This is a genomic window from Arthrobacter sp. Soil762, assembly GCF_001428335.1.
Classification (GTDB): Bacteria; Actinomycetota; Actinomycetes; order Actinomycetales; family Micrococcaceae; genus Arthrobacter.
In genome coordinates, this window is the sequence record NZ_LMSG01000005.1 from 1 (window position 1) to 57671 (window position 57671).

Annotated in this window: 45 protein-coding genes and 2 tRNA genes; 20 read left to right on the forward strand and 27 right to left on the reverse strand. The window is 63.8% G+C overall.

Going from position 1 to position 57671, the window contains the following annotated elements:
• The 15 genes from ASG77_RS06260 to ASG77_RS06330 all read right to left on the reverse strand — a co-directional run.
• Positions 1-328 (reverse strand): glycosyltransferase family 2 protein (locus ASG77_RS06260; protein WP_235564343.1); only part of this gene is annotated, 328 nt, incomplete at its 3' end.
• Positions 329-849: 521 nt separating this feature from the next.
• The gene (locus ASG77_RS06265) at positions 850-2175 is read right to left on the reverse strand and encodes a M18 family aminopeptidase (RefSeq protein WP_056342671.1); all 1326 of its coding nucleotides are present in this window, start codon (positions 2173-2175) and stop codon (positions 850-852) included.
• A gap of 108 nt (positions 2176-2283) precedes the next feature.
• Positions 2284-3564, reverse strand: coding sequence for an IS110 family transposase (locus ASG77_RS06270; protein WP_235564345.1), 1281 nt, complete (start codon positions 3562-3564; stop codon positions 2284-2286).
• Positions 3565-3793: 229 nt separating this feature from the next.
• Positions 3794-4687, reverse strand: coding sequence for an intradiol ring-cleavage dioxygenase (locus ASG77_RS06275; protein WP_056342672.1), 894 nt, complete (start codon positions 4685-4687; stop codon positions 3794-3796).
• 81 nt (positions 4688-4768) lie between these two features.
• Entirely contained in the window at positions 4769-5461 is a 693-nt protein-coding gene (locus tag ASG77_RS06280) for a response regulator (RefSeq protein ID WP_082575869.1), read from the reverse strand.
• Positions 5458-6822: a sensor histidine kinase gene (locus ASG77_RS06285; protein ID WP_056342673.1), complete on the reverse strand. Its 1365-nt coding sequence runs from the start codon at positions 6820-6822 to the stop codon at positions 5458-5460. The genes ASG77_RS06280 and ASG77_RS06285 overlap by 4 nt, the downstream gene beginning before the upstream one ends.
• Before the next feature lie 20 nt (positions 6823-6842).
• Positions 6843-7730 carry an ABC transporter permease subunit gene (locus tag ASG77_RS06290; RefSeq protein ID WP_235564347.1) on the reverse strand — a complete coding sequence of 296 codons (888 nt, stop codon included), beginning with the start codon at positions 7728-7730 and terminating at the stop codon, positions 6843-6845.
• Positions 7731-7744: 14 nt separating this feature from the next.
• Positions 7745-8707 (reverse strand): ABC transporter ATP-binding protein, encoded by a 963-nt coding sequence (locus ASG77_RS06295; RefSeq protein ID WP_056342675.1) that lies wholly within the window; start codon positions 8705-8707, stop codon positions 7745-7747.
• A gap of 175 nt (positions 8708-8882) precedes the next feature.
• Complete coding sequence (locus ASG77_RS06300; RefSeq protein ID WP_056342679.1) at positions 8883-10379, reverse strand: bifunctional phosphatase PAP2/diacylglycerol kinase family protein; 1497 nt, start codon at positions 10377-10379, stop codon at positions 8883-8885.
• A 29-nt stretch (positions 10380-10408) separates the two neighbouring features.
• Complete coding sequence (locus tag ASG77_RS06305) at positions 10409-11650, reverse strand: MFS transporter (protein ID WP_200950677.1); 1242 nt, start codon at positions 11648-11650, stop codon at positions 10409-10411.
• Positions 11647-12420 (reverse strand): DeoR/GlpR family DNA-binding transcription regulator, encoded by a 774-nt coding sequence (locus ASG77_RS06310; protein ID WP_056342682.1) that lies wholly within the window; start codon positions 12418-12420, stop codon positions 11647-11649. Before ASG77_RS06310 ends, ASG77_RS06305 begins: the two co-directional genes overlap by 4 nt.
• 146 nt (positions 12421-12566) lie before the next feature.
• Positions 12567-14249, reverse strand: a complete 1683-nt coding sequence (locus ASG77_RS06315; protein WP_056342685.1) for an ABC-F family ATP-binding cassette domain-containing protein — start codon at positions 14247-14249, stop codon at positions 12567-12569.
• A gap of 100 nt (positions 14250-14349) precedes the next feature.
• A complete protein-coding gene (locus ASG77_RS06320; RefSeq protein ID WP_056342688.1) occupies positions 14350-16338 on the reverse strand; it encodes a penicillin-binding transpeptidase domain-containing protein in 1989 nt (662 codons plus the stop codon).
• Between the two features lie 149 nt (positions 16339-16487).
• Positions 16488-17927: a phytoene desaturase family protein gene (locus ASG77_RS06325; RefSeq protein WP_056342691.1), complete on the reverse strand. Its 1440-nt coding sequence runs from the start codon at positions 17925-17927 to the stop codon at positions 16488-16490.
• On the reverse strand, positions 17920-19386 hold the full coding sequence (locus ASG77_RS06330; protein WP_056342694.1) for a glycosyltransferase family 87 protein: 1467 nt from the start codon (positions 19384-19386) through the stop codon (positions 17920-17922). Before ASG77_RS06330 ends, ASG77_RS06325 begins: the two co-directional genes overlap by 8 nt.
• 85 nt (positions 19387-19471) lie before the next feature.
• Here ASG77_RS06330 and ASG77_RS21695 point away from each other — a divergent pair, with 85 nt between their 5' ends.
• Complete coding sequence (locus ASG77_RS21695; RefSeq protein WP_156380193.1) at positions 19472-19630, forward strand: hypothetical protein; 159 nt, start codon at positions 19472-19474, stop codon at positions 19628-19630.
• Between the two features lie 639 nt (positions 19631-20269).
• Here ASG77_RS21695 and ASG77_RS06335 read toward each other — a convergent pair.
• Together ASG77_RS06335 and ASG77_RS06340 are read right to left on the reverse strand one after the other, a co-directional pair.
• Positions 20270-20854, reverse strand: a complete 585-nt coding sequence (locus ASG77_RS06335; protein ID WP_056342697.1) for a histidine phosphatase family protein — start codon at positions 20852-20854, stop codon at positions 20270-20272.
• Positions 20851-22359 (reverse strand): CCA tRNA nucleotidyltransferase, encoded by a 1509-nt coding sequence (locus ASG77_RS06340; RefSeq protein ID WP_056342700.1) that lies wholly within the window; start codon positions 22357-22359, stop codon positions 20851-20853. The genes ASG77_RS06335 and ASG77_RS06340 overlap by 4 nt, the downstream gene beginning before the upstream one ends.
• 207 nt (positions 22360-22566) lie before the next feature.
• Here ASG77_RS06340 and ASG77_RS06345 point away from each other — a divergent pair, with 207 nt between their 5' ends.
• From ASG77_RS06345 to trxA, 5 genes are all read left to right on the forward strand, one after another.
• On the forward strand, positions 22567-23067 hold the full coding sequence (locus tag ASG77_RS06345; protein WP_056342704.1) for an NUDIX hydrolase: 501 nt from the start codon (positions 22567-22569) through the stop codon (positions 23065-23067).
• 92 nt (positions 23068-23159) lie between these two features.
• Positions 23160-25265 (forward strand): murein biosynthesis integral membrane protein MurJ, encoded by a 2106-nt coding sequence (gene murJ / locus ASG77_RS06350; protein ID WP_056342706.1) that lies wholly within the window; start codon positions 23160-23162, stop codon positions 25263-25265.
• Between the two features lie 181 nt (positions 25266-25446).
• A complete protein-coding gene (locus ASG77_RS06355) occupies positions 25447-27000 on the forward strand; it encodes a hypothetical protein (protein WP_056342709.1) in 1554 nt (517 codons plus the stop codon).
• A 249-nt stretch (positions 27001-27249) separates the two neighbouring features.
• A complete protein-coding gene (gene trxB / locus ASG77_RS06360; RefSeq protein ID WP_056342712.1) occupies positions 27250-28206 on the forward strand; it encodes a thioredoxin-disulfide reductase in 957 nt (318 codons plus the stop codon).
• Between the two features lie 37 nt (positions 28207-28243).
• Positions 28244-28570, forward strand: coding sequence for a thioredoxin (trxA, locus tag ASG77_RS06365; protein WP_056342714.1), 327 nt, complete (start codon positions 28244-28246; stop codon positions 28568-28570).
• A gap of 5532 nt (positions 28571-34102) precedes the next feature.
• Here the strand turns inward: trxA and ASG77_RS06375 are convergent.
• The 8 genes from ASG77_RS06375 to rpmH form a co-directional block, all read right to left on the reverse strand.
• Complete coding sequence (locus ASG77_RS06375) at positions 34103-35410, reverse strand: ParB/RepB/Spo0J family partition protein (RefSeq protein WP_056342719.1); 1308 nt, start codon at positions 35408-35410, stop codon at positions 34103-34105.
• Positions 35411-35476: 66 nt separating this feature from the next.
• On the reverse strand, positions 35477-36550 hold the full coding sequence (locus ASG77_RS06380; protein ID WP_327019611.1) for a ParA family protein: 1074 nt from the start codon (positions 36548-36550) through the stop codon (positions 35477-35479).
• Positions 36551-36636: 86 nt separating this feature from the next.
• Complete coding sequence (gene rsmG / locus ASG77_RS06385; RefSeq protein ID WP_056342721.1) at positions 36637-37287, reverse strand: 16S rRNA (guanine(527)-N(7))-methyltransferase RsmG; 651 nt, start codon at positions 37285-37287, stop codon at positions 36637-36639.
• A gap of 20 nt (positions 37288-37307) precedes the next feature.
• Positions 37308-37874: a Jag family protein gene (locus ASG77_RS06390; protein WP_056342724.1), complete on the reverse strand. Its 567-nt coding sequence runs from the start codon at positions 37872-37874 to the stop codon at positions 37308-37310.
• Positions 37874-38848, reverse strand: a complete 975-nt coding sequence (gene yidC, locus ASG77_RS06395) for a membrane protein insertase YidC (RefSeq protein ID WP_056342726.1) — start codon at positions 38846-38848, stop codon at positions 37874-37876. Before yidC ends, ASG77_RS06390 begins: the two co-directional genes overlap by 1 nt.
• Before the next feature lie 16 nt (positions 38849-38864).
• Positions 38865-39260 carry a membrane protein insertion efficiency factor YidD gene (gene yidD / locus ASG77_RS06400; protein ID WP_056342729.1) on the reverse strand — a complete coding sequence of 132 codons (396 nt, stop codon included), beginning with the start codon at positions 39258-39260 and terminating at the stop codon, positions 38865-38867.
• On the reverse strand, positions 39253-39663 hold the full coding sequence (rnpA, locus tag ASG77_RS06405) for a ribonuclease P protein component (RefSeq protein WP_056342732.1): 411 nt from the start codon (positions 39661-39663) through the stop codon (positions 39253-39255). Before rnpA ends, yidD begins: the two co-directional genes overlap by 8 nt.
• Before the next feature lie 41 nt (positions 39664-39704).
• Positions 39705-39842 (reverse strand): 50S ribosomal protein L34, encoded by a 138-nt coding sequence (rpmH, locus tag ASG77_RS21135; RefSeq protein ID WP_003800212.1) that lies wholly within the window; start codon positions 39840-39842, stop codon positions 39705-39707.
• 469 nt (positions 39843-40311) lie between these two features.
• Between rpmH and dnaA the strand changes: the two genes are divergently transcribed.
• From dnaA to ASG77_RS06460, 12 genes are all read left to right on the forward strand, one after another.
• On the forward strand, positions 40312-41733 hold the full coding sequence (gene dnaA / locus ASG77_RS06410) for a chromosomal replication initiator protein DnaA (RefSeq protein ID WP_056342735.1): 1422 nt from the start codon (positions 40312-40314) through the stop codon (positions 41731-41733).
• Positions 41734-42261: 528 nt separating this feature from the next.
• Positions 42262-43386 (forward strand): DNA polymerase III subunit beta, encoded by a 1125-nt coding sequence (dnaN, locus tag ASG77_RS06415; RefSeq protein WP_056342737.1) that lies wholly within the window; start codon positions 42262-42264, stop codon positions 43384-43386.
• A 123-nt stretch (positions 43387-43509) separates the two neighbouring features.
• Entirely contained in the window at positions 43510-44394 is an 885-nt protein-coding gene (gene gnd, locus ASG77_RS06420; RefSeq protein WP_056342741.1) for a phosphogluconate dehydrogenase (NAD(+)-dependent, decarboxylating), read from the forward strand.
• A gap of 45 nt (positions 44395-44439) precedes the next feature.
• Positions 44440-45642: a DNA replication/repair protein RecF gene (gene recF / locus ASG77_RS06425; protein WP_056342743.1), complete on the forward strand. Its 1203-nt coding sequence runs from the start codon at positions 44440-44442 to the stop codon at positions 45640-45642.
• Positions 45635-46192 carry a DUF721 domain-containing protein gene (locus ASG77_RS06430; protein WP_056342749.1) on the forward strand — a complete coding sequence of 186 codons (558 nt, stop codon included), beginning with the start codon at positions 45635-45637 and terminating at the stop codon, positions 46190-46192. The genes recF and ASG77_RS06430 overlap by 8 nt, the downstream gene beginning before the upstream one ends.
• 374 nt (positions 46193-46566) lie before the next feature.
• A complete protein-coding gene (gene gyrB, locus ASG77_RS06435; RefSeq protein WP_056342753.1) occupies positions 46567-48660 on the forward strand; it encodes a DNA topoisomerase (ATP-hydrolyzing) subunit B in 2094 nt (697 codons plus the stop codon).
• Positions 48661-48720: 60 nt separating this feature from the next.
• Entirely contained in the window at positions 48721-51399 is a 2679-nt protein-coding gene (gyrA, locus tag ASG77_RS06440; protein WP_104060340.1) for a DNA gyrase subunit A, read from the forward strand.
• Positions 51396-52067 (forward strand): DUF3566 domain-containing protein, encoded by a 672-nt coding sequence (locus tag ASG77_RS06445; RefSeq protein ID WP_056342756.1) that lies wholly within the window; start codon positions 51396-51398, stop codon positions 52065-52067. Before gyrA ends, ASG77_RS06445 begins: the two co-directional genes overlap by 4 nt.
• A 99-nt stretch (positions 52068-52166) precedes the next feature.
• Positions 52167-52240, forward strand: a tRNA-Ile gene (locus tag ASG77_RS06450).
• A 69-nt stretch (positions 52241-52309) separates the two neighbouring features.
• On the forward strand, positions 52310-52426 hold the full coding sequence (locus tag ASG77_RS22470) for a DLW-39 family protein (protein ID WP_210412373.1): 117 nt from the start codon (positions 52310-52312) through the stop codon (positions 52424-52426).
• 72 nt (positions 52427-52498) lie between these two features.
• Positions 52499-52574 (forward strand) — tRNA-Ala (locus tag ASG77_RS06455).
• Between the two features lie 71 nt (positions 52575-52645).
• Complete coding sequence (locus tag ASG77_RS06460) at positions 52646-53590, forward strand: DMT family transporter (protein WP_056342760.1); 945 nt, start codon at positions 52646-52648, stop codon at positions 53588-53590.
• Between the two features lie 26 nt (positions 53591-53616).
• Here ASG77_RS06460 and ASG77_RS06465 read toward each other — a convergent pair whose 3' ends face one another.
• Together ASG77_RS06465 and ASG77_RS06470 are read right to left on the reverse strand one after the other, a co-directional pair.
• Positions 53617-54492: a glycosyltransferase gene (locus ASG77_RS06465; protein ID WP_056342762.1), complete on the reverse strand. Its 876-nt coding sequence runs from the start codon at positions 54490-54492 to the stop codon at positions 53617-53619.
• A 136-nt stretch (positions 54493-54628) separates the two neighbouring features.
• A complete protein-coding gene (locus ASG77_RS06470; RefSeq protein WP_056342765.1) occupies positions 54629-55612 on the reverse strand; it encodes a hypothetical protein in 984 nt (327 codons plus the stop codon).
• Positions 55613-55767: 155 nt separating this feature from the next.
• Between ASG77_RS06470 and ASG77_RS06475 the strand changes: the two genes are divergently transcribed.
• Together ASG77_RS06475 and ASG77_RS06480 are read left to right on the forward strand one after the other, a co-directional pair.
• Entirely contained in the window at positions 55768-56313 is a 546-nt protein-coding gene (locus tag ASG77_RS06475) for a peptidylprolyl isomerase (protein ID WP_056342767.1), read from the forward strand.
• An 8-nt stretch (positions 56314-56321) separates the two neighbouring features.
• The gene (locus ASG77_RS06480) at positions 56322-57203 is read left to right on the forward strand and encodes a rhomboid family intramembrane serine protease (protein ID WP_056342770.1); all 882 of its coding nucleotides are present in this window, start codon (positions 56322-56324) and stop codon (positions 57201-57203) included.
• Positions 57204-57671 lie beyond the last annotated feature (468 nt).

Here is a 57671-nt window from a genome sequence, read left to right on the forward strand (position 1 = left end):
GGGGATCCATGCTGCCATCCGCGTCCAGCATGACAATGATGTCCCCTGAGGCTGCGGCAAAACCCGAACGGAGGGCCACGCCCTTACCCTTGCGCTGCTCATCGACAATGACAAGGTTGTCACGGATAGCGCGGGCTACTCCCACCGTATTGTCCGTGGAACGGCCGTCCACGATGACAACCTCGTCCACATACGAGGGAATCCGGCGAAGAACCCACGGGATATTCCTCGCCTCGTTCAGGGTGGGAATGACGACACTGACTGACGCCCTCGGAGCTTCGAAGGCCAGCATCGGGAATGTTATTGGGAGCTGGGTTGAAATAGACAAATACCTCACCACTTCATGACGCTTGCGGATTTAGTCAACTCCGCACTCGACTCAGAAGTCGGGCGCAGATTTATCGCTTTATCCGGTCATGGGTCTGGTCTCTGGCCCCAGCTCTCATTTAGCCTTCGACTCTGGCCGTGAAGATGAGCCTATGGCTGGCCTCAGGCGCCTGTCACCAGTGGCAGGTACTCACTTTTGAGCGTCGGATATACGGTTCCTACCCAAGTACAGGGGTTTGGCAGCCGGTCCGAATATTAGGTATAGGGGTTCTCATTCCGCCCACATTTTAGGGACTTGACCGCTGTATGTGGGCTAGCGCGCATAAGGGACTTCAGGTTGACGATTTCCAGGTGGAGCAAACTGCCTCCATCGACAATCCCGTCTTTGGGTCAGATAGCCGAATTGGCCGGCCACGTACAGGCCACAGCAGGACCCAGCGGCACGGCCACGTGGACTATGAGTGCAGCCCGGGCCGTTGCCGTCTGGCGGACGGCGCTGAAGCCGGCAACCTGGAAACCTGCCTACATCGCAGTCTGGAAGAAAAGCTCCGTGACCGTTGCCAGCCGGTGCGGGTCCGCCACGCCGCAGAGCTCACGTGCGGAGTGCATTGAGAGCAGGGGCACGCCGACGTCGACCGTCCGGATCCCCATGCGCGTGGCGGTCAGCGGGCCAATGGTGGAGCCGCAGGGCATCACGTTGTTGGACACAAATTCCTGGTAGGGCACCTTCGCCTCCCCGCACAGCCTGGCCCAGAAAGCCGCGCCCGGCGCGTCGGTCGCGTACCGCTGGTTGGCGTTGATCTTCAGCAGCGGGCCGCCGTTCAGGACCGGGTGGTTGGCCGGATCGTGCCGTTCCGGGTAGTTCGGGTGGACGGCGTGGCCGGCGTCCGCGGAAACGCAGAACGACGCCGCCAGCGCCTGCCGCCGCTGGCTCACCGTGGCGCCGAGGCCGTCGGAGACCCGCACCAGCACGTCTTCGAGGATGGGCCCGCACGCGCCGGATCGGGAGTTGGAGCCGATTTCCTCGTGGTCGAACGCCGCAAGGATGGCGATCGGCCCACCGGCCGCGCCGCCAGACGCAGCAGAAGAATGAGCGATCAGCGCCGCCAGTCCGGCATGCGTCGCGGAAAGGTTGTCCAGGCGCCCGGAGGCGAAGAACTCACCGTTGGCCCCGAAAACCGCAGGTGCCTGCGTGTCTGCAATAACGACGTCGTACCCGCCAATCCGCGCAGGATCAACGGACGCGCCGGGCACATGCGATGCCAAAACCGCCAGCAGGTCAAAATCGGCGGGATTCCCCAGGCCCCACACCGGGTTCATGTGCCGCTGCTTGTCCAGCGTGAGGCCGTCGTTTACGGCACGGTCAAGGTGGACGGCCAGCTGCGGGAAGCGGAGCAAGGGCCCTGTGGCGGTGAGGTGCTCGGTGCCGTCCAGCAGGACAAGCCGGCCCGCCAGCCGAAGTTCGCGGTCCAGCCAGGAGTTGAGCAGCGGCCCGCCGTAGACCTCCACGCCGGCCTGCAGCCAGCCGAACGCTCCCGTGGTGGGCTTGGGCTTGAGCTTGAAGGACGGGGAGTCCGTGTGCGCGCCGAGGATGTTGAACCCGGTGGTGGGTCCGGCATTTTCCGGGACCACCCAGGCGATCAGCGCGCCGTCGCGGACCAGGTAGAACGATCCAGCCCCTCCGGCCCAGGACTCACGCTCGTCCAGGCCGGTGAACCCGGCTTTATCCAGCCGACGGGCGGCCTCGTGGACGGCGTGGAAGCTCGACGGCGATGCGCTGACGTACGCGCCCAGGTCCTGGATGTGGTCAACGGCGCTGGAGGCGGCGGCACTGGTGCGTGAAGGCATGGTTCCGAGTCTAATCCGAAAATGGAGGGGCACTGAGGGCGGCCGGCGCGTAGGAATGTGCCCGTCCATTTTCGGGCGGTTGGTCGGCGCTATCGATATGGGTGGGTGTCAGGCTGCGGGGGTCAGTGTGACGGTGTAACCGAGGGCTTCGAGTTGGCGGACGTGGTTACGTTTGCTGGTGTCCGGGTTGGTGCGGCGGCTGAAGTGGTCGGCGCCGAGGTCATGGAAACGTGTATCCGGATCCTTGAGGAGGTGCCAGATGATGACCAGGATGGAACGTCCGATGGCGACGATGGCGCGTTTCTTGCCGCGTCTTCGGGCTATCCTTCGGGAGCGTTCGCCGAGGAATGTAGCGGTTCTGCCGGCACCGACGGCGGCTTCGCCCAGGATCCGGGCGAGATAGCGGTTGCCGTGCCCGGTCGAGCCGCTGCCCTTGGTCTTCCCGGCGGAGGAGTTGATGCCCGGGGAGAACTTCGCCCAGGAACATAGGTGTCCAGCGGTCGGGAACCGTGACATGTCGACCCCGATTTCGGCCAGAATGATCGCGGCGGCAACGGGGCCGATGCCCGGGATCTCATCCAGGCGCTCCGCCGCCGCGGCGAAAGGGGCAAGCTGCGCCTCGATCTGTTCATCGACCGCAGCGATATCAGCATCAATGCCGTCGATCCTGGCCAGCATCCGGGCCAGCAGGAAGGCGTGGTGGTCATCGAAGAGGCCAGTGAACGCCTCCTCGAGTTCGCCGATCTTCCTGCGCATGCTTGACCGCGCCAGCTGCGCGAGGACTTTCGGGTTCCGTTCGCCGTCTATGAGCGCTGCCATCATCTCCCGGCCGGACACCCCGAAAATGTCTGAGGCCACGACAGAGAGCTTGATGCACGCGTCCTCAAGAAGCTTCTCGACGCGGTTCTTCTCCGCAGTCCGGGTCCCGACCAGATCGATCCGGTAGCGGGTCAGGTCCCGCAGCCGGCGGATCGGGGCAGGCGGGACAAAACTGGGCCGGAGCATCTGCCGCTCGGCGACCTTGCACAGCCACACCGAGTCGAGAACGTCTGTCTTGGGCCGCCCCGGCAGGTGCTTCACGTCGCGGGCGTTGACCAGCCACGGTTCGAGCCCGTGCGCCTCGAGAAGGTAGAACACCGGTTTCCAGTAATCGGAGGTCGCCTCCATCACCACCCGCTCGATCCGCAGGTCCACCAGATGGTTGGCCAGCTCCGCCAGTGACCGGCTCATCGTCGAATGCGTGGACACCTCCTGCCACCGCTTCTTCGAGTTCCCTTCCGCAGTGACCCGGACACAACAGACGAGTTCAGCCTTGCCAATATCGATCGCGGCGACCCTGGCAATGATCTGTTCCTCATCCTGGGATTCGGCAAGCATGATCCTGTTCATCTCCTCACGTGCGAACCTGTCGATGATCGACGCGGCCGCCCATGGGGATCACCGGGAAAAATGGGAATCTAATCCGCGTTCTCAGCAAAAGAAACAGTGAAGGGCCCAGAACGTGACCCCCAACGCCCGGCTAGATGACGGCCTACTGGAACCATAGAGGCACGGCGTTGACAGGCGGCCACGGCACCATTTTCAGCCCGGAACGGGCGTCCCGCAAGGGACACAAAGGCTAGATGGTCACGTTGAGCCCCGCGGTGTAGCCGGCCGCGGCCGATCCGGTCATGGTGGCCAGCTGGTAGATGCCGCCGTCATTCCTGAAGACGTTGTCCGACTGCAGCGTGGTCCGCTTCATGTTCGCGATGCTGGCTTCGTAGCCGGCAGTGGCGTAGACGTCGTCGCAGGCGGCCTTGGTCAGGGCGATCTGCGATACCGCCAGCACCTGTCCGGCGGCCGTGGCGTTGCTCATGGACTCGAACACCTCGAAGTGGATGTGCGGCCAGCGGCCGGAATAGGCTCCGGGGAAGATGGAGGTGAAGGTGACCTGGCCGTTGGCGTCCGCTTCCTGGACGCCGCGGAGGTAGTTTTCGTTTGCCAGTCCGGAATCGTACATGGAGTACCTGCCGTCCCGGTCGCAGTGCCAGGCGTACACGGCCGCACCGGCCAGCGGGACGCAGCCGTTGGCGTTGTCCAGCAGGGTCAGGGTGAACGTCAGCGGCACGCCTTCAGCCGAAGCAGACCCGGTTCCGAAGCTTGAGGTGATGTCCTGCCGCACCACCCCGGAGGCTGCCAGGACGTTGGGGCCGTTCGAGCCGTCACCGGGGTAAGGACCTGCTGTCTCCTCGGGGATCTCCACACCGCACTCGGCGATCGCCCGGGTAAGCGTGGGGCTGGCGGTGGGTGTCGCCGTCGTAGTGGCCGCGCTTGCGGTGGCCGTGGCACTCTCAGTGGCGGCCGACGTCGACGTCCCGGCTGTGGTGCCTGACCCGCCGGGAGTGCACGCTGCCAGCGCCGCTGCCGCACCGCCGGCGCCGAGGAACATTCCGAGGGAACGGCGGCTGATCATGGTGGACAGATCAAACTCAAGGCCGCGGTCGTGGTTGGGGTGGGGAAGGTGGTTGCTCATGGCTCCATCCAACGCGTCCCGCCTTTCCCCTGCATAGGCCCTTCCTGTGCGGAACCTGTGCGTCAGTCGTCCGCGCCAGCGTCAGTAATCAGGATTGCTCGGGACCACCAGGCCGGTCTCGTAGGCGTACACCACTGCCTGGACCCGGTCGCGCAGGTGAAGCTTGGTCAGGATGCGGCGGACGTGGGTCTTCACCGTTGCTTCGGAGAGGAAATACCGGTGCGCGATCTCGGCATTGGAGAGGCCCTCCGCCATGGCTTCGAGCATTTCTGTTTCGCGCGGCGTCAGGTCTTCGAGCAGCGAATCCCGCGGCGCGGCGGAGGGGGCCGGCACGGCTGCACCGCGGACATAGGTCTCCAGCAGCCGCTGCGTAACACGCGGGGCCACCACGGCATCCCCGCTGGCCACCACACGGACGGCATTGACCAGATCCGACGGCGCCACGTCCTTGAGAAGGAACGCGGACGCGCCTGCCTGGAGCCCGGCGAACGCATACTCGTCCACATCGAAAGTGGTGAGGATGATGATCCGGGCACAGGATCCGGTGGCGGTGATGGCGCGGGTGGCCTCGATACCGTCCAGCACGGGCATCCGGACATCCATCAGCACCACGTCGGGTTTGAGGTCCCGGACCAGCCGGACCGCCTCGGCACCGTCGGAGGCCTCGCCAACAATATGCAGGTCTTCCTCGCCCTCGAGGATGAGGCGGAACCCCATCCTCAGCAGCGGCTGGTCATCCACCAGCAGGACGGTTATGGGTTGGGTTTCAGTCACGTGTGCCTTGCAGTCAGGATGGACGCTTGTGGGGTTTCCGCGGGCTCGTCGGCCGGCCAGGTCAGGACGGCACACACGCGCCAGCCGCGGCCGCGCCGCCCGGCCACCACGGTGCCTGCGTAGATGCGCGCCCGTTCGGCCATGCCCGCGAGCCCCTGGCCGGAACCGGGCCCGACGCCGGAGCCTGGGAGCCCTGAACCCGGCCCGCCGCCGTCGGAGGTGCCCGGACCCGGGACTCCCGCGCCGTCGTCGAGCACTTCAATGGTGACCGTGGAGCCGGCCCGGACGATGCCCACGTCCACACGCCCCAGCGACCTGCCGTACCGGAGCACATTGGTCAGTGACTCCTGCACAATCCGGTAAACCGTCAGCTGGAAGGCCGCGTCATCCGGCAGCGCCGGGCCGGTGTGCGAGTAGTGCAGCGGCAGGCCAGCGGTGCGGAAGCCTTCCAGGAGGCTAGCCAGGTTGTCGCCCGAAGCGAGCGGCTGCCGTGGTGCGGTCCCGCCGGCGTCGTCCCGGAGCACGCCCAGGACCCGGCGCATGTCCGCCAGGGCGGTCCGGCCGGTCCGCGACAGTTCGCCAAGCACTTCCCCGGCGCGGTCGGGGCTTTTCCGGACCACGACGGCGGCGCCATCGGAGAGGCTGACCATCACCGTCAGTGAGTGCGCCACGACGTCGTGCATTTCGCGGGCGATCCGGTTGCGTTCATTGACGGACGCCAGGCTGGCCGTCCGCGCCGCCCAGGCGGCGATCTCCTGCTCGTGCTCCCGCCGCTGCCGCACCGAGATGCCGATCCCGGTGGCGATGACGTTGGACAGGGCGATGGTGGCGCCGGTGGCGATGCTCGTCAGGAGGTCGAAGTCGCCGGGATTGCCGCCGGCATCGTGGACGAAGGAATTCTCCATGGGACCAACGGCGGCCAGCAGGTACAGCAGGGCCAGCGGCGCCGTGGCGGCGGCCATGGCCACCAGCGCGAACCGGCGCGTGTGCACCACGGCCACGGCATACAGCGAGAACCACAGGCCCGCCGAGACATTCGAGCCCCACGGGTGCAGCAGCGTGACCGCCGCTTCCATCACTGCGACGAAGGCAGCCAACGCCACGGGGTGGGAGCGCCGGAAGAACAGGGCCCCGGCGACCACGAAGAGGAGCGCCGCCGCCAGCCAGGCGCCGGACATGATCGCGTCCACCACGGTCGGCGCCACCAGCAGCGCGTAGCTGAACACCACCACACCGTCCATCACCCGGGGATGCTGGTAAAGGTAGCGCCGGAGCAGGCCGCGGCGCTTGGCCGTGATCTCGGCAAAGGACGCGTCGGCCTGTCCGGCCGGCGCGTCCCTCACGAGTGCCGCTTCATTCATGCTCTGAGCCTAGTGTCCGCCTAGACGTCGCGTTTCTTGAGCACAATCATGGCCGGTACCAGGAACAGCAGAACGTAGCCCAGGAATATCAGGCCGCCCTGCCAGGGATCGATGACGCCGTCGGTGTGGCCAATGGACAGGAACCGTCCGCCGGCGTCGCTGGGGAGGTACTGGGGCACGTACTTCCAGAAGTCACCGGGGATGAAGGTCATAAAGCTCGCCGCAATGGACAGGACGAAGAACAGGCCCACCAGCACGGTGATGCCGCCCGCGGAGTTGCGCAGCAGTGCGCCGAGCGACAGGCCGATCAGGGCCACCCCGGCAACGTAGAGGCCGCCTGTGAAGACGCTGTACAGCACACCCTCCGTGGACCAGTCCAGGTCCAGGCCCAGTCCCTGGAAGACCGGCATGGCGATCAGGAACGTGGCCACGGCGGCGATGGTGGTGATGACGTAGGAGATCACGGCGAGCAGGATCGCCTTGGCCACAAAGGCCGGTGTGCGGCGCGGGACGGCGTTCATGGTGGAACGGATCATTCCAGTGGCGTACTCGGAGGAGATGAACAGGACAGCCAGCGAGCCCAGCACCAGGATGCCGATCTGCAGGCCTGCATTGGGCAGGTTGTACAGGTCAAAGCCTGATCCTGGCGGGAAGGTCTGGGACATCATTTCCGGCGTCAGGGTCTGGCCCTGGTCCCTGGCCTGCCGGGCCATTTCGTCCAGGAAGGAAAACCGGATCAGGACTGCGAGGGCCCCGACGCCGATAATCGCCACCAGGGTCAGGAGCAGCAGGATGCGGGTGGACATCAGGGAGAACAGCTTGATCCATTCAGACCGCAGCACACCGGCGAAGGTCACGCCCTTGGTACCAGCGGTGGAACGGACCCCGGAAGTCTGGGTTTCAGTCATGGTGGTCATCGTCCTTACTTTCCTGCCGTTGCCGGGGCGGTTTCCGGGGCGAACTCGCCGGCGGGTCCACCGGTCAGGTGTGAGTGGTATTCCACTTCGTCCTTGGTGAGGTCGAAGTAGGCGTCTTCGAGAGACGATTGCTGCGGGGTGAGTTCGTAGACGAGGACCCGGTTGTCCAGCGCCACCTGGGCGATCTGCCGCGCGTCCAGGCCCGTCACTTCCAGGGTTTCGGGCTGGCCCTGGTCCACGGTCACGCCATCGCCGGACAGCAGGGCTGACAGCTGGGTGGCTGCGGATGTTCGGACCAGGGTTTTGACCTGACGGGTGCCCGCAATGATGTCCTGCACGGGGGCGTCCGCGATGATTTTGCCGCGGCCGATCACGATCAGGTGGTCTGCCGTCTGGGCCATTTCGCTCATGAGGTGTGAGGACAGGAACACCGTCTTGCCCTGCCCGGCGAGGTAGCGGACCAGGTTGCGGACCCACAACACACCTTCCGGATCCAGGCCGTTGACCGGCTCGTCCAGGATCAGGGTCTGCGGGTCGCCAAGGAGCGCGTTGGCAATGCCCAGGCGCTGCCCCATGCCCAGCGAGAAGCCGCCTGCCTTTTTCCTGGCCACTGCCTCCAGGCCGGTCATTTCGATGACTTCATGCACCCGGGACGTGGGAATGTTGTGCGTCGCCGCCATGGCCCGCAGGTGATTGTAGGCGCTGCGGCTGGTGTGGACGGCTTTGGCGTCCAGCAGCGCACCCACCTGGTGCAGGGGGGCCTTGTGATCGGCGTAGTGCAGGCCGTTGACGGTGACCGTGCCCGACGTCGGCCGGTCCAGTCCCATGATCATGCGCATGGTGGTGGATTTGCCGGCACCGTTCGGGCCCAGGAAGCCCGTTACCTGCCCTGCTTTGACGGTGAAGCTGACGCCGTCAACCGCCGTTTTGCTGCCGTAGACCTTTGACAGGCCTGTTGCCTCAATCATGGAAAGGTTCCTTAGAACAGCAGCCTCGTGGCTGCGGGATGCGGGGAAGTTTTCGTGTGTACGCTTCACGCTACCGACGGCACAGCCGGATTTCGCCTGTCTCAGGGATGATTCAGGGTCGAATCAGGGTAGTCCGCACGGATGATCAGTGGCCCCCTCAGGGGGCGCGGCCGCCTTAGGTGCGGGGCGAGTAGTAGGTCAAGGCACGCGGTTCCACCCGGATCCGGACGCCGCGCACGCCCGCCAGTGCCTCGCCGTCGACCGCCAGTGCCAGGGGGGAGCCCTCGGACTCAATCCGGACCTCGGTAGCCTCCCGCAGATGGGTGATCCGGGAGGTCGCCACCGTGCCGGTCAGCACCGACCACAGGAGCCGGAGCCGGGCAAAGGATTCGTCGGCAGTAATCATGCGGACATCCAGGACGCCATCGTCCAGCACGGGCCGCGACAGAGGCGCGTGGTCCCGGGGGTAGTAGCGCCCGCGTCCGATGTACGCGATCCAGAGTTTGTGCCGGACGCCGTCCACGGTCAGGGTGGTGGGTGTTCCCGCGGCGAAGGTCCGGAACATTGCCACCACGCCGGCGAGCGGTTTGCCGAGGGCCGGCTGCAGCTGCTCCCTGCGCCGGACCAGATTGGGGTACAGGCCGATGCTGGCCGTGTTCAGCATGACCAGGTCAGCTGTTTCCGGGTTGCCCGCCAGCCCGCGCTCCACGGTCACAATTCCGACGTCGGCCCGCGCGGCTTCACCAGCGGCCGCGGCTTCCACAGCGTCCTTCAGGTTGGCAGTCCCCGTGTCCCGCGCGAAGTGGTTGAGCGTTCCGCCCGGGAGCACCAGCAGGGGCAGGGAATGTTCGACGGCGGCTGCGGCGGCGGTGCCAACGGTACCGTCGCCGCCCCACGCGCCCAGGGCACGGGTGTGCGGGTGGGAAGCGGCGGCCTGGATGGCCTCCTCCAGGCTCTCTCCCAGCTCGACCGTTTTTATATACGCCTTGGGGAATACTTCCTGGAGTGCGCCTGCCGTTTGTTCCGTGAAGGAGCCGCCCAGGGTATTCACCACGATGCTGAGACCTTCACCGCCCGGCAGCTCCGGGGCGTGGGTTGCGGTGCGCGATACTCCGGGAAACGGGGGGCGGACGGGCCACCACTTCCGGGTCACCAGCGCCGCCCCTGCGCCGATCGCCGAACCGAAGAACACATCCGATGGCCAGTGGGCCCCCGTGTGGACACGGGAATAGGCCACCCCCAGCGCCGCCGGCGCAAGTGCCACACCGACAACCGGCTTGACCAGCCCGGCGCCGAGCGCGAAGGCGATGGCGGAGGCCGAATGCCCCGATGGCATGGACGAGCTGGTGGGCTGCGGATGGACGAACCGGAAAACCGGCAGATGCTCGGGGAGCGGCCGTGCCCGCGGCAACAGGGTTTTGAACACCACGTTGGTCACCGCCGATGCCACCGCTTGGGCAATCAGCCCGTGCAGGGCAGCCCGGCGGGGCTTGCCGGGGAAGGCGGCCATGATCGCCGCTGCCCCGATCCACAGCTTGCCGTGGGTGGCGGAGGCGGAGAGGCGCCGGAAAAACTCATCGTGGTTTCCACCCGGGAAAGACGACACACCGCGGACAACGTGCCGGTCCAAGCGGCTGATCCAGCCCGGTCCCTTGCGCCACACTTTATACATCTCCCCACCCTAATGCCGGTGGGGTTCCCCTACTTGGCGGACTGGGGCTTGGAGGACTGGGGCGCGGAGGACTGGGATTTGGAGGGCAGGGGCCTCGCGGCGCCGGCGAGGAGGAGGGCCACCAGGATCGGGGCGAGGATCGCGAGGAGCGCCAGGTGGATTCCCGTGAGGTCGCCCAGGTAGCCCAGCATCGGCGGGCCGGCGAGGAAGGAAACATACCCCAGGGTGGATACAACCGAAACCCTCGCGGCCGCAAGCTTCGGATCGTCGGCGGCCGCTGACATTCCCATGGGGAAGGCCAGCGCGGAGCCCACGCCCCACAGCGCAGCACCAACCCCGGCCAGCCAGATGTTCCCCGCGAGCACAAACAGGCACAGACCCGCCGTGGCCGCGGCCATGCTGGCCCGGAGCACTACGACGCGGCCGTAGATGTCGATCACGCGGCCGCCGAAGAGCCGCATCGCCGTCATTGCCAGGACAAACAAGGCGAACATCAGGGCACCGGTGGATTCCGAACTGCCCAGGCCGTCAACAGTGGCCTTGGCGATCCAGTCGTTTCCGGCGCCTTCGGTGAGGGTTGCACCCAGGACCACAACGCCGATCAGCAGGGTGCGGCCGTCACGCCAGGCCGATGGCCCCTTCACAGCCGTCGGTTCACCCTCCACCGGAGCGGCCTGGGCCGCGTGGGGGAGGAAATAGCGGGGCGCCACGAGGGCCACCACCACTACTACACCGGCGATGACCAGGAGGTGCAACGGCAGGCCAATACCGAGTGTTGAGAGGCCCGCACCGATCAGTGCCCCCACAAAGGCCCCGCCGCTGAAGGCCGCATGGAACTGCGGCATGATGGTGCGCCGAAGCTTGTGCTCGACGTCGGCTCCTTCAATATTTTGGGAAACGTCCCACAGCCCGACGCCAATGCCGAAGAAGAACAGCGAAACGGCAGTGCCCGGGATCGATTCCGCCGACAGGGAAAGGGCAATGCCCACCCCGGCCAGGGCTGACAGGAGAGCGCCTGCGCGCACGGCATTGGCGGTGCCGATCTTCCCCACCACAAGTCCCGCCGTCGGAAGGGCGAGCAGGGAGCCGACGGCGATGCACAGCAGCAGCGTGCCCATCTGGCCGGAGGTCAGGTGCAGCGTCTCAGTGACGGCGGGGATCCTGGCGGCCCAGCTGGCAAAAACGAAGCCGTTGATTCCAAAGACGACAAAAGTGGCGGCGGCTGCTGCCCTGAGGGACGGTCCGGCCGTCGTGCTGGTGTTGATGCTCATGCTTTGACTACTTCCACCGAGAGCTTGTTGAGGTGTGCGAGTTCGTCCGCACTCAGGTCTTTGTCCGTAACTATCACGTTCACCGCGTCCAAGGGGGCAACCAGGGCCATTGCGGTGGCATTCCATTTGGCACCGGCGCAGGCAACAATCACCCGCGCCGCCGATTCGAGGCCGGCCCGCTTCACTGCGGCGTCTTCCAGATCATGGGCCAGGAGACCGTCCCTGAGGTTCAGGGCGCAGGGCGTGACCACCGCCGTGTCGAAGCGCAGGGACCGGATGTTGGCTTCCGCGAGCGGGCCGCGGAACGACAGCTCGCCGGGTACCAGGCTTCCGCCGGGAAGCAGCAGGGCAGGACGCTGGCCGGCATGCGGGTCGTCGTCGGTGACCGTCGTCAGGGAGCGCATGGACATGGGCATCAGCGTCAGTTCGCGCCCACGGAGGACGCGGGCAATTTCCGTGGCTGTGGTGCCGCTGTCCAGCCACACGAGTTCGCGCTCTCCCAGCAGGCCTGCCACGGCGGCGGCGATCCTGGCCTTCACGGCCTGGTCTTCGAGTTCGCGCTGGCCGTAGCCGGGGTTTTCGCCACCGGCAATCAGGCTCCTGGCCCCGCCATGGACCCTGCGCAGCACTCCATGCGTTGCGAGCAGCTCAAGGTCCCGCCGGATGGTGGCGCCCGATGCGTCACACGCATGGGTCAGCTCTTCCACCGAGACCTCGGCCTGGTGGCGAAGCAGCTCCCCGATCAGGCGGTGCCGCTCTTCAGTCTTCATGCTCATATGATAGCAATTTTTGATCATATGCGCGTGGCACCACCCGACGCTCTCTCACTAAACGCAGGAAAATCACGAACGCTCTCTCACTTTCCTCAAGAAAGTGAGAGAGCGTCGGCCGAAAACCCGCAGAAAGTGAGAGAGCGTCAGCGGGCGCGCTCAACCCGCTTTTCGTCCCACACTGGCTCGGCGGATTCGTAGACGCGGCCGTCGGAACCGAACACCAGGAACCGGTCGAAGGTGCGGGCGAACCAGCGGTCGTGGGTGACTGCCAGGACGGTTCCCTCGAAGTGGTCGATGGCCTTTTCCAGCGCCTCGGCCGAATGCAGGTCCAGGTTGTCCGTGGGCTCATCCAGCAGCAGGAGCGTGGCGCCGGAGAGCTGCAGCAGCAGGATCTGGAACCGTGCCTGCTGGCCGCCGGAGAGGGACTCGTACTTCTGCTCCGACTGCGACGCCAGACCGTAACCGTCCAAAGCTCCGGCGGCTGCCTCGCGGCCCAGGCCGGACCGGTGCTCGTCGCCGCGGTGCAGAATCTCCAGCAGGGTTTTGCCCAGGAGGTCGGGCCGGACGTGGGTCTGGGCGAAGAATCCGGGCCGGATACGGGCGCCGAGTTTCACGGTCCCCTCGTGCGGCACTTCGGCAATATCGACGTCGGACACGGGGAGGTGCTCCCGTTCCGGGTCCGTCCCGCCCGTGGCGAGCAGGCGCAGGAAGTGGCTCTTGCCGGAGCCGTTGGAGCCGAGCACACCCACGCGGTCCCCGAACCACACCTCAGTGGAGAACGGCTTCATCAGCCCGGTCAGTTCCAGTTTCTCAGCCACAACGGCCCGCTTGGCGGTCCGGCCGCCCTTCAGGCGCATGCGCACGTTCTGCTCGATCGGCAATGCTTCGGGCGGGCCGGCCTCGAGGAACTTGGCCAGGCGCGTCTGGGCGGCCTGGTAGCGGTTGGCCATGTCGGAGCGGAAGGCGGCCTTGTTCTTGTACATGTTGACGAGTTCCTTGAGCTTCACGTGCTCCTCGTCCCAGCGCTTGCGGAGCTCCTCGAAGCGGGCGTTCCGGTCTGCGCGAGCGTCGACGTAGGAGCCGAAGCCGCCACCGTGCACCCAGGCACCGGCACCGTTGATGCCCGGCTCGAGGGTCACGATGCGGCCGGCGGCATTGTTGAGCAGCTCGCGGTCGTGGCTGATGAAGAAGACAGTCTTTTTGGACTCGTTGAGCTTGTCCTCCAGCCAGCGCTTGCCAGGCACATCGAGGTAGTTGTCCGGTTCGTCCAGGAGCAAGAGTTGGTCAGGTCCCGCGAACAGGGCCTCCAGCACCAGCCGCTTCTGCTCGCCGCCGGAAAGGCTCGACGCCGGGCGGTTCTGTGCGCGGTCAAAGGGCAGTCCCAGGGCGGCCATGCAGACCTCGTCCCAGACAGTCTCCACGTCATAACCGCCGGCATCCCCCCAGTCCACGATGGCCTGCGCGTACCGCATCTGGCTGGGCTCGTCGTCGTGCTCCACCATCGCGAGCTCGGCCTCGTCCACCTCCCTGGCCGCGGCAGCCAGGGCCGGCGGAGCGGCGGATACCAGCAGATCTCGGACGGTGGAATCGTCCCGGACCTGGCCCACGAACTGGCGCATGATGCCCATGTTTCCGGAGCGCCCGATCACACCTTCGTCCGGTACGAGGTCGCCGGAAATGATCCGGAAGAGGGTGGTCTTGCCCGTGCCGTTGGGGCCGATCAGGGCGGTTTTGGTTCCATCCGGGACCTTGAAAGTCACGCCGTTGAGCAGCTGGGTGCCGTCGGAGAGGAAGTAATCAATACCGGAAATGTCTATGTGGGCCACGCCAACAATCTTCCCACGCCCGCCCTACCCGGGTTTTTGTCCAGATAATCTGCCTTCGAGGCAGTTCTGCGCGCATTATCTGGACAAAAACCCGGGGGCGCTAGCCGGCGGCGGTCAGGAACTGCTTGAGCAGCGGACCCGACGTGGTGGCTCCGAGGCCGCCGTCCTCGACAAACACGGCCACGGCCAGGTCACCATGGACAGCCACAATCCAAGCGTGCGTCTTGGGCGGGTTCTCCTTGCCGAACTCCGCCGTACCGGTCTTGGCACCCACCGGCGCGCCGGGAACTGTCGTCAGGAAGCCCGCGTGGCCGGACGTGACTACAGCCCGCATCATGTCGGACAGCGCCGCGGCCTCGGCGGCAGTGATGGGCTGGCCGGACGCCCTGGCCGGCGCTTCCGGCGTAACGGTCGACGACGGCGACGCGCCCTCCGCGGTCGTCCCGCCGGAGGTGTCTGCCGCGGCAGCCCCGGCGTCGGGGTTCAGGACCAGCTGCGGTGAGACGGGGGATCCCTTGCCCACGGAACCGGCCATGATGGCCGCTGCCAGCGGGGACAGGAGCACCTTGCCCTGGCCGATCATCGAGGCGGCATGTTCGGTGCCCGCAGCCTCGCCCGGAACGGACCCGAGGAACGCCGCGGCGCCCAGCGCGGGGGCCTCCACCGCCACGCCCATGGCGACGGCGGCAGCCTCGAGCTGGGCCTGCGTGACAGTGTCGCGCGCAGCGATGAACGCCGTGTTGCACGAGTGGGCAAAGGCATCGCGGAGTGCCACGGACCCCAGCGACGTTTCCGGGTAACCTTCCGCGTTCTTGAACGTCCGGCCGTCCACGGTAAGGGTGGGTGTGCATTCCACCTTCGAATCGGGTGTCAGGCCGTTGCGGAGCATGGCAAGCGAATCGACGATCTTGAAGGTTGACCCGGGCGCGTACTGGCCTAGCATGGCGGTGTTGTAGCCGTTGCTTCCCGGGCCTGAGGCCGCAGCGAGAACGGCCCCCGTGGAGGGGCGGAGCGCCACGATGGCCGACGCCGGGCCTACACCGGCAAGGGTGCTCTCGGCAAGTGACTGGAGGTTCGGATCAAGGGTTGTTTTCAGTGGCGTGCCCGGGGTCGGTGCCATCTCGAAGACCACCCTGCGGGGATCCGTTCCGGCGGCCTGGATCTGTTCGCGGGTCAGGTCGGCCCGCTGCGCACGGATCACCACGGCGTCGGTGCCGCGGAGCTGCGCGTCGTACTGCTGCTGGAGCCCGCCGATGCCAGTCACGTCGCCGGCGGTCAGGACGCCGTCGGACGCCTCGATCTGCTCGGCCGTGGCCTCGCCGACGGTGCCGAGGACTGCCCTTGCGAACGTGCGGCTGGGTGCCAGCGGCTGGGCTTCCGGGATGGCGCGGGCACCGGGAATGGCCGTGATCTGCGCGTCCGTGACGGTGCGGCCCTCATCACGGAGAGTGATGGCCCGGACGAACGCCTCGGCACCGGAGGCCGCAACCTGTTGGGCATAGGCGGCGGGATCCACACCCACCAGTTCGGCCAGTTTGGTGGCTGACGCGGCGGCGTCCGCGGATCCCAGAAGCAGTCTGTCGATCCCCACGTTGACCACGGGACGGTACGTGACGAGCTTCGCGTCACCCGCGCCCAGGATGTCGGCGCGTTGCGGCGACTGGGTGCCCTTGCTCAGGATTTCGTTGTCGGCGAGTCCGGGGACCAGGGCTGCCGGCTTCCAGACCGCCAGCCAGTTATCCCCTGACTTCGTGAACTCTGCGGAGACCGTGTATTTCCACTCGCCGGTGCCGATTTTCCAGGTGTAGTTCAGCGGAACGGTTGCAGTGTCGCCGTCCAAGGTGAGCTCGCCGGCCGCCACTGTAGGTTTGTCCGGCTCCAGGGCCTTGAAAACGTCCTGGACCTGTTGTTTGGCCACCCCGGAGTCCTTGCCATCAAAGGCGACCGCGCCGACGTCGAGCGTGGAAAGAGCGGACGCAAACTGCTTAGCCGCGCTTTCGGCACCCCTTCTGCCGTCGTCGCAGGCAACCAGGGAGGCGCCGAGAATGAGTCCAGCTATGGCAAGTGACAGTTTCTTTGAGTTCCCCACGGCGCTATTATGCCCCGATTTGGAACGCGCTTGCTGTCACCCATTCCGCGCGAACGGACAGTTGACGCCCCAATGATTTGCGCGAAAGGACACTTGAGGACCGCTGTCAGGGGCTTAAGTGTCCGTTCGCGCAGGCTTAGGGGCCGGGTTCAGAGGCCGAGCGAAGGGACCCCAAGACCAAACATGTCCTTCAGGGCATGTTTCGCGGCGAAGTACCCTGGCATGCCCGTGACGCCGGGGCCCGGCGGCGTGGAGGAGGAACAGAGATACACGCCGGGCACGGGTGTCCGCCACGGAACGCTAGAGACAACGGGGCGCTGGACAAGACCGCGCACGTCCATGATGCCGGCGCTGAAGTCTCCGCCCACGTAATTCCGGTTGTAGCTGGCCAGCTCCGCCGCCGTGGTCACGTGGGTCTGCACCACCACGTCCCGGAACCCGGGCGCGAAGCGCTCCAGCTGCGCGGTGACGGCCTCGCCCATGTCGCGGGTTGATCCGGCAGGCACATGGCAGTATGCCCACAGGATCTGCCGGCCGGCCGGCGCCCGGCCCGTGTCGAACCGTGATGGCTGGGCCACCAGGACGTAAGGGCGCTCCGGGTGTTTCCCGGCGGATACTTCGTTCTCGGCACGGGCCAGGTCAGCACGCGTGCCGCCGACGTGCACCGTTCCGGCGTCCCCCAGTTCCTTTGCTGCCCACGGAACGGGTCCGGACAGGATGAAGTCCACCTTGCAGGAACCATTCCCATAGCGGAACGCCTCCAGGGCTTGCCGGTACCTGGCCGGGAGGCTGTCGCCTCCAATGTTCAGCAGGCCCCGTGGGGCCACGTCCAGCAGGGTGGCACGCGCGCCGCGGAGTTGTTGGAGGCTCTCAATCGTCGCCCCCGTATGGATCACCCCGCCGTGGGCACGGATGTCGGCCTCCAGCGCGGCCGCAATGGAGGCCGATCCGCCCAGCGGAATCGGCCAGCCCTGGGCGTGAGCCAGTGCGGTGAGCATGAGCCCGGCACCGGCAGAGGCCAGCGAGGGCAGCTGCGAAACCGCATGGGCGGCCACGCCGCTGAGCAGTGCAGGCACAAGGTCCTCATTGAACCGCGTGTTCCACAGCCGCGATCCCTGCTCCAGTGTCCGCAGCCCGAAAAGCGCCGCTGCCAGGGGATCCCGGGGGATCCTGAGCAGCTGGTGCTGCGTCAGATCCATCACTCCGTCAATGCGGTTAACGAGGGGGTCAAGAAGCCTGCGGTAGGCGTCGCCGTCCCGGCCCAGGCCTTGGACCGTCCGTTCGAGGCTGTGGTAGCCGAGGGCCGCCCGTCCGCCGTCGAGCGGTGATCCGAAAGAAAGCTCCGGGACCACCAGGTCTATCCGGCGTGCCAGCTCGAAGTCGCGGAAGAAAGGGGATGCCAGCGCCATGGGGTGCACGGCTGAGCAGATGTCATGGAGGTGCCCCGGCTGCATCAGTTCGGCGGTGCGGGTACCGCCTCCGATGGTGTCCGCCGCCTCGTGGACTTCGACGGAGAGACCGGCGCGCGCCATCACGGCGGCTGCAGCCAGCCCGTTGGGTCCGGACCCGACGACGGCGACGTCAGGCATGGTGTTTCGCCCGCCAAGGGAGCACCGCGTGCGAGGGATGGCGGGGGCTGAACCGCAACCAGTCCGGGAGTCCGTCGAACGGCCCTCCCTGTGGATCATCGAGGTGATGGCGGCGGACGGGATCGTAGTCCGGATCGTAGATGTCCCATGCAACCCGGAACATCAAATATGCCGTTGCAAGCATATGTGCTGCCACAGCCAGGACGTAGTAGGGCATGTCAATATTGTGCTGGGTCGGGCCCTGGCTGGCCACCTGGCCCAGGTACATCCAGACGGCTGCCCAGTGCAGGCCCTCAACGCCCTGCCAAACGAGAAAATCCCGCCACCGCGGCCGGGCCAGCGCCAACAGCGGGATGAGACACAGGACATGCTGCGGCGAATAGACCTTGCTGGTCAGGACAAAAGCACCCACGATGAGAACCGCCAACTGGGCCAGCCGCGGCCGGCGTGCTGCTGTCAGCGCCACCGCGGCAATCATGGTGCAGGCCAGCAGGAACACAGCCAGCGCCAGCCAGTTGATGGTTGCGGGATCCAGCACCGGCCAGCGCAGCCGCCGGGCCACCAGGTTGTAGGCGAACCACAGGGACCCGTAGCCGGCTTCCCTCGTCTCGGTGAACCTGAAGAAGTACCCCCAGCCGGACGGGTTGGCCACCGCAACAGGCACGTTAATGGCCAGCCAGGCGGCTGCGCTGGCCCCGGCCGTGACCAGGAACCCGCGGATCCGCCCGGTCCGCAGGGCCAGCAGGAGGACGGCTCCGAGAATGAGGGCGGCATATGGCTTCGTCGCTGTGGCGAGGCCGATCAGGGTGCCGGCGAGGACCAGCCTTTCCCGCGAAAAACACAGCATCCCCAGCGCCAACAACGCCACGGCCCACATGTCCCAGTTGATGGTTCCGGCCAGCACGATGCCAGGTGCCAGCGCCACCATGGCCGCGTCCCAGGGGCGCCGTTGTGACATCCGGGCCGTAGCCAGCACGGTGACAATCCATACGGCTGCAACCAGAGTGGCATTAACGTCGAAGTAGCCAAGAATCCGCGCGTCACTGATGCCCTGGCCCGGGACCAACCAGGCAGTCACTCCGGCAATGAGTCCCATCAGGACGGGGTCTTCAAAGAGAGATCCCGGGCTCAGGACCGGGAACGTGCCATCCCCCAGGCCGCGGTTGCGGAAGAATTCCGGGAAGTCGGAATAGCACGTGGAATAGAACTGGCCGGGGCTCGACCAGCCGTTGGCCCGGCAGTAGCCCTTGATGGCGAGGCCGGCCAGCGCCGCCACTGCAGTCAGGATGATCAGGACACGTTCCACGGTAAAAACACCGGGGGAGACGAGGCCGGGCGCCGACCGGGCACCCATCGGCCCGCCGATCAGTTCCGTGAAGTTCTTCAGCAGCACGTCGCTGCGGCTCGGAACAACCAAGCGGGCGCGCCGTGGGTGCGCCGGTGGCTTCGTCTCCTGCATGTCTGAGAGCTTACCCGGGACATGCGCAGCCGGACCCTGGACTTCATGCCCGGACCTCGCCTCAGTTCATGCCGCGCATGTGCTGGTGCATCAGGACGAAAACGTCTTCGCGTTGCCGGTCCAGGAGCTGCCCGTTGAATTCCCGTCGGTCATCTCGGACAGACCGGTCAGCCCGGCCAGCCCGGCCAGCCCGGCCAGCCCGGCCAGCCCGGCCAGCCCGGCCAGGCATCCCCAGGAAGAATAGTGCTTTCTTCATTCTTTTGATCATGGTGGTCACCTCCTTTCGGCGTGTAATTGGGCATGACAAATAGAGCCATTTAATGTCGGAGCAATAACGGCATATTTAGGCAGGTAAAAGCCCAATGGTTATGAATTGTTCGCAAATGCGAAGAAAGACCCAGTTGCAGCGGCCGTGCAGACCCCAACAAAGAAGCTGAGTTCCGAACTATGGGGATGCCGCGTCGCCGCGAGGACCAGCCGTGAAACTGCGCCGACAGGAGACTTCCAGCAGGCGTCGCCTGAGGCGAGCCACTAGCGCGAGCCATCCGAGAAGGAAGTGGCCTGGATATACCTCATTGCAAGTGACGCCGCCGCCGGGGCGGGATCCGTTGCAGGCAGGTTAGGAGGCAGACACTCCATTAAGACGGCGCGCAAAAGCAGCAGAGGCCGGGTTCGCAGTGATGGTCATCTTCCATCCGCTAGTCAAAGTAATCATTTTCCCAACCTCCTTTTCCGTTATGCCGCCGCCTCGGCTGACTGGCCGGACAACGCGCGCCGCGACCCCGGCAAAGACGCTCTGGGGTCAGGAATAAAATTACCCTACGAATAGAGCAATGCGCCACTTAATTCGCAAAGTTTTTCAAGAAAGTTTATGAATGCGCTTTTAGAGACCCCAGCGGACAATGGCCGGGGTCCTCTTATCCCAGCCGAGCGTGCAGACTTTCGCGGTTCCCAGGATGAAATGGCGGCCTTCGGCGGGCGGCAGTTCCAGCCAGCGCGCGGTGAGGATCCGGGAGAAGTGCCCGTGCGCCACGATCAGCACGTTGTCCAGCCCGGATTCCAGCACGCTGGCCACAATCTTGTCGGCGCGGGCTGCCACTTCGTCCAGGGATTCGCCGTTGGGCACACCATGGGTCCAGATCAGGTAGTCCGGGTTGTCCTTGCGGATCAGGTCCGAGCTGATGCCTTCGTAGTCGCCGTAGTTCCATTCCACAGCCAGCGGTTCGTGCTGCGCGTCAGGGTAACCTGCCAGTTCGGCTGTGCGCCGGGCGCGGCGCAGCGGGGACGTCAGGACCAGGTCGAAGTCCACCTGGTCCAGCACCTTGCGCGCCTCCACGGCCTGCTGCTCGCCTTCCACGGTCAGGGGCAGGTCGGTGAGCCCGGTGTATTGCCCGCTCTTGGACCACTCGGTCTCACCGTGGCGCAGGATCCAGAGTTGGGGGCGGGGCGCGGTCATCGGGTTGGTCATTTGGACTCCTCGTTCGGGGAAGGTACGACGGCGGCGGGAAGTTCTTCTGTTTCCGGAACCGGCGGTGCCGCCTCGGGCTGCTCCGCCCACCAGGCGAGCAGCCTCGATTCGGCGTCGTCTGGTTGCAGCGGTCCGTGTTCCATCCGTTCCTCGAGCAGGTACTTGTAGGCACGGCCCACCACGGGTCCGGGTTTGAGGTTCAGGATGGCCATGATTTTGGCGCCGTCCAGGTCGGGACGGACCGCGTCCAGGGACTCCTGCTCGCGCAGTACGGCGATCCGGTCTTCCAGGTCGTCGTAGGCGAAGGCGAGCCGTTCAGCCTTCCGCTGGTTGCGGGTGGTGACGTCCGAGCGGGTCAGCCGGTGCAGCCGTTCCAGGAGAGGGCCGGCGTCCGTGACGTAGCGGCGCACGGCCGAGTCGCTCCAGCCGGCATCGCCGTAGCCGTAGAAACGCATGTGCAGCTCCACCAGCCGGGCCACGGCCTTGATGGTGTCGTTGTCGAACCGCAGGGTCTTCATCCGCTTGGCCGTGAGCTTGGACCCCACCATGTCGTGGTGGCGGAAGCTGACCGCGCCGCCCGGTTCGAAACGCCGCGTAGCCGGCTTGCCGACGTCGTGCATCAGCGCTGCGAACCGCAGCACAAAATCGGGGGCCGGCACGGCGCCGTCGGCATCCGTTTCCAGGGCGGCGGCCTGTTCCAAAACCTGAAGGGAGTGCTGGTAGACGTCCTTGTGGCGGTGGTGCTCGTCGGATTCCAGCCGGAGCGCGGACACCTCAGGCAGCACAAACTCGGCGAGGCCGGTGTCCACCAGAAGGTCCACACCGACCCGGGGGTTCGCACCGCAGATGAGCTTGACCAACTCATCACGGACCCGTTCAGCCGAGATGATCTTGATCCGCTCGGCCATCTGGGTCATGGCCAGCCGCACGTCGTCGTGCACGGAAATACCCAGCTGCGATGCGAACCGGGCAGCGCGCATCATGCGGAGGGGGTCATCGGAGAAGGAGGCCTCGGGTGAACCGGGCGTCGCCAGGACAGAGGCGCTGAGGTCCCGGACGCCGCCGAACGGATCAATAAGTTCAAGGGAGGGCAGCCGCAGCGCCATGGCGTTGATGGTGAAGTCGCGGCGCAGGAGATCGTCGGTGAGTGACGTGCCGAATGCCACCACGGGTTTGCGCGACTCCGGATCGTAAGCCTCGGCGCGGTAAGTGGTGATCTCGATCTGGAAGCCGGCTTTCCGCATGCCGATCGTCCCGAACGCGCGGCCGATCTCCCAGAAGTTGTCCGCCCATTTCTTGATCAGGGCAACTGTCTGACCCGGCGTGGCGTCCGTGGTGAAGTCCAGGTCCGGCGAGGTGCGTCCCAGGAAGAGATCCCGTACCGGACCGCCCACCAGGGACAGCTCGTGGCCGGCGTCGACAAAGCGCTGCCCGAGCTCCAGGACCACCGGGTCCACCTGGAAATCGACGGTGTTGGAATCAATCTTGTGATGTGCGTGCGCCATAGTTACTTAAGCTTGTCAGAAACCAGCGGCTTGGCAGGCCAAAATCTCCTCAAGATCGCGCCTATTCGCCTACAGCCCCTCAAAGTGCGTCATACGCAGTCCACTTTGATGTCATGTTCAGGTCATCATGATCGGACAAGAGTCGTTAGAGTGGACTCCATGGCCCATCCCGTACCGAGCGCTCCCGGCAGGAGGACAAACGCACCGTTGCCGTCGGCAATTGGTGCCCACGTCGCGCCTGCCTTGCACTCGGCCCCGGCCTCGCTGCCCACGGTGGAGGAAATTTCCGCCGGCGGCGTTGTGGTGGACACGTCCGACGGCGAACTAAGGGTTGCGATCATCGCCCGCATTAACAGGGGCGGACGGCTGGAGTGGTGCCTGCCCAAGGGGCATCCGGAAGGCAAAGAAGATAACGAGCGTGCCGCAGTCCGCGAGATTGCCGAAGAAACCGGCATCGAAGGCGACATCCTGGCGCCGCTGGGCAGCATCGACTACTGGTTCACTGTCAGCGGGCACCGCGTGCACAAGACCGTGCACCACTATCTGCTGCGGGCCACCGGCGGCGATCTCACTATCGAAAACGATCCGGACCACGAAGCCGTGGACGTCGCCTGGGTCCCCATCAAGGAACTCGCACGGAAGCTTTCGTTCCCCAATGAGCGCCGCATCGCGGATCTGGCCCGGGACGTCCTGCCCGAACACCTCTAAGGCTGCGTCCGCCGGAGCCGCATGTATGCCTGCTCCGGCATACAGCCTGTCCGTTGCGGTACAAACAGCATCCGGGTGAGACGATGAACTCGATGTCAGCTACCAATCCCCCCTCCGATAAAACAGGCCGCGCCGCGCCGAGCGGAACCTCGAGTGAAACCCGGTCCAGCGCCATCATGGCTGCAGGCACCCTGGTATCCCGGTTCCTGGGCTTCGGCAAGACCTGGATGCTGGGTGCCGCGCTGGGCCTCGGCTCTACGGTTAACGACACGTTTATCAACGCCAACAACCTGCCCAACCTGATCTTCCTGCTGGTGGCCGGTGGTGTCTTCAACGCCGTACTGGTGCCGCAGATCATCAAGGCGAGCAAGGCACCGGACAGGGGAGCGGACTACATCAGCCGGCTGCTGACGCTGGCCGTGCTCCTGCTGCTGGGCCTCACCGCGCTGGTCACCCTTGCTGCTCCGTGGGTCATTGAGTTGACCACGCAGGGTTATTCGCCCCAGCAGAAGGCCTTGGCAGTAGCGTTCGCCTTCTGGTGCCTGCCCCAGATTTTCTTTTACGGCCTCTACGCCCTGCTGACGCAGGTCCTCAATGCCAACGGCGCGTTCGGACCGGCCATGTGGGCCCCCATCCTGAACAACCTGGTGGCCATTGGCGGCCTGGGCATGTTCATCTGGATCTTCGGCGAAAACGCCATGAATCCGCACACTCTGGACAACTGGGGGCCAACCCAGACCCTGCTTGTGGCCGGCTTCTCGACCGTAGGCGTTGTGGCCCAGACAGCCATTCTGCTGATCCCGGTGATCCGCCTGCGGCTAGGCCTCCGGCCCCGGTTCGGGTGGCGCGGAGTCGGCCTGGGCCAGGCAGCAAAGCTGAGCGTGTGGACGCTCCTGACGGCCGCCGTCGGGCAGTTGGCGTTCCTGTACGTCATGCGCATCGCCACCATTCCCGGCGCCGAGCGTCTCCGGCTGACGGAGGCGGGGGATCCGGCGGCAGAGATGCTGCCCGGCAACGCCGTCCTGGAAGTCGCCAGCCAGCTGTATCTGCTGCCGCACTCCATCATCGCGCTCTCCCTGGCCACTGTCCTCTTTAACCGGATGACGCGCGCTTCGCAGGATGGCAACCGGGCCGAGCTCCGCGATGCCCTCTCGCACGGCCTCCGCACGATGGCGGTGGCCACCGTCTTTGGCGCGCTGGCACTGTTCGCACTGGCGGGCCCGCTGGGCATGTTCTTCTCCGGTGGTCCGCGCCAGGACGGCGTCATGCTGGCCCAGACGCTCACCATCCTCGCTCTCAGCACCCCGTTCATGAGCGCCAACTTCATGATGTCGCGGGTCTTCTACGCCAATGAGGACGCCCGCACGCCGTTCCATATCCAGCTGCAGCTTGCCGTGGTCTACGTGGCCGGTGCCTTCGGGATCCAGTTCCTGCCGGCGGGCCAGATCATCTACGCCATCGCCCTCCTGTACATGGTGGGCAATATTCTCTCGGTGGTCATCAGCGCCTATTTCCTGCGCCGGCTCCTGGGCCACCTCGACGGCCCGCGGATCGCCAACTCGTATATCCGAATGGGCTATGCGGCGCTCGGGTCTGCGATCGCGGGCGCCGGGGCCCTGTGGCTGATGGGCAGCTACAGCGCCGACGGCTTCGCCTGGAAGGACCGGCTCGCCGCCCTGGTGACCGTTATCGTCGTCGGACCCATCATGCTGGTTGCCTACGTCTTCCTGCTGAAGGTCTTCCACGTCGAGGAACTCCGCGACCTCATGCGCCCCCTGTTGGGACGGCTGGGACGCGGCACCGGACCGTCCGGCGGCGGGGGAACGCCGTCGTCGGCTGCGGGTGCCGACGTTTCCGGAACGGAACGTCCGACGCCGGAACGCGCCACGGTCGCGGTGGACACCGGCCTGATTCCCCGGATTTCCGGCGAATTCGACGCCGCCTCCTTCCGCGCAGGACCCGTACCGGAACGCCAGGCAGCGCCTACGGCGCCAGCTGACAGCGCACAAGGGGAAATTGAAGGAGTGGCTAACGGGGGCACTGAAACCGCCGCGGGATACCTTCCCGCAGAGGACGTGCCCGGCACAGCGCGGGGCGGGCTGCTGCGCGACGAGATTCCCCTTCCCGGCCGGCGCACGTTCCAGGGCCAGGCCGGACAGAACCCCCATTTCAGGCCACGCCGGCCTCGGAAAAAGTGATCTTCTCGCGGTTTTTGGTTGCCTGTCGACCACGGCGGCCATAGCCGATCGGCTAGGATCGACAGTGAACAGGGGTAGTTGCAGGCAAGCGCAGACCGGCTCGCCGGCTGGCTTTTGGCCGGCTTCTGACCGGCGGTGGCATCATCTACGCCGGCATTCCCGGACAGTCTAGGAGGAACACGTGTCCCACCCGATCGACGTTGGATCAGTACTCGGCGGCCGCTACAAGGTCACAGCCACGGTATTGACCTCACACGACCAGGATCTGGTGCTGGACGGGGTGGACCAGGTTCTCAACCGACCGGTCAGCATTCTGGTCGCCGGCCCGGACAACACCGAACAAGTGGCCCAGAGCGCCCGCGAGGTGGCTACCGGTGAGCGCCCGGGCAACGTCCAGGTCCTGGACCTTGGGGTCACTGAGGCCACCACGTACCTCATCACCAACCACACGTCCGCGGCAGACCTGTTGGACCTCGTGGTTGCCTCCGACGCGCCTTACGTCGAGCCGTTCTTCACGGATACCCTGGGCAGCGAAATTTTCGGCCAGGTGCGTTCACACGAACCGGAACCGTACGACGACGAAGAGAACGTCGACGCCGGGTATATCAACTATTCGGACAATCACCCCAGCCAGGTTGACCCACGCCGGTCTGCCGCACCGGTTGCTCCGCCGTCTGTACCCCCGGTTGTTCCGGCCCGTCCGCCGCTCCGCCCGGCGGTCCGTCCGGCGTCGGGGCCTGCCAAGGCCGCTGGAGCAGGGGCCGCCGCCGCTGGCGCCACGGCCGCACATCAGCACGTCACTGCGCCGCAACCGGTGCAGGCTGCGGAGAACCGCCCAGTTTCCGGACCGGCCGAGCCCAAGGCAGGTGCCGGATCCGATTCTCCCAAGGTCTCCCTGTGGTCTGGGGACGACTATTCCAACGGCTCCCAGGACGCAGCCTACGACGAACCCGTGGTCTCCCGAGCGCCGGAACGCTCCGATCGCGCGGCGGGCGCCTTCCCGTCGCTTGCCCGGAAAGTGTCTCCTGCGGCCGCAGTACCGCCTTCCGGCGGGACGGATGACTATTACGATGACGACGAGCCCGAGCGTGAGCCCCGCTCGATGCGCTGGCTGGTGGGCGGGCTGCTTGCTGTGGTGCTGATTGCCGGGCTGGTCTTTGCGGTCACCAATCTGGGCAGTCTATTCAAAACGGGCCCTCAGGCCGCCCCGTCCTCCACGTCGACGGGCTCCACCCAGCCAAACACCGGGTCGCCTTCACCCAACCCGAGCTCCGCAGCGCCGGCGGCACCGCCTGCCATTGACAACATCACCCGCCAAGGGGATTTTGACTTCGCAGGCACCTACGACGTGGATCTTGTGAAGGCGTTTGACGGCAACGCAGCCAGCTACTGGTCAGACATGGAATTTGCCACGGAGGGCTGGGGCGGCCTCGCAACCGATGGCGTGCCATTGTTCGTCAAGCTGAAGAATCCGGCAAAGGTTTCATCCATCACCCTGACTCAGCTCGGAGCCTCGGGCGGCAATCTCAGTGTCTTCACCAATGACCGTCCGTCACTGGACGGAGCCAAACTGGTGGGGACCAACAGCTTCACGTCAACAGATCTGACCATGCCACTGGCCGAGCCGGTGGACGCACAGTACGTGATCGTGTCCATCAAGACGCTCCCCAAGCTGGCTGCCCCGAAGACCCGCTATGGCTTTGGCATCCGCCTGGCGGAAATCAAGATCCAGTAGGACCACACCTGCATCGTTCCAGTTGAGCCGCGGCTGTTCTGCCCGGAGCATTGCTCCGCAGTAACAGACGCGGCTCAACTGATTTCAGACGGTAATCTGGTAGGGCGTCCCGTCCAGGTGACGGGGTTATGGCCGCTGATGGTTCCTCCGTTCGCGCGGCGCCCGGAATATTCACTACGTAGATTCAGTTGTGCCATGTGGCCGGCCGCAAAAGCCGGCGCATCGACTAAGGAAGAGGTTCACCGTTCAGTGAGCAACGCAGAAAACACCGCGTCCGAAGTACGTGATGTCATCATCGTCGGCTCGGGCCCGGCCGGGTACACGGCCGCTGTCTACACGGCGCGCGCCAACCTGAAGCCCTTGCTTCTGGCCGGATCAGTTACCGCCGGCGGCGAACTGATGAACACCACCGACGTCGAAAACTACCCTGGCTTCCCCGAAGGCATCATGGGGCCGGACCTCATGGAGAACTTCGAGAAGCAGGCAGCCCGGTTCGGAACGGAAATCCAGTTCGAGGACGTCACAGCACTGAACCTCGACGGCGACATCAAGACTGTCACCATCGGTACCGGCGAGACCTTCCGTGCGCGGGCCATCATCCTGTCCACCGGATCCGCTTACCGTGAGCTGGGCCTGCCGAACGAAAAGCGCCTCTCCGGCCACGGCGTCAGCTGGTGTGCAACCTGCGATGGTTTCTTTTTCAAGGACCAGGACATTGCGGTCATCGGCGGAGGAGACTCGGCCATGGAAGAAGCCCTCTTCCTGACCAAGTTCGCCAAGTCCGTCACCGTTGTACACCGCCGCGACACACTCAAAGCTTCCAAGATCATGGCGGACCGCGCCCTGGCCCACGACAAGATTTCGTTCATCTGGAACAGCTCCGTTGAGGACGTCATCGGAGCGGACAAAGTCACTGGGCTCAAGATCAAGAACCTGCAGGACGGCACCGTGTCAGACCTCGCTGTCACAGGCGTCTTCGTCGCCATCGGAAACGACCCCCGGACCGACCTGGTCAAGGACTCCTTGGAGATCACGGCGGCCGGCACCATCGCCGTCGAGGGCCGGAGTTCCAAGACCAGCATCCCTGGCGTTTTCGCCGCCGGCGATGTTGTTGATCCCACCTACCGTCAGGCCATCACGGCCTCCGGTTCCGGATGTGTTGCGGCGATCGACGTGGAACACTACCTCGCAGACCTTCACGCATAATTCCGCGTACCCGCCGTTCGAAGAGAGAGACAAGGTTATGAGCAACGCTAAAGACGTAACAGATGCAAGTTTTGCTGTGGACGTACTGTCCGCCGACAAGCCAGTAATTGTGGACTTCTGGGCTGAATGGTGCGGCCCCTGCCGGAAGCTGGGACCCATCCTCGACGAGATCTCGGTCGAATACAGCGAGAAGGTTAATGTCGTCAAGCTCAACGTCGACGACAACCCCGCCATTGCCGCCGAGTACGGAATCACGTCCATCCCCGCCGTTTACCTCTTCCAGGACGGCCAGGTGAAGAGCACTGTTATCGGCGCGAGGCCGAAGCAGTTCTTCGAAAAGGAATTTGCGGACGTTCTGTCCTAATCAGGTAGGGACTTCGGTCCCATATGACCAGTGACACCGGCCTGTGGCCACTGCTTCCATGAAGCGGTGGCCACGCGTCTTTAAGACCGAGCCCGTCGAAGCACAGCCATATTGCATCAACCGTCATTCGTTTCCTAACTTCACTGATTGCTCAGAGTCGCTCCTGGGGATCCAGCGAAGGGATGAGGGTCAAATTCTATGAGGGCTGGTGGGCTGAAATCTCCGACTAGTCACCCGGTCGTCATCCCAAAGTCCGTGTCTCCAGCCTCGGATTCTTGTTTCACGTGAAACATTGACGATCGAGCTTCAGAGCCTCGTACGCCTGGTTTCGCGCACGTGAGGCAGTATACAAAGTGTTTCCAGATTCCAGCTCGCTACGGGACTTCTAATGCCCACCGACGCGAACCCGAGTACGTTGTTTCACGTGAAACATTGGCGATGGCGAAACATGGACTCAGGTGAAACATCGACGATTCGTCAAGCCAAGCAGCATACGGTGTGGCCACACTCGCCGGACGGGCGAAATTTCTTCGAGGGCAGTGCATGCTGATCCTTACAACCGCGTGCCCTTGTCGCACGACAATGCCGCAGCCATTCAGTTCGACAGCCTTGAATTCAGTTGAGTTCAGTTCGGCTCACGACGGTAAATCAATCAACCCAGGCTTCCATTTTCGTGACGTTCATACTGTGCGCACTGATGCGTACCTCGCACTATGTTTCACGTGAAACACTGCCGAAGCTGCGTGAGTCTGCTCCCTCCAGCTCCTACTGGCCTGCCCGACGGCACTTCGAGCCAGTCCTCAAGGATCGGGTTCACGCGATGCAGCAACTATTGCGACTCGTCCACTCGCTGAGGAGAATGGCCGCGGCGCACTCAGACACTAGATCGAACTCTGAGCAGCGCATGGCAATTGGATTAGGTGGCCTGGTGGCCTTCACGCCACGTTTCACCCCGCGTGGGACAATATGGAACCGGCGCAACGGACTACCGTAGGCACCCTGACCAGGCCGGCGCTCCAGTCTCGCTGGCCGTCCATGGTCTGAACCAAACGCCAAATCTCGCAGTTGACGCCTAGAAGATCGGGGTTCCAAGGGTTGGTCAAACTCACCGCTGGCACTCGGGGGAGTCGGCGCTGAACGGAGGAGGCCAAGGGACGCCCGGAACGCCAAGTGACTGCTGTAATGCAAGGATCCGAGCAATTGAAATAGATCCCCTACATCAAATGGCACTGTCTCTCGTAAATGACTGGCCTCTCGAAAGTGGCTGCCAGGTGAGAAATGCGCACAAGCCTCACCGCTAAACCCCAGCACGTCGGTATCACGCCGCGACCGTATCCAGTTCAGTGGCAGCCTGACCGGCCGCGACAGTCCAGTCTTGGCCACCGCATGTCGACGACACAGCAGCGGGCAACTCAAGATTCGGCGACCCCGGAAGCACACTCACGCAGCGTTGGGAACGCACCCGCACAGACAAGTTGCCAGCAGACGAATTCGGGACCCTAGGCCTGCAGACTCACAAGCCCATCCGCCGATACCTGCAGCCTCGGTTGGTGTCTCAGGAGCCCCACGGAGATGGCTCGGGTCGCGCATTCGGCCTGAACTCGCCGCGCTGGTGGGTCCATTCGGGATCAATCGTCGTATTGTGCGAGGTGTCCATTGATGCGAAGGCTGAAGAGGCAGCACATGCGGAGATTGTCCAAGCCCGATACTGTCCTCAGCCGCCCGCAACGACGGTCTCGACACACACCTGTTGCGGCCGCATCCCTTGACAACGCCGAGCTCGTCTTAGCGGGCCATACCAGGAGACTTCCTGCGCCCCACGGATGCGGGCCGGCAAAGACGGCATGAGGACACGGATGTTCTTCCACGCCGGACTGTTTCACGTGAAACAGTCCGCCTCCGGCGACCACGTCGTGGATGGCAAGACTTCGAGCGTACTGTTTCACGTGAAACGAACTGAGCGAAATCTCCGTCCAAGCCTTCCCGGGGATGGATACCAAGGACGCCGGCTTCGCATGTGATGGATGCATCTTCAGAGGCCAACTGCCAGATGGCCGCAACCCCACGTCAAGCTAGTTGCGCCAGGACCGACAATTCGTAGACACCCGGACCACCCTTACTCAACCCAGGCACACGAGGAATACCCTCCTCACCGCACGAATTCTCTGCACTGCCGAGCGCCCTCAATCCTGCCATCGGGCCCTATGGACGCTTCCGTGACGGCTGAGCCTTCGCCCAAGCCCTGCGGTCTGCTGCGTCGATGGAGGACCGTCAGCCTGAACCCGGACTGGAAGACAGTGATCGCCGTGTACCTGCCCGTGGCCCAAGTAGACGCTGTGGCTTCGCCGCCACACACATCTCTGTTCGCAAGATCGCTACGGCTGCCGTCCAGTCAGCGAAGGACGGTACCACCGCCACCTTGCTCGGTGATCAGCGAAGACGGTATCGGAACCGCCTGCCCGGTCGTCAACATGTCTGTCCGCACTGCAGCTCCCGACCGGAGCGCCACGCGTCGGCATGTGCCGATAGGATGCGCGTCTGAGCAAGGCACCGGTCACCCAGCTGCGAACGCATCCTAGGGCAGGTCATGAATCAGCTGGCCAATGCCGACTTTCCTGTTCGAACGGCGGAGCCTTGGGTGCCCGACCAACTCCACCCCAAAGACCTCGAGCAGGTGATGAATGTCAGCGGATGACAGAATCGTATCCATCCGAAGTGTGACTGTTCGGTTCGACTGGAGGGTTCCATCGCATTGATGTCCACAGACTTCGAAGTTATCCCCAAATGTTATCCACACCGATATCCACAGGATTATCCGCCGGCCTGCAAATTGTGGATGCAGTACCCCTAGTGCCGTTCTTCAGATCAGCCGACACCCTCAAGCCGGCGTTGCTCCATGGACGACTACCACGGATGAAGCGCATGCTCACGTAAGACTGGAAATATCGCCGGAAATCCAACTATTGAAGTCGCTTTCCGTCCCAAAAGAGAGTCTGGATCGGCCTCGGTAATGTTTCACGTGAAACGGGACTGCAGGCGCTATCCAATGCTCGCGCGGACCGCTCGTTGCAGGATCCGCTGGTGTGGGCCAAATCTCTTCGTGATACATTCCACCAAGCAATCTATCCACAAAGTTATCCACAGCGATATCCACCGTGATATCCACCACGCAATTCACACCTACGGGCCCAAGGCTGTCTTGGCTACATCTGTTGTTGTGGCAAGATTGCCGCACACGATGATGCAGACTGGGCCGAGGAATCATGATCTTTCGGGCATTCTCTTTCCCCTAAACCAGGCTGCTGTCCGCCTGGCTAGCTGATTCATCTTCGGCCGGACCATGACATGACGTAGTTGCAGTTCTGGTCGCTTCCCCGTCGGGTCCGAACCTTTCCGAACAGTCCCTTCTGTTTCAAACTGCTGCACAGCAAGACGACTCGGTTTCCACCAATTCCTTCCATTCCCGGACTGGGCCTATTCTGTGCACCCCGCGGTCATGTCCTAGAGGGGCGAAGCCAAGTCGCGGACTGGTCCAGAGACCGCACTAAGGCGAGCTACCTAGCATCATGATGGGATGGCTTGGAGTGTCGCAGTCCTGCCCAGGGGTGGTTCCGGATGAGGCAGTCGGCGACCCTATTGGCCACGCCACAGGATCGAGGCGCGCTCCCGAGATACGTGTGTATCAAGGTGTCCTCCTGCGACTCGCGTGTATCGAGGCGCCCTGCAGATTCGATTCCGTCGACTTCCCATCTCCACAGACTGTTTGACGAAAGGCCTCGTTGGGGGCCGAGGCCTTACCTGCCCCACCTGCCTGCCTGCCTGCCTGCCTGCCTGCCTGCCTGCCTCAGCAGATGCTACCTATGCGCCGGCGTGCGGCCAGCCGCACGACCCTCCCGAACATTCTGAGATGCCTCAACCCCAGGCGTCGACACTGGCCGCCAACTCAAGGGTCCTCGGATGTGCCAGGAAGCTATCCGTTCAGGCTAACTGCCCGGCGGATGGAACTCGGGGGTCAGGGTTGGGCCACGGCGGACGGGACAAGCTGGACTCACGCCATGGCTCTGCACTGGATACGAACCCTCCGGACGGCTTGCCAGGGTCCCCGAGCCCTGGGCGGGCATGCGCTGGGTCAGCAGGATGTCGCCAGTCGCGGGCCGTCACTGCCGGCGAGGGACTGGGGGCGGCATCATCCTCGAGGCGTGAAGAGGCCATCGTAGGCTCCCAGCCGCTAGCTCCAAGGTCCGTGAATTGTCTCTGTTCCCACGGCGATCGGGATGGGAGAGCGCCTGGGCTGCATGTTTACAATCCGAGTCGCAACCCGCTCGCCGGCGCCGTGAGGGCGTCGGGGTGTCGGGGTGTCGGCGCGTCGGGGCCATCGAGCGATGCCGGCACGGTGCGCTGGACTCGTCACGATGTTTCACGTGAAACCATTTGGAAGCCGACCGGGCGTATACCGAGCCTGCCCCGCAATCTCGGCTACCCTAACGAAGCGTGGTCACCTGCTTCTGTAGGAGTGTTTCTGCCCGACTTTGGCTGCGGGCGAAGACCCTCGGATGCTGCAAAGCCGAATTCACTTCACCGCAGCCGCAGCCGTAGATCAGGTGACGCGCTGGCGACATCACGCGCCAAGAGCTTTAGACCATACCAACTTCATGCTTGTTCTCGATGGCGCCGCCGCCTAGATCCGGCACCTCCCTGTTGATGTTCCACGTGAAACATCACCCGGGAGGCGCCTTCCCATCTGAACCCGACGCTGCCGTACCCGGATGTTGCCGAACCCGGATGGTGCCGAAACCAGATTGAGGGTCAGAGGACTATCTGGCGACAGGTCTGGGGGAGACGTCCACCCTGGCGCATCCCCGTAGTCAATGAGCCAGCCGGAGGCTGACGTCCAACAGCTGCACGGGTGCGTACGTTGCACACCAGCTCCCTGGAAGGGAACGGGGCAAGAGCGTCGAACTCGGTGTTCCCGCCGCTTAGCAGGATGAGCACCGCACCGACTGATTGGAAATTATGCGAATCGACGCAGTCTTCACTGCTTCGAAGCAACGGAACCCATTGGGTGCCCAGCATCACGCGTCGCATCGAGGTGTCCGGCGATCCGTCGAATCCTCCACTCTCCTGCCTGATAGCCGCCTCGAGAGCTCGCGGCTCCGCCATCTCCATCGCCCTCAGTGCCAACCTCTTGTGCGTCAGCAAACCCGAAGCCACAGAAGTCCACCGATGCCGCGGGAACACAAGCAGAGAAGCCAATCGTTGGCGGAGTCCAGTCTTAGGCGAGTCCAAGTCTTTAGAGGATTCCAAGGCAGCAGACAGTCCCAAACTCGCGTCCCACAACGGACTATTCCATAGGGCCCAGAATGGTACGCCATGCCAACCGCGGGCTCGATCCCGGGGCGCGGCACAACCACGATGGCCACGCCAGTATCAGCTCCGGGAGTGCAACGATGACGTCGATACGGATGGAAGGTGGATACAGACGAAAGAAGGGCCTGTTTCACGTGAAACAGGCCCTTCTTTGAACAGAGAACGCTAGTTCTCAGATCCTGGCGCAAGAACATCCATGATGCGGTTCAGGTCTTCAACACTGGCGAATTCAATGCTGACACGCCCCTTGCGGACACCCAGGGAAATCTTGACGTTGGTGTCCAAGCGGTCTGACAACGAGGATGCCAGATAGTCCAGGCGCTCATGGCGGGCTCCCGGACGAGGGATGTTGTTCTTGGCAGGCTTCGCAGGATCCTGATATAGAGTGACGGCCTCTTCGGTTGCCCGAACAGACATGCCTTCAGCCACGATCTTCTGGGCGAGGCGTTCCATGGCTGCTGCATCCGGCAGGGCGAGCAGCGCGCGCGCGTGGCCAGCGGAAATAACGCTGGCCGCCACACGACGCTGAACCAGGGGCGGAAGTTTGAGGAGACGCAGCGTGTTTGAAACCTGGGGACGTGAACGGCCAATGCGGTCCGCAAGCTGCTCGTGAGTGGTTCCGAAGTCTTCAAGCAGCTGCTGGTAGGCCGCTGCCTCTTCGAGCGGGTTCAACTGGCTGCGATGCAGGTTCTCCAGCAGTGCATCCCTGAGGAGGTCATCATCAGTGGTGTCCCGGACAATGGCAGGGATAGTCGCCATCCCGGCCGCCTGTACTGCCCTCCAGCGACGCTCACCCATCACCAGTTCGTACGGTTCTCCACCTTCTTCGGTTGAAGTACGAACCACAATTGGCTGGAGGACGCCGATTTCGCGCACGGAGTGGATGAGCTCCGCCATGTCATCGTCATCGAAGACTGAGCGGGGCTGTTTACGGTTCGGATGGATGTCGGTGACCGGAATCTCGGCAAAACGCACGCCCGGGACTTCCACGAGGTCAACACCGTTATCCGGCGTACTGCTCTGGGATTCAGGCGCCTCGAAAACAGACACGCCAGTCGCGCCTTCAAGTGGCGTGGGCGAACCGTTCACCGTCGATGTAGCTGCATCGACCTTTACAGGAGTTTTCGCAGGAACCTTGGCGGGAGCTTTTGCGCCCGGCAGCTTCTCTGCTGCCTTGGCCGGCGGATTCGCGGGGGAGGCCGTTCTCGGCGCGGCTGGTTTCTTCGTTACCGATGCGTCGTTGGCCTGGGCCGGCGCAACCGGCTCGGAAGCAACCGACTCCGAAGATAAAGCATCTGAAGCTGCCCCACCATTCCCTGAAGCGTCGTCAGGGGACGCGACTTTCTTACGGCCTTCAGGGAAGAAGAGATCCACGGGGCGCGACACAGCGCCGCCGTTGCCCGACGCACTACCGGCGGAACTTGGAATGAGTGCGCCAAGACCGCGGCCTAGGCCACGTCGCTTTTCGCTCATGGATAAATCCCTCCGATGGAAGAGTCAGACCTTGCCGGACTCCGGTTGTTGCAGTTCTTGAAGATTCTAGCGTTCAGCGATTTCGGCTGCGGCTTCCAGGTAAGACAGGGCTCCACTGGAGGAAGGATCGTACGTCATGACGGTTTGCTGGTAGCTCGGAGCTTCAGAAATCCGCACGGAGCGGGGGACTACAGCACCAAGGACCTGCTCGGGGAAGTGCAGGCGAACTTCGGCTGCCACCTGGGCCGCAAGGTTGGTCCGTCCGTCATACATCGTGAGGAGAATAGTGGAGACCACCAGATCCGCATTCAGGTGCTTCTGGATCATCTCAATGTTCTTGAGGAGCTGACTGAGTCCTTCCAGTGCGTAGTACTCACACTGGATAGGGATCAGGACCTCACCGGCAGCACAGAAGGCATTAACCGTGAGCAACCCGAGACTGGGCGGGCAGTCAATGAAGATGTAATCGAGTCGTTCTTCGCCGTTCTTTGCCCGGGTCTTGGCATAGACATCGATCGCCCGGCGGAGCCGCTGTTCCCGGGCCACAAGCGAGACAAGCTCAATCTCCGCGCCGGCCAAGTGAATGGTGGCAGGAGCACAGATCAGGTTGCTGATGTCCGGGCAGGGGGCCACGACGTCCGCAAGAGGGAAATCGTTGATCAGGACGTCGTAGATGCTGTCCACATCGGCATGGTGCTCGACGCCGAGGGCGGTGGAGGCGTTGCCCTGGGGATCGATGTCAATAACCAGGACGTTTAGGCCGGCTGCGGCCAGGGCAGCGGCGATGTTCACGGTGGTGGTGGTCTTGCCCACCCCGCCCTTTTGGTTGGACACCGTGAAGATACGGGTCTTCTCCGGCTTGGGAAGTTTCCGGCCAACCAGCCGTTCGCGGCGCCGGGTCTCGTGCGCGAGTTCCCGGGCGATAGGACTGGAATCGTCCATGGTGTCCATGACGTTGATCCTGCCACCCGTTGTTGTTTCACGTGAAACAGAGGCAAGAATTGCCATTTCCGCAACCGGATTAGGGTGACTTTCCCCTCGTCCGGGCGCTGAACCCATGCCCATGCCAGCAAATGATCGTGCTGACCCCAAAGACACAAACGGGGGTATCCGTTGTGTGGAGGCTTCGCTACTGGTCACTGGGACACACTCACTCTCGTTCGGCTTTTGCTGCCGTTGTCTAGCCTAACCGCTTCGCCCTACAGACCAAGGCCACCGGGCCCGGACTAGGAGATCTTTCGGGACTTGTTAACGACGATCCGTACCACCGTAGTGGGCTCCTCCAGGAGGTTTTCACCGACAGTCACAACAGAGGTCTGGACGCCCCCGAGTTTCCGGATGACCTTCGCTGCTTTTTCGATTTCCTCGCCTGCGCTGCGTCCCTTAATGGCCACAACCTCGCCCTTCCCGGCGAGCAGGGGGATGGTCAGGCCGGCGAGGTTGCTCAGCGCGGAAACAGCCCGGGCAGTCACAACATCAGCGTCCACCATGCCGACGGCCAGTTCCGCGCGGGTCCGCATCACTGTGACGTTCGTCAGGCCCAGATCGTCCACCACTTCCTGAAGCCAGATCACCCGGCGTTCCAGCGGTTCGATCAGTGTCAGGTGAAGGTCCGGCCGCGCGATGGCGAGGCAGAGTCCGGGAAGACCGGCCCCGCTTCCGACGTCGGCAACATGGCTGCCGTGCGCGATCTCGCTTTCGATGACGGCACAGTTAAGGACGTGCCGGCCCCACAACCGTGGGATCTCGCGCGGCCCGATCAGCCCGCGTTCCGTTCCGGACGTGGCCAGGTGCTCTACATAGCGTTTGGCCAGGTCCAGGCGGTCACCGAAAATCTTCTCGGCCGCCAGCAGTTCTGCTGCCGTGATGTCAACCATGATTAGCGGTTCAGCATTCTCTAGTCTGCGGATACAACGATGTGACGCCCGGCGCCTTCGCCCTCGGACTCGCTGACGAGGCCCAGGTCAGCGACGGCGTCGTGCACGATCTTGCGTTCGTAGGCACTCATCGGCTCCAGAGCCACGGCTTTGCCGGACTCCTTGACTGAAGCTACCGCCTCCTCCGCAATCTTCTGGAGGTGGCCCGCGCGCTGCTGACGGTAGCCGTTGATGTCCAGCACCAGGCGTGAGCGGTTCTCCGTTGCGGAGAGGACAGAAAGCCGGGTCAGTTCCTGAAGGGCTTCGAGGACTTCGCCGTCTTCGCCGACGAGGCTGTCGAGACCATCGGTTTCGTCCTCGGCAACGATGGAAATGTACGTGCGGCCGTTCCGGACTTCGATGTCAATGTCGCCGTCGATGTCAGCGATATCAAGGAGTTCCTCCAGGTAATCGGCAGCAACGTCGCCTTCCTCCTCGAGACGGCTGGCAGCGGATCCCTTAGGGGAAGCATCGGCGTCAGTCGCTGATTCGTCCTGATCGTCAATGATCTCGTCGGAAAGGGCGTGTTCGGTGCTTTCGGCTGACATTACTTTTTCTTCCTGTTCTTACGCTGGGGCTGGACGCGCTGTGCCTTGTGCTCGATGACCGCGGCTGCGGCCGCTGCCTCCGCTTCGGCGTCGGCCTTCTTCCCGCCCAGAATGGGCAGGGCCGGCAGGCCCTTGGCAGCCCTGCGCTCGGCGAGGGCCTTGGCGGCGGGGGATCCCGGCGTCGGCATGCGGCGGATGACAAAGAACTGCTGCGCCATCGTCCAAAGGTTGGTGGTGGTCCAGTAGATCAGGACGCCGATGGGGAAGTTGATGCCGCCCACACCGAAGACGACCGGCAGGATGTACAGCATCATCTTCTGCTGGCGCATGAACGGGCTGGCCATGGCCTCCTCGGACATATTCTTGGCCATGATCTGCTTCTGCGTGATGAACTGCGAGGCCGTCATGGCAAGGATCATCACGATCGAGAGGACATAAACAGCAACTACATTGCCTTCGGGGTTATGCAGCAGGGTTGCCGACAGCGGCGCTCCGAAGATGGTGGACTCATCGAACTGCACCACCTGTTCGTGGCTCATCGCGCCGATGCTCTTGCCTTGGTCACGGGCGGTACTGATGCCGGAAAGAACCTGGAACAGCGCAAAGAAGAACGGCATCTGGATCAGCATGGGCAAGCAGGCAGAGAACGGGTTGGTTCCGTGCTTCTTGTACATGGCCATCTGTTCCTGCGCCATGGCCTGGCGGGAGAGCTGGTCGGTCTTGCCCTTGTACTTGTCCTGCAGCTTCTTCAGATCCGGCTGCAGGAGCTGCATGCCGCGCTGCGCCTTGATCTGCTTGACGAACACCGGGATCAGCGCGGCCCGGATCACCAGCACCAGGCCGATGATGGACAGCGTCCACGTCCAGCCGGAGGCCTCCGGCAGGCCGATGGAGCTCAGGCCCTCATGAAAGCCCACCATGATGATGGACACAAGCCACTTGAACGGAAACATGATTGTTTCAAAGAAGTCCATACGATATCCCTATTCGTCAGGCCGCAAGGCGGCCTTCTCCATCAGTCTGAGCAGCCAGGTACTTGTCCGGGTTATTCAGCACAACAATTGTGGGGGTCCGGTTTTCGGGCCAGTGGCGGTGGCCGGCGGGGACATGGTCCACACCGCCGGCATTCCACGGATGGCAGCGCACCAGGCGGCGGGCCGCAAGCCAGCTGCCCTTCACTGCCCCATGGACAGTGATCGCCTCAAGGGCGTACGCCGAGCAGGAAGGAAAAAAACGGCAGACCTGGCCATACAAGGGAGAAACCACCTTGCGGTAGGCCATCAGCAGCAGAATAAGAATGTTTCTGGGCAGGTTCCAGAGGAAGGTGCCCACGGCGGCAGCAACAGGATGAAGGTAGTGGACGACGGCGGCAGTTACCTTACGCACGCTGTGTCCCTTCCTGTGTTGTGCCGGTTGAACCGTTTACAGCAGCCCGCGGAAGGCGGCTGCCCAACCGGCTCATGGTTGATTCCAGTGCGGCGTTGTAGTCCGCCAGCAGTTGATCCCAGCTGGCGGCAGCGGACGCAGGCAGCGCCCGGACCACTATGGCGAACCCGGTACCGTACTCGCGCAGCGAGGCAGCACCGGCTTCTCTCAGTCTCCTCTTAACGAGGTTCCTGACCACAGCGTTCCCGACACCTTTGGAAACGATGAACCCGATCCGGCTGGGTTCGTCGGCAGCAATAGCTGCCGCATATAACACTACGTTCCGGCGTCCATTGCGGACACCGGAACGTACAGTTGTTGAAAAATCGGTTGCAGTCCTCAAACGGTTACGGGTGGCCAGCACCTTAAACTCGCAAAGAAAAGTTAAACCGACGAGTCAGTTATCTAGGCCGACAGTTCGGTGCGGCCCTTGCCACGACGGGCTGCCAGGATGGCACGGCCGGCACGGGTACGCATACGAAGGCGGAAGCCGTGCTTCTTGGCTCGACGGCGGTTATTCGGCTGAAAAGTCCGCTTGCTCACGTTAGTTACTCCAGTGGATCAAAGGTGCGCCCACCCGATCAGTAAAAGGGGAAGAACTGGCCGACGCTAAGTTTTGTATATGCACGCTTCCCCCGGCTGCTCCAACGCGGTGCGTCAGAGAGATTCAGAAGGGGCCAAAAAGCGTACACAAAGGACTTCACAACGTTAGGGCAAAATGCCTGCCAGAGTCAAACCGGGGTACCCCTGCATCCCTGTCCCCGGCTGTGGTTAACCTGGCCCCACAGCCTGTGGATGAAGTGGCTCACAAGGCCCGTTTTCGAACCACAACGGTGTAATTATCCACAAGCTACTTCCCAGCTATCTTCTGGCCTTTTGTTCCCCTAGAGTGGCTCAGTAGCCGATTATCCACGGACTGTGCATAACCCTGTGGATGAAGCTGAACCAGCATCCTGGTTCGGGACTTGGGGCTGCACGTAATGCAGGCACGCAAGTTTTGAGGAACTGATTGATGACAGTAGACGAAGCCAACCACGCCAATACTGTCGGAAGTTCCTGGCGTCGGGTTGTGAGCCTGCTCGAGCAGGACGACCGCGTATCTCCACGGCAGCGGGGCTTTGTCATCCTGGCCCAGGCCCAGGGCCTGATCGGATCCACCCTCCTGGTGGCCGTACCCAACGAACTGACCCGCGAAGTCCTTCAGACCCAGGTCAAGGACGCCCTGGATGACGCCCTGCATAACGTTTTCTCCGAGGACATCCGCTGCGCGATCGACGTGGACACCGATCTGGTGCCGCTCCACACCGAGCCGGAACCCGTCGTCGAACCTTCCTACTCGCCGGACCAGCTGATCGAACAGAAGCCGCAGCCGATGCTGCCGAGCACTTCCCACGAGTTCGGCCGGCTGAACCCCAAGTACGTCTTCGATACCTTTGTGATCGGTTCGTCCAACCGCTTTGCCCATGCAGCTGCCGTGGCCGTGGCCGAAGCGCCCGCTAAGGCCTACAACCCGCTGTTCATCTACGGTGATTCCGGGCTGGGCAAGACCCACCTCCTGCACGCGATCGGCCACTATGCCCGCCGCCTGTACAGCGGAATCCGGGTCCGGTACGTGAACTCCGAAGAGTTCACCAACGACTTCATCAACTCCATCCGCGATGACGAAGGCGCCAGCTTCAAGACCACGTATCGCAACGTGGACGTGCTGCTGATCGATGACATCCAGTTCCTGGCCGGCAAGGACCGGACGCTGGAGGAGTTCTTCCACACGTTCAACTCCCTACACAACAACAACAAACAGGTGGTCATCACCTCGGATCTGCCGCCCAAGCAGCTGGCAGGTTTCGAGGACCGGATGAAGTCCCGCTTCGAGTGGGGCCTCCTCACCGACATCCAGCCGCCCGAGCTAGAGACCCGCATCGCCATCCTGCGGAAGAAGGCCCTCAGCGAAGGCCTCTCCGCCCCGGACGATGCCCTGGAATACATTGCTTCCAAGATCTCCAGCAATATCCGCGAACTCGAAGGCGCACTGATCCGGGTGACGGCATTTGCCAGCCTGAACCGCCAGCCGGTCGATGTTGCGTTGGCTGAGATGGTCCTGAAGGACCTCATCACGGACGACGGCGCCCAGGAAATCACCTCGAGTCAGATCCTGATCCAGACGGCGGAGTACTTCAAGCTCACCATGGAGGAACTCTGCAGCAAGTCCCGGACCCGCACGCTGGTGACCGCCCGGCAGATCGCCATGTACCTCTGCCGCGAGCTCACGGACATGTCCCTGCCGAAGATCGGCCAGGAACTCGGCGGCCGCGACCACACCACGGTGATCCACGCAGACCGCAAAATCCGTGAGCTGATGGCTGAGCGTCGTGTGATCTACAACCAGGTCACCGAACTCACCAACAGGATCAAGCAGCAGCAGCGCAACTCCTGAGCCGTCGCCTCTATACCTTATTAACAGGCGCATGTGGATAACCCTGTGGATACTTAAGGGGACAACCGGGCTTAATGGGCTTAAAACCCTTAAGCCGCCTGTGGATCAGCGAAAACCCAAAAGTTGTTATCCCCATCCACAGCCTGTTTAAAACCTGCGTCACCCACAATCCATGAACAGGGCTTAACCGCTGGATCCTGCGGCCGAATCGAGTTATCCACAGTATCCACAGCAGTTATTAACACTACTAATCCCAAGAAATTGATTTCCCTCAAATAACAATCTCGATCCGCACCCCGAACCGGCCCAGGCCCAAGGGCCTCCGGACCCCAGGCGTCCTGACCGGGGATGGGTTAATCAGCAGTCTTGCGGCTAAGCTGTCAGCAGCGCTCCCATCCTCGGGTTTCTTTGTGGTTCAGCACTCGATGAACCATGCAGGTTCCGTTGTTGGGGCGCCCCTACTTTTGGGCTCCCTGTGGGAGTTTCCGGTTCAGACAAGGCAGCAGCAATGAAAGGCGGCACCCTTCCGTGAAGTTCAGAGTCGAACGGGACGTCCTGGCAGAAGCCGTCACCTGGACAGCCCGGTCGTTGTCTCCGCGGCCGCCGGTTCCAGTGCTGTCGGGCCTGCTCCTGAAGGCTGAAGCCGGCACGGTCAGCCTCTCGAGCTTTGACTACGAGACCTCAGCCCGGCTGGAAATCCCCGCGGACATCACCGCTGAGGGAACCATCCTCGTTTCCGGACGCCTCCTCGCGGACATCTGCCGCAGCCTCCCTTCCGCACCGGTGCTAGTGGAGACCGACGGCAACAAAGTGACGCTGACCTGCCGACGCAGCAGCTTCCACCTGGCCACCATGCCCGAGGCCGAATACCCGCCGCTGCCCGCGTTGCCCGCCATCAGCGGCACCGTGCCGGGTGACGCTTTTGCCCAGGCTGTGTCCCAGGTGATCATTGCGGCCAGCAAGGATGACACGCTCCCCATCCTCACCGGCGTCCGGATGGAGATCGAGGACGATCTCATCACGCTTCTGGCTACCGACCGCTACCGTCTGGCCATGCGCGAAGTGCCGTGGAAGCCCACTACCCCGGGAATTTCCACCAGTGCGCTGGTCAAGGCAAAAACCCTGAATGAAGTGGCCAAGACCCTTGGCAACAGCGGCGACATCAACCTCGCCCTTGCTGACGATGACAGCCGCCTGATCGGTTTCGAAAGCGGCGGCCGCACCACCACGTCGCTGCTCGTGGATGGCGATTACCCCAAGATCCGCTCGCTGTTCCCGGATTCCACCCCCATCCACGCAACGGTGCAGACGCAGGAACTTGTGGAAGCCGTCCGCCGGGTGTCGCTGGTGGCCGAACGCAACACTCCGGTACGCCTCGCCTTCACCGAAGGACTGCTGCACCTGGACGCCGGCACCGGCGAAGATGCCCAGGCCTCCGAAGAACTCGAAGCCCAGCTCTCTGGTGACGACATCACCGTCGCCTTCAACCCGCACTACCTGGTGGAGGGCCTGAGCGTCATCGAAACGAAGTACGTCAGGTTCTCCTTCACCACCGCGCCGAAACCCGCGATGATCACGGCCCAGGCAGACGCCGACGGTGAGGACCAGGACGACTACCGTTACCTGGTCATGCCCGTCCGCCTTCCCAACTAGTCCCCACCGCCACCCTCGCCTCGCAAGCTCGGCCAGGGAACCCTGGCGGCGTGGGCCCAGACAGTCGGGTGTCATTCTGGGCCCCAAAACGACAACCGACACCCCGCGCAGAAAGAGACCCACGTGCATATTGGACTGATCGGCCTTGGCAAGATGGGTTTCAACATGCGCGAACGCCTGCGCAAGGGCGGCATTGAGGTCACAGGCTTTGACCGCAACCCGGAGGTCACCGATGTTGCCTCCGTGAATGAGCTCCTTGCGGCCGTTCCGGCCCCGCGACTGATCTGGGTCATGGTTCCGTCAGGCGACATCACCGATGCCGTCATCACCGAACTCGGGGACAAGCTCGACGCCGGCGACCTGGTGATCGACGGCGGCAACTCCCGCTTCACCGAGGACCAGAAACATGGTGCCGCTCTGGCTGAGAAGGGCATCCGTTTCGCCGACTGCGGCGTTTCCGGCGGAGTGTGGGGCCTCCAGAACGGGTACGGGCTCATGGCAGGCGGCGACGCTGCCGATATTGAGCGGGCCCTGCCGGTTTTTGATGTGCTCCGTCCCGAAGGGGAGCGGGCGGACAGCTTTGTCCACGTCGGCGGAATCGGTGCCGGACACTACGCCAAGATGGTCCACAACGGCATCGAATACGGCCTGATGCAGGCGTACGCCGAAGGCTACGAACTGTTGGCCGCCAAGGACATTGTTGACGACCTTCCCGGTACGTTCCGCGCCTGGCAAAAAGGCACCGTGGTCCGGTCCTGGCTGTTGGACCTGATGGTCAAGGCACTGGACGAAGACCCGGGACTGGAATCCATCGATGACTATGTCGAAGACTCGGGTGAGGGACGCTGGACCGTTGAGGAAGCTATCGCCAACGCTGTTCCGGCACCGGCCATTACGGCGGCTCTCTTCGCGCGATTCTCCTCCCGCGAGGAGAATTCGCCCGCCATGAAGATGGTTTCCGCGCTGCGCCACCAGTTCGGCGGGCATGCCACCCGTCCCGCCAAGTAACCTCCACCCCGGGACCCGCGGGTTCCGAGAATTGTCGAACACCGCGTGTACCTAGAACACCTTTCGCTCACTGACTTCCGCAGCTACGCCCAGGTTGACCTTCCCCTCGAACCGGGGGTCACGGTGCTCGTCGGGGCAAACGGCATCGGCAAAACCAACCTCATGGAGGCCATCGGGTACCTGGCCACGCTCAGCTCGCACCGGGTCAGCTCCGACGCCCCGCTGCTGCGGTTCGGCACAGACCGCGCGCTGGTCCGGGCCCGCCTGGTCCGCGGCGGGCAGACCACGGTCCTGGAACTTGAGATCAACGCCACCCGCGCCAACCGGGGGCGGATCAACCGCAGTAATCCGGTCCGGGCCAGGGATCTCCTGGGGATCTGCCAGACGGTGCTTTTCGCCCCCGAGGACCTGGCGCTCGTCAAGGGAGATCCGTCCAACCGCCGCCGGTTCCTCGACGAGCTGATGGTCAGCCTCATGCCCCGGCACTCGGCGACCCGCACGGACTATGACCGGGTCCTGAAGCAGCGCAATGCCCTGCTCAAATCCGCCCGGGCCGGAAAATTCACTGCCGGGCACGAGGCCACCCTCGATGTATGGGACCAGCACATGGCCCGGGCGGGCGCCGAGCTGCTGCATGCACGGCTGGAACTGGTGGAACTGTTGAGCCCGCACCTGGCCAAGGCGTATGCCCAGCTCACGGATGGGTCCAAGGACGCCAACGCCGTCTACCGGTCCACCCTCCAAAGCCTGATGGACGACGACGGCGGCGCGGCACCGGGTACCGGAGGCGGTTCGTTGGCGGACGGGTCGGCCGCTGCAGAAGATCTGCGGAACCTCACCGTGGAGGACCTCACCGGCCGCTATGTCCAGGCCTTTGCGGCCTCCCGCCGCAAGGAACTTGAGCGCGGAATTTCCCTGGTGGGGCCGCACCGGGATGAGCTCGAACTGATCCTCGGCGAAGCGCCCGCCAAGGGGTACGCCTCGCACGGCGAAACCTGGTCGATGTGCCTCTCCCTCCGGCTTGCTTCCTACTACGTCATGCTCGATGACGCGAGGACCGGCGGGTCTGCCCCGATCCTCATCCTCGACGACGTTTTCGCCGAGCTGGATGTACAGCGCCGGCGTAAACTGGCCGCAATAGTCTCCGGCGCGGAACAGGTCCTGGTGACCGCCGCCGTCGACGCCGATATCCCGGAGGAACTCTCCGGCCGGCGGGTGAAGGTCATCCCGGGAGGAATCGATGAATAAGGATGAAAAGGGCGGGCTGCAGCCTGGCCGGGATCCTGACAACATCGACGCGCCGCAGGCTGCGCTGAACCGCATGCGTGAGGCCGCGGCCGCACGCGGCGAAATCCGCCGGAAGGCACCCCCCAAGGCCGGTGCCGCCAAGACAAAGGGCGGGATCCGGGATACCCGGGGTTTCAGCCAGTTCCACTCCACCGGCCGCGATCCGCTGGGACTTGGCAAAGTGGTGGGACGCCTCGTGGCCGAACGTGGCTGGAGCTCTCCGGTAGCGGTGGGTTCGGTCATGGCAGAGTGGGCCACGCTGGTTGGCCCGGAGATTTCAGCGCACTGCACCCCGGAGAGTTTCACCGATACCACCCTTCACGTGCGCTGCGACTCGACGGCCTGGTCCACGCAGCTGCGGCTGCTGAGCAACAGCCTGCTGGAGAAGTTCCGCACGGAACTGGGCGATGGCGTGGTCACCAGCATCCAGGTGCTCGGCCCGTCAGCACCCAGCTGGCGCAAGGGCGGACGTACCGTCAACGGCCGCGGGCCGCGCGATACCTACGGTTAGCCGCCGCCGTCGACTCTTGAATATTCGTCCGGCGGCGTGTAGGGCGGGCTAACGCCCTTGGGGCGTATAGGAACCCGGAGACCGGACCTCGAGGGCGCCCTAGGCGGGGTCAATGGCCTCGCATCGGCACATCAAGGTCCCGCGACGCCCGCCGGAATGCGGGTTTGCAGCCCATTTCACGATAGAATCACATCAGATAACTGGGCGCCGGTGAAACGTTGACTGAGTCCGTTTTCCGCACGCTCTCCGCAGGCGGACTTCGGTCCTGCACGTCGACGTATCCGTCAGCGCCACCAGCTTGTGCCTGTTGGCGGATGCTTTCCCCTGGAAGGCCGCCGCCGGCCATCATCGAAAAAGAGGAGTCGACAGCACCTGTGGCTAACGACAATACAGATACCCAGGCAGTGGAACGCGCAACGGAGGACGTACCTACCCCCGATACGCCGACGGCGGCGGCCGTGACACCCCGGGAATACGGCGCAAGCGACATCACCGTACTTGAGGGCCTCGAAGCCGTCCGGAAACGCCCGGGCATGTACATCGGATCTACCGGGCCGCGCGGCCTGCACCACCTGGTCTATGAAGTGGTGGACAACTCTGTTGACGAGGCGCTGGCCGGGTACTGCACGCACATCGAAATAGTCCTGCAGGCCGACGGCGGCGTCAAAGTTGTAGATGATGGCCGCGGCATCCCCGTGGACATGCATCCCACCGAGCACAAACCCACCGTGGAAGTGGTCATGACCATCCTGCACGCCGGCGGCAAGTTCGGCGGCGGCGGTTACGCAGTCTCGGGTGGCCTCCACGGTGTGGGTATCTCCGTGGTGAACGCGCTCTCCAGCAGGGTGGACACTGAAGTCCGGCGGCAGGGCAACGTCTGGCGGATGTCCTTCGCCGACGGCGGCAAGCCCCAGGGCGGGCTGGTCAAGGGCGAAGAGAGCGCAACCACCGGCACCACCCAGACCTTCTACCCGGACGCGGGAATCTTCGAATCCACGGAATTTGATTTCGAGACGCTCCGCGCCCGCTTCCAGCAGATGGCCTTCCTGAACAAGGGCCTGCGGATCACGCTCACGGACGAGCGAACCGCAGCGTCGAACGCGGACGCCAATGAGGACCTTAACCTTGACGTCGTGGTCACCGAAGGTGAAGTCACCGCTGAGCACCGCACCGTGGTGTACCAGTACGACGACGGCCTGCTGGACTATGTGAAGCACCTGAACTCGGGCAAAAAGGTTGATGTTGTCCACGAGGACGTCATTTCCTTCGAAACCGAGGACACGGAACGGCACATCGCGTTGGAAATGGCGATGCAGTGGACCAACGCGTATTCCGAGAGCGTCCACACCTACGCCAACACCATCAACACCCACGAAGGCGGCACCCACGAAGAGGGCTTCCGCGCCGCGATGACCTCCCTCATCAACCGCTACGCGCGGGAGAAGAGCATCATCAAGGAAAAGGACGACAACCTCACCGGTGACGATATCCGTGAAGGCCTCACGGCGGTCATCTCCGTGAAGCTGGCCGAGCCGCAGTTTGAGGGCCAGACCAAGACCAAGCTCGGCAACTCCGAGGTCAAGGGCTTCGTCCAGCGCGTTGTCACCGACGGCCTGGGCGACTGGCTGGAACGCAACCCCGGCCCCGCCCGCGATGTCATCCGCAAGGCTATTTCCGCGGCCCAGGCCCGGATGGCCGCCCGGAAGGCCCGTGACAATGCGCGCCGCAAGAGCCCGCTGGAATCCTTCGGGATGCCCGGCAAGCTGTCCGACTGTTCCTCGAAGGATCCCGCCCGCTGCGAGGTGTACATCGTGGAGGGCGACTCCGCCGGCGGTTCCGCCAAGCGCGGCCGCAACCCTGAAACCCAGGCCATCCTGCCGCTGCGCGGCAAGATCCTGAACGTGGAACGGGCCCGGCTGGACAAGGCCCTGGGCAACACCGAGGTCCAGTCCATGATCACCGCGTTCGGCACCGGCATCGGCGAGGACTTCGACCTCAGCAAGCTCCGCTACCACAAGATCGTGCTGATGGCCGATGCCGACGTTGACGGCCAGCACATCACCACGCTGCTCATGACGCTGCTGTTCCGCTACATGCGTCCGCTGATCGAAAACGGCTACGTGTACCTGGCGCAGCCCCCGCTGTACCGGATCAAGTGGTCCAACGCGCCGCACGACTACGTCTTCAGCGACAAGCAGCGCGATGCCAAGCTCCTGTCCGGGCAGGCGGCCGGCCGCCGTATTCCGAAGGACAACGGCATCCAGCGCTACAAGGGCCTGGGCGAGATGGACTACACCGAGCTGTGGGACACCACCATGGACCCGGACCACCGGACCCTCCTGCAGGTCACCATGGACGATGCCCTGGCAGCGGACCAGACCTTCTCCACACTGATGGGCGAAGACGTGGAGTCCCGCCGAAACTTCATCCAGCAGAACGCCAAGGACGTCAGGTTCCTGGATATCTGACCGGTTCCACCGAGTAGATATTCCAAACCCGACATATACCTGAAACGGAAAATATAAACGATGAGTGACGAGACACCCGAGAACCCGGCGGAATCCGCCGATCTTCCGGAAACCGTTCTTGAAGGCGACGTGCTGGTTGACCGCGTGGAGCAGGTGGACCTGCAGACGGAAATGCAGCGCTCGTACCTGGACTACGCCATGGCCGTTATTGTGGGCCGTGCCCTTCCCGACGTACGCGATGGCCTCAAGCCCGTACACCGCCGCGTGCTGTACGCGATGTTCGACGGCGGTTACCGGCCGGAACGGTCCTTCAATAAGTGTGCCCGTGTGGTGGGCGAGGTCATGGGCCAGTACCACCCCCACGGCGACACCGCGATCTACGATGCGCTGGTCCGCCTGATCCAGGATTGGACCATGCGCTATCCGCTGGCCCTGGGCCAGGGCAACTTCGGTTCGCCGGGCAATGACGGTGCCGCAGCCCCGCGGTACACCGAAACGAAAATGTCCCAGCTGGCCATGGAGATGGTCCGGGACATCGACGAGGAAACCGTCGACTTCCAGGACAACTACGACGGCAAGAACCAGGAACCCACCATCCTGCCGGCGCGTTTCCCCAACCTGCTGGTCAACGGTTCGTCCGGCATTGCCGTGGGCATGGCCACCAACATTCCGCCGCACAACCTCCGCGAAGTAGCTGACGGCGTCCAGTGGTACCTGGCCAATCCGACGGCCAGCCGCGAGGAACTGCTCGAAGAGCTGCTGCTCCGTATCAAGGGACCCGATTTCCCCACCGGGGCAACGATTCTTGGCCACAGGGGCATTGAGGACGCGTACCGGACGGGCCGCGGCTCCGTCACCATGCGCGCCGTGGTCAACGTCGAGGAACTCCAGGGCCGCACGTGCCTGGTTGTCACCGAACTGCCCTACCAGGCCAACCCGGACAACCTGGCCATCAAGATCGCCGAACTGGTCAAGGACGGGAAGATCTCCGGCATTGCGGACCTCCGCGACGAGACCTCCGGCCGCACCGGCCAGCGGCTGGTCATTGTGCTCAAGCGCGACGCCGTGGCCAAGGTAGTGCTGAACAACCTCTACAAGCACACCGACCTGCAGAGCAACTTCTCCGCCAACATGCTGGCCATCGTGGACGGGGTTCCGCGCACGCTGAGCCTGGACGCCTTTATCCGCCACTGGGTAACGCACCAGCTGGACGTCATAGCGCGCCGTACCCGCTACCGCCTGCGCAAGGCCGAAGAAGAGGCGCACATCCTGCGTGCCCTCCTGAAAGCACTGGACGCGCTGGACGAAGTCATCGCGCTCATCCGTGCCTCCAACACCACCGAAGCCGCACGCGACGGACTGATGCAGCTGCTGGACATCGACGAACTGCAGGCCCGGGCCATCCTGGACATGCAGCTGCGCCGCCTGGCAGCCCTGGAACGCCAGAAGATCCAGGACCGCCATTCCGAACTCGAGGCCCTGATCGCCGAGTACAACTCGATCCTTGCCTCCGAGGAACGCCAGCGCGAAATCATCAGCACCGAGTTGGGCGAAATCGTGGCCAAGCACGGTGATGACCGCCGCACCAAGATCCTGATGGGCTTCGACGGCGACATGTCCATGGAGGACCTGATCCCCGAAGAAGAGATGGTTGTCACCATCACCCGCGGCGGCTACGTCAAGCGCACCCGCAGCGACAACTACCGGTCGCAGCAGCGCGGCGGCAAGGGCATCAAGGGCGCCCAGCTCCGCGGCGATGACGTGGTGGAGCACTTCTTCGTGACCACCACCCACCACTGGCTGCTGTTCTTCACCAACCTCGGCCGGGTCTACCGGGCGAAGGCGTATGAACTGGTGGAGGCCGGCCGTGATGCCAAGGGCCAGCACGTTGCCAACCTGATGGCCTTCCAGCCGGACGAACACATCGCCCAGGTACTGGACATCAGGGACTACCAGCAGGCTCCTTACCTGGTGCTGGCCACCAAGCGTGGCCTGGTCAAGAAGACCCGGCTGGAGGACTACGACACCAACCGTTCCGCCGGCGTCATCGCGATCAACCTGCGTGACGAGGACGAGCTGGTTTCCGCCCAGCTGGTCTCCGAAACGGATGACCTTATGCTGGTGTCCCGCATGGGCCAGTCCATCCGCTTCACCGCCACCGACGATGCCCTGCGTCCCATGGGCCGGGCCACGTCCGGTGTTACGGGCATGAAGTTCCGCGAGGACGATGAACTGCTGGCGGCGGACGTCGTTACTGACGGTTCTTTTGTCTTTGTGGTCACCGAGGGCGGGTACGCAAAACGCACCGCGGTGGAGGAATACCGCCTGCAGGGCCGTGGCGGCCTCGGCATCAAGGTGGGCAAGTACCAGGAGGAACGGGGCCACCTCGTGGGCGCCCTGATTGTCCAGGAAGAGGACGAGGTCCTGGTGGTCATGGAAGGCGGCAAGGTTGTCCGTTCCTCGGTGGCCGGCGTACCTGCCAAGGGCCGCGACACCATGGGCGTTATCTTCGCGAAGCCGGACAAGAATGACCGGATCATTGAGGTCGCCAGGAACAGCGAACGCGGCCTCGAGGGCGAAGAATCCGTGGACGATGACGTAACGTTGGCTGAAGAGGCCGGGTCCCCCGAGGGATCCGCAGGGTCAGCAACAACGGCAGAAACATCACCGGCTGTTGAGTCAGAGGACGCCTCCGGCGACGCTGAGCCGAACGAAGACTACACCGGAGGTAACGAGTGAGTAATCCCGACTCATATCCCAAGCCGAGCAGCAATGTCCCCGGCGGAACGCCGCCGCCCGCGGCCGCACCCCGGGTGAACGCTCCCGTCCGTCCGCAGCAGCGCCCACCTGCCCCTACCGGCGCGCCGGGGCAGCGGCCGGCCGTTCCCGGCCAGCGCCCTGCGCAGGACCGGGTTTCGGCAGGCCAGGCCGACCAGCGTGCCGGACAGGGCAGGCAGGCAGCAGCACAGGCCAGCCAGCGCCCAGTGCAGGGCCGGTCTCCGCAGGGCCAGCCCGGCCTGGTCAAGCCTGCACCCAAGGCCAAGGTCAGGCGTGCACGGCTGCTGGTCAGCAAGGTGGATCCCTGGTCTGTCCTGAAGATGGCATTCCTCCTGTCGGTGGCGCTGGGAATCGTCACCGTCGTGGCCGCCATCGTCCTCTGGACTGTCCTGGACCTCACCGGAATCTTTGACCAGGTGGACAGCCTCCTGGGCACCCTGGCAGGCTCCGAAGGCGGCGGGTTCGAACTGAAGAAGGTCGCATCCCTGGGCCAGGTGGCTTCCTTTGCCACGATCATCGCCGTGGTCAACGTTGTCCTGCTGACGGCGCTGTCCATGCTCTCAGCGGTGCTTTACAACATCTCCGCAACGCTTGTTGGCGGCATCGGCGTTACCCTCACGGACGACTGAAAACCCATAATTTCACCGGAATTTCTCCGGCGAAATGCCTCGATTTGAGATCGGGCCGGGATGTGCTGTAAAGTCATGTCTCGGCCCGATGAGGCATCGGGGCGTATAGCTCAGGCGGTTAGAGCGCTTCGCTGATAACGAAGAGGTCCCAGGTTCAAGTCCTGGTACGCCCACGGAACCTGTGCAGGTTCGAAGGAAGGTTCGGTTTGCTTCACGGCAGGCAGGACCGGAACGGGGAGCATGTGAAGAAGTTGCTGGTACTTGCAGCTGCGATCGCAGGCGTCCTGCTCTACAGGAAAGCACAGGAATCCGAGGCCCGGAAAACAGTCTGGAGCCAGTCGACCGACAAGGTCGAATAGGCCGGATTCCCGGACCGGGAGCTTGCAAAAGGCTCCACGGTTCTAGGGTATGATTGACGGGTTGCTTCTTATGGGGGCATGGCGCAATTGGTAGCGCACCTGCTTTGCAAGCAGGGGGTTCGGGGTTCGAGTCCCCGTGCCTCCACCATAAGGAAGTCCCGGACAGCCGCAACGCTGTCCGGGACTTTTTCGTTAAAAGCAGAACAGTAGGGTTGAACGGTGAACTTTCTTCTTGCCGCCGTGGGCGTCCTGGGCGTGGCGTCGTCCGGGCCGTTGATCGCCGCGACCCTCGGTGCCACCACCGTCAGTGCCCTCGCCATCGCCTTCTGGCGCAACGCCATCGGGGCCGCCGTCATGGCCACTCCCACCGTGGTCCGCGAACCCCGGCAGTTCGGCCGGATCACCGGCCCCGAGTTCCGCTGGTCGCTGCTCGCCGCCGTCGCCCTGGCCCTGCACTTTGCCTGCTTCATCACGTCCCTCCAGCTGACCTCCGTTGCTGCCGCCACCGCCCTGGTCTGCCTGCAGTCGGCCTGGATTGCCGTCTTCCAGCTCTTCCGCGGCACCAGGCACCGCTGGCAGGTGCTGGCAGGGCTGGGGATCGCCTTTGGCGGTGTTGTCACCATCACCGGCTTCGACATGGGATCCTCGCCGGACGCGCTCCTGGGCGACCTGCTGGCCGTCGCCGGCGGGGCTCTGGCTGGCCTCTACACGCTCGCCGGCGGCAGGGCCCGGCAGACCATGACCACGGGAACGTACACCACGCTCTGCTACGGGATGTGCGCGGCCTTTGTGGCGGTGCTGGCGCTTTTCAGCGGCCAGCCGCTGGTGGGGTTCGACGCCGTTGGCTGGGTGGGGATCCTGGCCATCACCGTGTGTGCCCAACTGGTGGGCCACACAGCCTTCAATCACCTGCTGGCCACCATGAGCCCGCTGCTGGTGTCGATGATCATCCTGCTGGAGATCCCCGGCGCAGCCGTTCTGGCCGCGGTCTTCCTGCACGAGACCCTGCCCGCAGGCACCTACGGCGGGCTGGGGCTCATCCTCGTGGGCCTCGCCGTCGTGGTTCTGGGACAGCGGTCAGGCCTCAGGAAACGGCGCGAAGGTTCCGCCGCGCGTGGGGATGAACCGCCGTCGGACCGTCTGGCTGAACTCGGAACGGACTGAGGCCGGGCAAGGGCCGTAAAGCGGGCCTATTGCCCGCCGCGGCGGACAGACTGGGCGGTGTTGACCGTGTGGATGGCCCGCAGGAGCTTCGCCGGGAAGTAGACCGAGAAGAACACCACCATGGGTGCCTTGAGGGCCATTTTCTTGACGTTGTGCGCCTTGTACGTGCGGTCGAAGCGCGTCACGTAGTACCGGTAGTCCCGCGGTGAATCCTCGAGCCGGCGGGCGGACATCCCGGATACCATCTGGGGCCAGTACTGGACCTTGAGTTCGTGGTCGGCGAGGTGCAGGGAGAGGTCGATGTCCTCGTGCATCTCGTCCTTCTCGTCCCGGCAGGTTTCGTCCCGGATGGTTTCCCATGCCGTAGCCCGCAGGGCCATGTTGGAGCCGAACAGGAAGTGGTACTGGTGCTTGGCGAGCTTGAGCATCAGCTGGCGCATCTTGTCGTCTGCCTTGAGCCCGAACCGCCGCATCGGCATGTCGTAGTAGACCACCGGTCCGGTGGCTGCATGGACTGACGGATCAAAAAAGGCCTTCTGGACCTGCTCCACCCAGTCCGGCTCGACAACAGAATCGGCGTCAATGCGACCCAGGACGTCGCCGGTGGCATGGTTGAGGCCAAAATTTCGGGTGGGAATCAGGCCCTGGTCCCGGTCCTGGTTGAGCAGGATGATGGGACTTTCCGGATACTCCAGCTGCATCTGCGCCACGATGGCGGCGGTGCGGTCAGTGGAGAGGTTGTCCACCACGATGATTTCGTGGGCCGGCACCGACTGGTACACCGCAGCGATGAGACACTGCCGGATGACACTTTCCTCGTTGTAAGCCGGGATGACAATGGACACGCGCGGCAGCTGTGCTGCGTCGTTCAAGGCATCCCCAGAGGATTTATCGGCTAACATCAGTTCAAATTTAGCACCGATCAGGGTTCGTCCCGCCTGCGAGTGGGTCCAGCCCGGACAAACACTGGGAAAACACTGAAGGGGCCCCGCACAAGGCGGAGCCCCTTCAGTGGGCGGCGCGAGGGCGCCGGAAGTGCTAGTTGCTGCTCTTGTCCGCGGAACCGTTCATGTTGGCCGCAATGTTCTTGATCGCGGTCTTGGCATCGGTGGACGCCTTGGCTGCTGCGTCTGCCGATTCGTCGGCGACGTGCTTGACCTTCTCGGCCGCGTCGTCCACGGTGTCCTTCGCGTCCCCGGCAACATCCTGTGCCTGGCCGGCCACGGCGTCAGCGGCCGAAACCGTGGCGGCTGCAGCCTTGCTGGCGGCGTCCTCGGCCGTGTCCTTGGCGTCGTTCACGGTGGTGGCGGGAACCGGCGCCGGAGTTGGCGTGACAGGGGAAGGGGTCTTCCACGGGTCTTCTACCGGCTTGGAAGCCTTCCAGGCGGCGACTCCGGCGGCGACGGCCGCGGCAATGATGCCGAACACCAGCCAGCCGCGCTTCTTGGGCTTCTGCGGCTGGACGATCTGGACTCCCACAGCCTTACCGGCCTCGTGCGCGGCGGCCTTGAGCTGCGTGCCAGCCGTCTGTGCTTGTTCCTGGAGGGAATGCACTACGCCGGAATCGGCAAGCCGCTGCGCGACGGCGTCCACGTGGGACGGCGCACTTTCCAAGGTGCGGTGCACGGCGTCGGACGCGTGGCCGATCTGGTCTGAAAGGCGCGGCAGGTATTCCACCACCACGCGGTCCCGTGCGTTCTGGATCACGGGAGTGGCCTTGTCCAGGGCTTCGTACAGGCGCGGCGTGGCGACCTCAACGGCGTCGTGGATCTTCGGGGCGAGCTGGGCGAGCCCCTCCTGGATGCGCGGCGTCACTGTTGCAACGCCGTCGGCAAGGTTGTGGGCCGCGGTCTTGAGCCCTTCCTGGATCTTGGGAGATGCGGTGTCCAGGCCATGCTGCAAGCGGGGAACTGCCCAATCCACTGCTGCTTCCACGCGGGGGGATGCCCAGTCCTTGGCGTTCTCAACTGCGCTGTTGACTGACTGTTCAAGGTCACGGGCAATACGATCCGATTTCTTCACAACTACCTCCCGATTAATGTGACGGTTCTGTTGTTAGCCTACGTGCCTTGACCTGCACGGGCTATTCTTCCAGCGGATTTACGGCTGATTTCACCCAGCGCGGAACTGCCGGTCCAGCCCCGTCCGCGTTGACCTGCCGTGGAAGAATGGGCCGTATGACTGCAATCGCAACTGCAAAAGCAACCATCCACACCAGCCTCGGCGACATCGTCGTTAATCTCTTCGGCAACCATGCGCCGAAGACGGTCAGGAACTTCGTTGGCCTGGCCACCGGTGAGCAGGCCTGGACCCACCCCGAGACCGGCGAGGACAAGACGGGCACGCCGTTGTACGACGGCACCATCTTCCACCGCATCATCAAGGACTTCATGATCCAGGCCGGCGATCCGCTGGGCCGCGGCGTGGGCGGACCGGGCTACAAGTTCGACGACGAAATCCACCCCGAGCTCAGCTTCAACGCCCCCTACAAACTGGCCATGGCCAACGCCGGTATCCAGGCGGGCAAGGGCACCAACGGTTCGCAGTTCTTCATCACCACCATCCCCACCGACTGGCTGCAGGGCAAGCACAGCATCTTCGGCGAGGTTGCTGACGAGGACTCCAAGAAGGTTGTCGACGCCATCGAGGGCGTCCGCACCGGAATGGGCGACCGCCCGGTTGAGGACGTCACCATCAACAGCATCGACATCGAGCAGCTCTAACCCATCACATGAGCTACGGAATTCCGGCGGCTGAGCCGTCCGCGCAGGTTCCGGTGTGCCCCAGGCACCCGGACCGGCCCTCCTATGTGCGCTGCCAGCGCTGCGGCCGCCCAGCGTGCCCGGACTGCCAGCGGGCGGCCGCCGTCGGATTCCAGTGTGTTGACTGCGTCAACGAAACAAAGCGCACGACGCCGGCGGTCAAGACTGTCTACGGCGGCGCCGTGGCAACCGGCAAACCCATAGTGACGTTTGGAATCATCGCCCTGTGCGCGGTGATGTACGTTCTGCAATGGGTGGTCCCCGGTGAGTGGATCTACCAGAACCTGGCGTTCGCGAATGTTTTTGCCACTCCCGAATTCGGTGAGTTCGAACCGTGGCGGATGCTGACGGCGGCGTTCCTGCACTCCCAGGGATTCATCCTCCACATTGTGCTGAACATGTACATGCTGTGGATTTTCGGCCAGGCACTCGAACCGCTTCTGGGCCGGGTCCGCTTCCTGGCGTTGTATCTCATCTCTGCCATCGGAGGGTCTGTCGGCTATCTCTTGCTGACCCCCGGCTACGTGCCCGGCGTGCCTCTTGCCGGAGTGGTGGGCGCCTCGGGGGCGATCTTTGGACTCTTCGGGGCGATGCTGCTGGTACAGCGACACCGCGGCGGGGATACACGGCAGCTGTGGATCCTGATCGCCATCAACGGCGTGATCGGATTTGTGGTCCCCCAGATCGCCTGGCAGGCCCACCTGGGCGGACTCGTCACAGGAGCCGTGTGCGCTGCCGTCATTGCGTACACACCCCGGGGCCCGCGGCAGCGCCTGCTGCACGCCGCCGGACTGGCCGGAGTGGTTCTCCTGCTGGCCCTGGCGAGCTGGCTCCGCGTCACGGCCGGTTGACCGTCCGGGTCCTCAGGCCCAGCTCCAACAGACCACTTAGACCCCGGTGTCCCAACGGACACCGGGGTCTTTTCTGTGCCTGGTGAGGCCTCCGCATCGCGCTGCCCGTTCACTTGCTGCGTTGGTCCCGGCGTGCGAGCAGCCTGTGGTCCGCGTCAGGCCACGACGACGGCGCCGAAGTTATCCACAGTGGTTATCCACACTGTTGGTAACTTACACGGGTGTAGTTCAGGATTTCGATGTGCCCCTGCTCCCGGGTGTCCGCCATTGTGCCGGATTGGATCATCCGGTTGTCCACAATTGTGGACAACACCTGGGGATGCGCCTGTGGTTAAGTGGAAAAACACGCCATTTGAGCCCGACCTGTGGATATCCTGGCCATTTTCCGCGCCGGGGGCCCATACGAGGGGATCCGGCCTGCCCGTATCAACAGGGTTATTCACAGTGTTAACAACTTACAGACATGTA

What these genes read in the sequence shown, in the direction of transcription:
- ASG77_RS06265 (WP_056342671.1), bottom strand. Translation starts at nt 2,175, where the DNA reads ATGCCTTCACGCACCAGTGCCGCCGCCTCCAGCGCCGTTGACCACATC.
- ASG77_RS06270 (WP_235564345.1), bottom strand. Translation starts at nt 3,564, where the DNA reads ATGAACAGGATCATGCTTGCCGAATCCCAGGATGAGGAACAGATCATT.
- ASG77_RS06275 (WP_056342672.1), bottom strand. Translation starts at nt 4,687, where the DNA reads ATGAGCAACCACCTTCCCCACCCCAACCACGACCGCGGCCTTGAGTTT.
- ASG77_RS06285 (WP_056342673.1), bottom strand. Translation starts at nt 6,822, where the DNA reads ATGAATGAAGCGGCACTCGTGAGGGACGCGCCGGCCGGACAGGCCGAC.
- ASG77_RS06290 (WP_235564347.1), bottom strand. Translation starts at nt 7,730, where the DNA reads ATGACTGAAACCCAGACTTCCGGGGTCCGTTCCACCGCTGGTACCAAG.
- ASG77_RS06295 (WP_056342675.1), bottom strand. Translation starts at nt 8,707, where the DNA reads ATGATTGAGGCAACAGGCCTGTCAAAGGTCTACGGCAGCAAAACGGCG.
- ASG77_RS06300 (WP_056342679.1), bottom strand. Translation starts at nt 10,379, where the DNA reads ATGTATAAAGTGTGGCGCAAGGGACCGGGCTGGATCAGCCGCTTGGAC.
- ASG77_RS06305 (WP_200950677.1), bottom strand. Translation starts at nt 11,650, where the DNA reads ATGAGCATCAACACCAGCACGACGGCCGGACCGTCCCTCAGGGCAGCA.
- ASG77_RS06310 (WP_056342682.1), bottom strand. Translation starts at nt 12,420, where the DNA reads ATGAAGACTGAAGAGCGGCACCGCCTGATCGGGGAGCTGCTTCGCCAC.
- ASG77_RS06325 (WP_056342691.1), bottom strand. Translation starts at nt 17,927, where the DNA reads ATGCCTGACGTCGCCGTCGTCGGGTCCGGACCCAACGGGCTGGCTGCA.
- ASG77_RS06330 (WP_056342694.1), bottom strand. Translation starts at nt 19,386, where the DNA reads ATGCAGGAGACGAAGCCACCGGCGCACCCACGGCGCGCCCGCTTGGTT.
- ASG77_RS06335 (WP_056342697.1), bottom strand. Translation starts at nt 20,854, where the DNA reads ATGACCAACCCGATGACCGCGCCCCGCCCCCAACTCTGGATCCTGCGC.
- ASG77_RS06340 (WP_056342700.1), bottom strand. Translation starts at nt 22,359, where the DNA reads ATGGCGCACGCACATCACAAGATTGATTCCAACACCGTCGATTTCCAG.
- murJ (WP_056342706.1), top strand. Translation starts at nt 23,160, where the DNA reads ATGTCAGCTACCAATCCCCCCTCCGATAAAACAGGCCGCGCCGCGCCG.
- trxA (WP_056342714.1), top strand. Translation starts at nt 28,244, where the DNA reads ATGAGCAACGCTAAAGACGTAACAGATGCAAGTTTTGCTGTGGACGTA.
- ASG77_RS06375 (WP_056342719.1), bottom strand. Translation starts at nt 35,410, where the DNA reads ATGAGCGAAAAGCGACGTGGCCTAGGCCGCGGTCTTGGCGCACTCATT.
- rsmG (WP_056342721.1), bottom strand. Translation starts at nt 37,287, where the DNA reads ATGGTTGACATCACGGCAGCAGAACTGCTGGCGGCCGAGAAGATTTTC.
- ASG77_RS06390 (WP_056342724.1), bottom strand. Translation starts at nt 37,874, where the DNA reads ATGTCAGCCGAAAGCACCGAACACGCCCTTTCCGACGAGATCATTGAC.
- yidC (WP_056342726.1), bottom strand. Translation starts at nt 38,848, where the DNA reads ATGGACTTCTTTGAAACAATCATGTTTCCGTTCAAGTGGCTTGTGTCC.
- dnaA (WP_056342735.1), top strand. Translation starts at nt 40,312, where the DNA reads ATGACAGTAGACGAAGCCAACCACGCCAATACTGTCGGAAGTTCCTGG.
- ASG77_RS06430 (WP_056342749.1), top strand. Translation starts at nt 45,635, where the DNA reads ATGAATAAGGATGAAAAGGGCGGGCTGCAGCCTGGCCGGGATCCTGAC.
- gyrA (WP_104060340.1), top strand. Translation starts at nt 48,721, where the DNA reads ATGAGTGACGAGACACCCGAGAACCCGGCGGAATCCGCCGATCTTCCG.
- ASG77_RS06465 (WP_056342762.1), bottom strand. Translation starts at nt 54,492, where the DNA reads ATGTTAGCCGATAAATCCTCTGGGGATGCCTTGAACGACGCAGCACAG.
- ASG77_RS06475 (WP_056342767.1), top strand. Translation starts at nt 55,768, where the DNA reads ATGACTGCAATCGCAACTGCAAAAGCAACCATCCACACCAGCCTCGGC.
- ASG77_RS06480 (WP_056342770.1), top strand. Translation starts at nt 56,322, where the DNA reads ATGAGCTACGGAATTCCGGCGGCTGAGCCGTCCGCGCAGGTTCCGGTG.